Below are 53,249 nucleotides of genomic sequence, written 5' to 3' on the forward strand. Positions count from 1 at the left end.
GCGCGATCTTCCACGCGAGCCAGAGGATGTAGGCGACCGAGAAGACCGTCAGCAGCGTGTAGGCGGTCGGCCAGAGGTCGAAAAGCTGCATGACGCCCAGGCCCACGGGAACGATCATCAGCGGGAAGCCGAACGCCACCCCCGCCAGGTGCGGAAGCGTGCGCCGCAGGCCGAAATTCGCGCCGGATGCCATGAGCATCAGGTTGTTCGGCCCCGGGGTGAAAAGCGTCGCGCCGGCGAAAAGGGCGAGGGCGAGAAGGATATCGGGCGTCATGGCACAATACTTCGCCACATTTCGCGGCGATAAATTGCAATCATGCCGCGCAAGACGGTATAGACGCAATTCATGACCGAGTTGGACGACATTGACCGCCGGATATTGCGTGAACTGACCTGCGACGGCCGGATCAGCAATCTCGCCCTGGCGGAGCGGGTCGGCCTGTCGCCCTCCGCCAGCTTGCGCCGGGTGGCTGCGCTCGAGAAGGCGGGCGTGATCGCGGGCTACCGCGCCGTGCTGTCGCCGGAAAAGACCGGGATCGGTTTCGTCGCCTACGTGACGGTCGGGCTCAACCACCACGCGAAGTCGAGCCAGGACGCCTTCGAACGCGCCATGGCCCGCGCGCCGGGGGTCCGCGAATGCCACAACATCACGGGCGCGGTGGAATATCTGCTGCGGGTCGAGGTGCCGGACCTGCCCGCCTACAAGCGGTTCCACACCGACATCCTGGGCGCCCTGCCGCAGGTGCAGACCCTGCAGACCTACGTGGTGATGGCATCGCCCAAGGACGAAAGGGGCTGACGGAAGGACGCGCCACCCGGCGCGTCTGCCCGGGCGCAGGGGCGCCCGGGCGGGCCTTCGAGGTGCGCCTTCTAGTGCGGTCTACTGCGCCTCGATCAGTTCGGACTGGCGCACGATCACCTCGGCCTGCTTGATCGACGCGATGTCGATGAGCTTGCCGTTGTAGGTTACAGCACCCTTGCCCGCGGCTTTCGCCTCCTCCATGGCGGCGATGATGGCGCGGGCGTTGTCCACCGCGGCCTGCGAGGGGGTGAAGATCTCGTTGGACAGCTCCACCTGGCTGGGATGGATCGCCCATTTGCCGACGCAGCCCAGCGTCGCCGAGCGCAGCGCCTGCGCCCTGAACCCGTCGGGATCCGAGAAATCCCCGAAGGGTCCGTCCACCGGCAGGAGGCCGTGCGTCCGGCAGGCCGCGACGATCGCCACCAGCGGATAGTGCCACGGATCGGCGTAATGCGTCTGGCGGGCGCCGTCCCCCTCTTTGGGCGACAGCATGTAGTAGTTGTCCTGCGTCCCGCCGATGTGGGTGGTCGCCATGCCCATGTAGGCGGCGTAGTCCGCGGGTCCCAGGTGCAGCGACTCCATCCGCGGGCTCGCCGCCGCGATCTCCTCGACATGGGCGAGGCCCGCCGCCGTCTCGATGATCGCTTCGAACCCGATGCGCTTGTCCTTGCCGCTGGCGGCCTCGACGGCCGTCACCAGCGCATCCACGGCATAGATGTCGCCCTCGCACCCCGCCTTCGGGATCATGACGGCATCGAGCCGCCCGTTCGTTTGCTCGAGCAGGTCCACCACGTCGCGATACCAGTAGGGCGTGTCGAGCCCGTTGATCCGGACGCTCAGCGTCTTCTTGCCCCAGTCGAGGCCGTTGATCGCCTCGACGACGTTCGCGCGCGCCTTGTCCTTGTCGTCGGGTGCCACGGAATCCTCGAGATCGAGGTTGATGACGTCGGCCGCGCTCGCCGCCATCTTCTCGAAGAGTTCCGGGCGCGAGCCCGGGCCGAAGAGCTGGCAGCGATTGGGGCGCGCGGGCGGCTGAGGGGGGATGCGGAAGCTCATGGGCGGGTCCTCGTCTGATGTCACTGTCCGTCCGCCCCGGGGCTAGACAATCGGCCCCTCGCGCGCAAGACGCTTTCGCGGGAGAGGCCGCGCGCGACGCGATCTTGCGCGAACGCGGGCGACCCGCCGCCGGACCGTGGGCGAGGCCCGACGCGCATCCGGACTGGCGCACGCGCTTAGCGACGCCATTTCCCCAAGGGGCGGCTATCGTCGGCCGACCGCCGCCGCAATCGAAGGAAGTGATCCCTGGCGCTGCAAAGGGCGGAGCATCCTGCGCGGAATCGGGGCAAGTTTTCGAAGAACCTTGCGTCCGGCCCCTCTCAGTCTTCAGCTTTGCAATGCAATTGCTTCAGCCCGCGGTAAGGTGGCAGAACGAAGGACGGGAGGCCCGCGATGATCGAAACACCCTATCTGCTCTTCCTTGGCGACGCGCCGGATCCGCTGGCCGCGAAGGTGGCGCAGGGCATCAAGGACTGGCGTCCCGAGAACGCCGTCGGCCAGTACCGGATGGAGGGCTGCAAGGCCGATCTCGGCCTCGAGGACATGGATCTCGCGGCTGCGAGGGCCGCCGGCGCGAAAACGCTGGTGATCGGGGTGGCCAACCGCGGCGGCGTGATCTCGAAAGCGTGGAAGAAGGTGCTGGTGACCGCGCTCGAGGAAGGGTTGGACCTCGCCTCGGGGTTGCACAACCTGCTGCGCGACGAACCCGATCTCGTGGCGGTGGCCAAGGCCACGGGCCGCGCGCTCCACGACGTGCGCGTGCCCGAGGTGAAGTATCCCATCGCCGACGGCAAGCCGCGCACGGGCAAGCGCGTGCTCGGCGTCGGCACCGCCTGCTCGGTGGGCAAGATGTATACCGGGCTCGCGATCGACGCGGAGATGCGCGAGCGCGGCATGAAGTCGAGTTTCCGCGCCACCGGCCAGACCGGCATCCTCATCACCGGCGACGGTGTGCCGCTCGCCGCGGTGGTGGCCGATTTCATGGCCGGCGCGGTGGAATGGCTCACCCCCGACAACGACACCGACCACTGGGACGTGATCGAAGGGCAGGGCAGCCTGTTCCATGTCAGCTATTCCGGCGTCACGCTCGCGCTCGTCCATGGCGGTCAGCCGGATGCGCTGATCCTGTGCCACGAACCCACGCGCCAGCACCTGCGCGGCCTGCCCGATTACGCGGTGCCGAGCCTCGAAGCGCTGCGCGACACGGCGCTGCCGCTCGCCCGCGTTGCCAATCCGGCCTGCGAGGTGGCGGGCGTGTCGGTGAACACCCAGCACATGGGCGAGGACGAGGCGCGCGATTACTGCGCGAAGGTCGAGGCGCGCATGGGCCTGCCCACGGTCGATCCGTTCCGCCACGGCGCGGGCCGTCTCGTGGACGCGCTCGCCGCCATCTGACGGCGGCGCGCCCGCGGAAAGGAGTCGGACCCTTGGCCATCGAAACCAGCCGCGACGTGTTCCCGCTCGCACAGGCGTTCACCATCTCGCGCGGCTCGCGCACCGAGGCGCGGGTGCTGACCGCGCGGGTGACGCGGGCGGACGCGACCGGGTGGGGGGAATGCGTGCCCTACGCGCGCTACGACGAGACGCTGGAGAGCGTGGAGGCCGAGATCGCCGGCCTGCCCGACGGCATCGACCGTGCGGCCCTGCAAGAGGCGCTGCCCCCCGGCGCGGCGCGGAACGCGGTGGACTGCGCGCTTTGGGACTGGGAGGCGAAGCGCGCCGGAAGGCGCGTCTGGGAACTCGCGGGATTGCCCGCGCCCGGCCCGGAGATCACCGCCTACACGCTCTCGCTCGACACGCCGGAGGCGATGGAGGCGCAGGCCGCGCGACACGCGCATCGCCCGCTTCTGAAGATCAAGCTCGGCACGCCCGAGGACATGCCGCGCGTGGAAGCGGTGCGGCGGGGCGCGCCGCGGTCGCGGATCATCGTGGACGCCAACGAGGGCTGGAGCGCCGAGGTCTACGCTGATCTCGCGCCGCATCTCGTGCGGCTCGGCGTGGAGATGGTGGAGCAGCCCCTGCCCGCCGGGGAGGACGACGCGCTCGCCGGCATGGCGCGCCCGCTGCCCGTCTGCGCCGACGAAAGCTGCCACGACAGGGCGAGCCTGCCCGCGCTCGCGGGCAAGTACGACATGATCAACATCAAGCTGGACAAGACAGGCGGCCTGCCCGAGGCGCTCGCTCTGCGCGACTCGGCGCGGCAGGCGGGCTACGGCATCATGGTGGGCTGCATGGTGGGCTCCTCGCTCGCCATGGCGCCCGCGGTTCTGGTGGCGCAGGGTGCGGCGGTGACGGATCTTGACGGGCCGCTTCTTCTGGCAGAGGACCGCGCCGCGCCGCTCGCCTACGACGAGACCGGCGTGCACCCGCCCGCGCCCGCCCTCTGGGGCTGACAAAGGAGACTGCCCATGCGCACCGTTTACGTGAACGGCGACTACCTGCCGGAGACCGAGGCGAAAGTGTCGGTCTTCGACCGCGGCTTCCTTTTCGCGGACGGGGTCTACGAGGTGACGAGCGTGCTCGACGGCAAGCTGATCGACTTCGACGGCCACGCCGCGCGGCTGGACCGGTCGCTCACCGAGCTTTCCCTGTCCTCGCCGGTGGACCGCGACGAGCTGCTGGAGATCCACCGCGAACTGGTGCGCCGGAACGGCATCGAGGAGGGGCTGGTGTATCTCCAGATCACGCGGGGCAATCCGGGCGACCGTGATTTCGCCTTTCCCGACGCGGAAGAGACGGCGCCGACCGTGGTGCTCTTCACGCAGTCGAAGCCCGGCCTCGCGGAAAGCCCGCAGGCCGAAACCGGCCTCAAGGTGATCTCGATCGCCGACATCCGCTGGGGGCGGCGCGACATCAAGACGGTGCAGCTGCTCTACCCGTCGATGGGCAAGATGATGGCGAAGGCCGCGGGCGCCGACGACGCCTGGATGGTCGAGGACGGCAAGGTGACCGAGGGCACCTCCAACAACGCCTACATCGTCAAGAACGGCAAGATCGTCACGCGGCATCTCGGCAACGAGATCCTCCACGGCATCACCCGCGCCGCCGTGCTGCGTTTCGCCCGCGAGGCGCAGATGGAAGTGGACGAGCGCGGCTTCACCCTCGAGGAGGCGAAAACGGCCGACGAGGCATTCGTGACCTCGGCCTCGGCCTTTGTCATGCCGGTGGTGCAGATCGACGACGAGACGCTGGGCGACGGCACGCCGGGTCCCGTCGCGCGGCGCCTGCGGGAGATCTACCTCGAGGAAAGCCGGAAGGCCGCGATCTGATCGGCCACGCGGGCCGGGGTGCAGGCGCCCGCCGCCGGCGGGCCGGGCGGTCTCAGCCCCTGTCGCCCACGTTGGCGGCGAAACTCTTTTCAAAGGCGGCCTGCGTCTCCGCGTCCGCCTCCGTCTGGTTCCGGGCCTTCCAGTCGGCATAGGGCATGCCGTAGAAACCCTCGCGGGCCTCTTCCTTGCCCATCTCGATGCCGCGCTCGGCGGCGGCCTCCTGATACCAGCGCGACAGGCAGTTGCGGCAGAACCCGGCGAGGTTCATCAGGTCGATGTTCTGCACGTCGGGCCGGTCCTCCATGAGGTGCCGGCGGAGCCGGCGGAAGGCGGCGGCCTCGAGTTCGATGCGGGTCTGGTCGTCCATGGCGTCCTCCTCGGTCACGCCGGAAGCTGGGCTTCGGCAAGCGCCGCGTCAAGCATGGGCGCGAGGCGGGCCGCCCAGCCCCGCTGCTCCGCCTCGGTGCGGATGATGTCGTTGCGAAGCTCGATCAGCACGTTGAGCCTGCCCTCGGCCAGCGCGTGCCGCGCGATGGAATCCCCCGGAAGATGCCCGCCATAGGGCTGGTTCCGCCCGACGCAGAGGTCCGGCTCCGCCATCAGCCGCGCGATCACGGGATCGGCGAGCCGCCGGTCGTGCCCGTGCAGCACGCCCACGTGCCAGGGCCGGGGCGGGCGCCCGCGCAGCTGGCGCGTGTAGGAATGGATGGCCACGATCACCGTGTCCGGGCGCCGCGCGGCCAGCCCGGCCAGCGCGGCGTGGTAGGGCCGGTGGAAAAGGTCGAGCCGGCGCTCCACCTCCGCCGCGTCGGCGCGGCGGTTCGCCGGGATGATCGTGCCGTCGTAGAGCTTCATCAGCAGCGTCGGATCGTCCTCGCCGCGGTTGGGATCTATCACGAGGCGCGAGAAGTTCGACAGGATCGCGGGCGCGCCCAGCGCGTCGGCCAGCGCGCGCGAGAGCCCCGCGGCGCCGGGGTCGTAGGCGATGTGGCGCGCCATCTCCTCGGCGGGCAGGCCCAGGCAGCCGCCATTCACGCTTTCGGGCACCGTGTTCGCCGCGTGATCGCAGGTCACGAGCCAGCGGCTCTCCCTCGCCGCGCCATGAACATGGAAGGGGTGATATGTCATTTCCGCGTCACCTTGCCGGGCCATTGCATAGGACAGTTGCGGGCGGAAGTGAAATGCCCATGATGCGCCGCGACGCGACGGGCATGCCCGGCCCGGTCCGGTTGAAGGAAACCCCATGAGACGCCTGCGCAACGTCAAGATCGTCGCCACGCTTGGCCCGGCCTCGAACGATCACGCCCGCATCCGCGCGCTGCACGAGGCCGGTGCCGACGTGTTCCGCCTCAACATGAGCCACGGCACCCACGAGGAGATCGCGGAGCGTCACCGCATCATCCGGCAGGTGGAAAAGGAGCTCGACAGCCCCATCGGGATCCTCGCCGACCTGCAGGGGCCGAAGCTGCGGGTCGGGACCTTCGCGGACGGCGAGGTCGAGCTTGCCGAGGGCGCGCGGTTTCGCCTCGACCTCGACGCGGCGGAGGGCGACGCCACGCGGGTGCGGCTGCCGCATCCCGAGATCTTCGCCGCGCTCGAACCGGGCGCGCAGCTTCTCGTGGATGACGGCAAGGTGCGCCTCCGGGTCGAGGATTGCGGCGCGGATTTCGCCGACTGCACGGTGATCACCGGCGGCACGGTCTCGAACCGCAAGGGCGTCAATGTGCCAGACGTGGTGCTGCCCCTGGCCGCGCTGTCCGACAAGGATCGGGCCGACCTGGAATTCGTCTGCGCGCTCGGCGTCGACTGGCTCGCGCTGTCCTTCGTGCAGCGCCCCGAGGACGTGATCGAGGCGCGGCAGCTCGTCCAGGGCCGCGCGGCGGTGCTGTCGAAGATCGAGAAACCCGCCGCGGTGCGCTGCATCGACGACATCATCGCCGCCTCGGACGGGATCATGGTGGCGCGGGGCGACCTGGGCGTGGAACTGCCGGTGCAGAACGTGCCGCCGATCCAGAAGCGGATCGTCCGCAAGTGCCGCGCCGCCGCGAAACCCGTGATCGTGGCCACGCAGATGCTGGAAAGCATGATCGAAAGCCCGATGCCCACACGCGCCGAGGTCTCGGACGTTGCCACCGCGATCTACGAGGGGGCGGACGCCATCATGCTCTCGGCGGAGAGCGCGGCGGGGCAGTACCCGGTGGAGGCGGTGACGACAATGGACGCGGTCGCCCGCGAGGTGGAAAGCGATCCGACCTACACCGAGATCATAGAAGCCTCCCGGGTGGCCCGGCGCGAAAGCATCGCCGACGGCATCGTCGCGGCGGCGCGCGAGATCGCGGAGACCACCGAGATCAAGGCCATCGCCTGTTTCACCCAGTCGGGCACCACCGCGCTTCTGATCGCGCGCGAGCGTCCGCGCGTGCCGATCATCGCCATGACGAACCTGCGCGGCGTGGCGCGGCGCCTCGCGCTGACCTGGGGGACGCATTGCGTGATGACGGCCGAGCTCCACCGTTTCAAGCAGGCCGTCGTGAATGCCGCGCGCGCGGCGCGGGCCGCGGGCTATGCCGATGGCGACGACCAGATCGTCGTCACCGCGGGCGTGCCGTTCAACGTCCCCGGCACCACGAACATCCTGCGCGTGGCGCCCTGCGACGAGCGTTTGATCTACAAGTCCGATCCGGAGTAGCCTTCCCCTGCGGAAAGCCAGCGGAGGCGCGCGCCATGGACGCCGACACGGCGTTGGTCATCGGGCTTGGAATCGGGGTGTTCGCCATTCCGGCCATGGTCTCGGCCTATTCGGAAAGGCGCGTGTCACGCGTGGCCATGCTCGCCCTGCTGGGGGCGGGCGGGCTCGTGGTCTGGGCGCTCGCGCAGAAGCCGGGCGGCTACAGGCTGGCCGACGTGCCCGAGGCGGTGATCGCCGTCATCGGCCGGGTGCTTCAGTAGCCCTTGCCAGCGGCGCGCGCGGCCTGTAAGAGGCGCGCTCGCACCGCGCGGCCGGCCGGAACGGCATGCCGAGTCGCGCGCCCACCGACCCTGAAGGAGACGGAAATGCCGAAGCGCAAGACGAAGTCGAGCTGCAAGGAGCGGTTCAAGGTGACGGCCTCGGGCCGGATCAAGTTCCAGCCGGCGGGCAAGCGCCACGGGATGATCAAGCGGACGAACAAGTTCACCCGCAACGCCCGCGGCACGGACGTGATGTCGAAGGCTGACGAGCAGATCGTCAAGCCGATGATGCCCTACCAGCGCTGAGGAGGATTCGGGATGTCGAGAGTCAAGGGCGGAACCGTCACCCACGCGCGCCACAAGAAGGTCATCAAGGCCGCAAAGGGCTATTACGGCCGGCGCAAGAACACCTTCAAGGTGGCCAAGCAGGCCGTCGACAAGGCCAACCAGTACGCCACCCGCGACCGCAGGAACCGCAAGCGCAGCTTCCGCGCGCTGTGGATCCAGCGGATCAACGCCGCGGTGCGCGCCCATGACGAGGCGCTGACCTACTCGCGCTTCATCGACGGGCTGAACCGTGCCGGGGTCGAGGTGGACCGCAAGGTGCTCGCCGATCTCGCCGTGCGCGAGCCGCAGGCCTTCGGCGCCATCGTCGAGAAGGCCAAGGGCGCGCTGGCGGCCTGATCGCCGCGGGCGGAAAGGCGACGCACCGCCCGTAACGCACGGGCAACAAACTGGTGCCATGATCGGGGCGCAGGCTTTCCCAGGCCCGCGCCCCTTTGCTATGGAACGCGCAGGGCAGGGAAGCCGGGCAACGAAACCGGTGCGTCCGGCCGCACGCGGTCATCGCCGCGACGGCTGGCAGGAGCAGGCATCAGATGCCGAATTATTCGGTCTGGGCGCTTGGCGCGTCCAACATCACGGTCAGCGGCGGCAAGTCGCTCAGCGGCGTCACCCAGGGCGACGGCACGCATCTGGTGGGCGAGACGATCCGCCTCGATTCGCGCGCGTGGCAGGAAACGCGCATCGGCGACAACGACACCACCTTCGACGACAACGACGGCAACCAGGTCCTGCGCGGGAACCAGAGTTTCGACGGCACGTCCTATTCCGACAACACGGTGGTGGAGGGCGAGTAGCGCCTCACCCTGCGCAACGAGGCGACCGGCGAGGAATGGGACGTCGTCGGCTACAACATCAACGAGCCGGGGCAGTCGCCCGCCTATGGCACGGTCGAGGGGCTGGCCTTCGTCGGCGATCCCGGGGCCTTCCCGCCCGCCGGGGTCGATCTGCGCGTGGTCGGCGCCTTCGAGGGGCCGGGCTTCGCCGGGGAGCCCACGATCGAGGCCGGCGATCTGGTCTCGCCGATCTGCTTCGCCGCCGGCACCCGGCTCGCCACCCCCGACGGGGAGGTTCCCGTCGAGACGCTGCGGCCCGGCGATCCGGTGCGCACCGCGGCGGGGCAGGTGCGCCCGCTGCGGCTTTGCCTGTCGCGATGCGTTCGGCCCGAGGCCTTCGCGCAGGAGCCGCGCCTGCGCCCCGTGCGGATCGAGGCCGGTGCGCTCGGCGGCGGCCTGCCGCACCGGACGCTGCGCGTCTCGCGACAGCACCGGATGCTCGTCACCTCGCCGATCGTCCGGCGCATGTTCGGAACATCCGAGGTCCTGATCCCGGCCGTGCGCCTGCTCGGCCTGCCCGGCATCCGCAGCGAGCCGCCCGCCGGGGCGCTGACCTATGTCCACCTCGTGCTCGACCGTCACGAGGTGATCCTGGCCGAGGGGGCGCCGAGCGAAACGCTGTTGCTGGGGCCCGAGGCCGCGCGCCTGCTGGAACCGGCGGCGCTGCGGGAGCTCGAGCTCGTGTTCCCGGGCGTCACGGTCACGCGTCTGTGCGATCCGGCGCGCCCGATCCCCGCCGGTCACCGCCAGCGCGGCCTCGTGCGGCGGCATCGCCGGAACGGCATGGCGCTGACGGGCCTGCCCGCCTGAGCCGCTTGCGCCGCCGCGGACCGCCCGCTAGGTAGACCGCGCAATTCCCGGGGGGCGGCATGGACGATCTGCGCGAGACATACCTCAACGCCATCGCGGAAGCGGGTGACGAAGCCGCGCTCGAGGCGCTGCGCGTCCAGGCCCTGGGCAAGAAGGGCGAGATCAGCCTGAAGATGCGCGAGCTGGGCAAGATGAGCCCCGAGGAGCGCCAGGTCGCGGGCCCGGCGCTCAACGCGCTGAAGGACGAGATCAACGCGGCGCTGGCCGCCAAGAAGGCCGCGCTCGCCGACGCCGCGCTCGACGAGCGGCTGCGCGCGGAATGGCTCGACGTGACGCTGCCCGCCCGCACCCGGCGGCAGGGCACGATCCACCCGATCAGCCAGGTGACCGAGGAGGTCACCGCCATCTTCGCCGACATGGGCTTCTCGGTGGCCGAGGGCCCGCAGGTGGAAAGCGACTGGCACAATTTCGACGCGCTCAACATCCCAGGCCACCATCCCGCGCGCGCCGAGATGGACACCTTCTACATGCACCGCGCCGAGGGCGACGACCGGCCCCCCCACGTGCTGCGCACTCACACCTCGCCCGTCCAGATCCGGGCGATGGAGATGGCGGGCGCGCCGCTCCGGGTGATCTGCCCGGGGCGCGTCTACCGTGCCGACTACGACCAGACCCACACGCCCATGTTCCACCAGGTGGAGGGGCTCGCGATCGACCGCAACATCTCCATGGCGAACCTCAAATGGGTGCTGGAGGAGTTCGTGCGCGCCTTCTTCGAGGTGGAGGAGGTGGAGCTGCGCTTCCGCGCCTCGCACTTCCTGTTCACCGAGCCCTCGGCGGAGGTGGACATCCGCTGCTCCTGGGAAGGCGGCCAGCTCAAGGTCGGAGAGGGCGACGACTGGCTGGAGATCCTCGGGAGCGGCATGGTCCACCCCAAGGTGCTGATGGCCGGCAACATCGACCCGGCCTACTGGCAGGGCTTCGCCTTCGGTATGGGGATCGACCGCATCGCCATGCTCAAATACGGCATCCCCGACCTGCGGGCCTTCTTCGACAGCGACCTGCGTTGGCTCCGCCACTACGGCTTTGCCGCGCTCGACGTGCCGACGCTGCATGGCGGATTGAGCCGGTAAGGCGCGCGCGTTTCACCGCGGAACGTCGCGCGCTTCGGTTTCCTGAATTAACCCTCTGTTAGCACATTCCCGCGACGGTGATGGCGACGGTTGCCGCATCCGCCTGACGATCGCGCCGTCATGTCTTGTTGCGCCATGAGCCGAGGGAAAGATGAACTGGACCAGAATACTTGTCGCCGTGCCGTTCCTTGTCGCTGCCTGCACGGAGGTTACCAAGGTTCCGGTTCCCACGGCCGGCAGTCGTGCCGACGCGAACGTCGTGTTGTCTTACCAGCAATCCTCCTACGAGATGGTCACGCCCGACTGGGAGGCCGCACAAGGGTCCGCGGATGCGCGCTGCCGCGCATGGGGCTACAGGAAGGCCGAGCCGTTCGAAGGCACCAACACGCAGTGCCAGGCTTTCGACGGTTGGGGCAATTGCATGATGTCGACGGTATCCAGAACCTACCAGTGCCTCGGGCGCGGATAACGCGCCGCATCGCGGTCACGGCTGGGCCGCGGCGTTGCCGCTGGGCACTCCGCGACCGCGGCGAGACGCCCGGACGCGGAACGGCAAGGCCCGGCTTTCCGGCCGGTGTCCCACTCCGACCGGCTCACCCCCGCATGACGTGCGCCGGCGTCGGCGTCGCGTCCTTCGAGGAACGTGCAACAGGGCCGCGATGGGGCGGGACATGAACCCGACCGCGTTGAGAGGGGCTGAAACCGGGCGATGACGCACGGGGCGGGGTCCGGTATCCTGCCGACCCATGCATACTGCCCTTCGCGCCTTCGCGGTCCTAGCCGTCCTCGCGGCACCGTTCCCTGCCAATGCGGAGATCGTGCCGGAGCGCGAGGACTGCATGCGCCCCTCGCCCGGCCTCGTCGCCGGGCTGTTCGACTGGATCGGGGCGGCGTCGGGCTACGAGGTGGCCGGGGTGAAGACGGACCCGCCGGCCATCTTCTTCTGTGACGAGGGCGACGTGCTGGACTATCCCGGCGGCAACGCGCTCGTGGAGCCCGGGGAGCGCGGTGTCTACGACTACGAGGCCCGGGTGATCTATCTCGTGGGGCCATGGGATCCCGCAAACTTGCGACAGCGCTCCGTCCTGCTGCACGAGCTCGTCCACGACGTGCAGTTCGCCAACCGCGCCTGGCAGTGCCCCAACGCCACGGAGTGGGAAGCCTACAAGCTGCAGGAAGCATGGATGGCCGAGCAGGGCCTCGTGGCGGAATTCGACTGGCTTCAGATCTGGTTCTGGTCGAAATGCGGGCAAACCCCGCACCCCTGACGCGGCGCGCCGGCGCGCTACCCTCCCTATATGCGCATTCTTCTCGCAATCGGCGTCGTCGTGCTCGTGATCCTGGGAAATGTCGGGCTCTGGACGTCGCCCCACGTGCCGCCGGAACTGAAGGCGGAGCTGACGCGGATCAACGTCCTGGCCTGGGCCGTCGTGCTTCTGCCGGCCGGCGCGGTGGCGCTCTGGCTGCGTGCGCACCGGCGCGACCGACAGGACCGGGCCGCCAGGGACGACGGACAGGCGCCGAAAAGACAGTGACGCCGCCCGCCCCCCGCGCCGCGGCGCGTGCCCCTTGACGCGGCGCACCGGCCGGCCCCCGCGCCCGCCGCACGCGGACCATGCTTGACCCGGGTCCCGGCCCGCGCCAAGGGGGGCCGGTCCGCACGACACCGGAGGCGCCATGACCCGCACGCTCACCATCGCCGCCGCGCAATGCGCGAGCCATATCGGCGATCTCGAGGCCAATTTCGCCGAGCATCGCCGCTGGGTCGAAGAGGCCCGCGCGGCGGGGGCGGAGCTTCTGGTCTTCCCCGAGCTCAGCCTCGTCGGGCATTACGGGGCCGAGCGGCTTCTCGACATCACCATGAAACGAGACGACCCCCGCCTGCTGGAGCTGAGCCGCGCCGCGGGCGACATGATCGTGGTCGCCGGTTTCATCGAGGAGGGGCCGGCGGCGCAGTTCTACAACGCGGCGGGCGTCTACAGGGGCGGGCGCTGCATCTACCTGCACCGCAAGATCAACCTGCCCTCCTACGGCAAGCTGATCGAGACGAAGTACTACGCGCAGGGCCGCTTCGTGGACACCCATGCCATCGACGAGGACTGGCGGCTGGGGCTGCTCATCTGCGCCGATCTGTGGAACCCGGCACTGACGCATCTTGCGTTCCTGCATGGCGCGACGCTCCTCGTCTCGCCGATCTCGTCCGGCGTGGAAGCCGTGGGCGAGGGCTTCGACAACCCGGCGGGCTGGGCGGCCACAATGCATTTCTACTCGATGATGTACGGCGCACCCTCGGTCATGGTGAACCGCGTGGGCCCCGAGCTCGACCTGACCTTCTGGGGCGGCTCGCGCATCCTCGGGCCTTTCGGCGAGGCGCTCGCCGTGGCGGGATCCGAGCCCGAACTCATCACCGCCGAGGTCGACTACGGCGAGGTGCGCCGCGCCCGGGCGCTTCTGCCCACGGTGCGCGACAGCAACATCGGCCTCGTCGCGCGCGAGACCGACCGCCTGCTCGACCGGCTCGGCGTGCCGGACATCATCCGCGAAGAGGATTGAGGGCGCGGTCTCGGACCTCGCTGGATGCGGGAGACCGCCCTCCCCTCGAACACGAAAGGCCGGCGGCATGAACGAACGCAGGGGCGTCAAGACCGGTGGGACCGCGCCGCGCAACATGCCGGCCGCCTTCGGGGGTGGCGCGGTGATCGGCATCCTCGGCGGGCTGATCGGCCTCGGCGGGGCGGAGTTCCGGCTTCCCCTGCTGATCGGCCTGTTCCGGTTCGCCGCCCTCGAAGCGGTCATTCTCAACAAGGCCGTCAGCCTTGTCGTCGTGGCGAGCGCCCTTCCGTTCCGGGCCGGGTCGGTGCCCTTCGCGGAGATCGCGGCCAACTGGCCGATCGTCGTCAACCTCCTGGCCGGCAGTCTGGCGGGCGCCTCGCTCGGCGCGGGGTGGGCGACGCGGCTGCGCTCCGAAACGCTTTACCGGGTGCTCGCCGTGCTGCTCGTGCTGATCGCGGGAGTGCTGCTTCTAGTCACCCGGAACCATAGTTCGTATCATTGTCTTACATATATGAGGAGACGATGCGATTGTGGGGCGTGTGGCGGACGAGGTGGTTCTGAGCGACGAGGAGCGAACCTTTCTGGAAGCACAGGTTCGGCGACACAAGGCGGCGCGATCGCTTTCGGACCGATGCCGTATGATCCTACTCTGTGCGGACGGGCTGCAAAGCAAAGAAGTCGGTGCTCGGCTCGGAGTCCATGAACACACTGTCGGAAAATGGCGCCGGCGTTTCGTGAAGGATCGGATCGAAGGTCTCACCGATGAATACCGCTCCGGTCGGCCGCGCACTGTGTCTGACGCGCAGGTGGCTGAGGTGATCGAGCGCACGCTGAACACGACGCCCAAGGACGCCACCCATTGGTCGATCCGGACCATGGCCGCCGAGACGAGCCTGTCGCACACCACGATCCGCAGGATCTGGACCGCCTTCGGGCTGCAACCCCACCGGAGCGAGACGTTCAAGCTGTCCACTGATCCGCTGTTTGTCGATAAGGTGCAGGACATCGTCGGTCTCTACATGTCGCCGCCGAACCGAGCCATCGTGTTGTGCGTGGACGAGAAATCCCAGATCCAGGCATTGGACCGCGAGCAGCCGGTGCTGCCGATGGCGCCCGGTGTCGCCGAGCGGAGAACCCATACCTATGTCCGTCACGGAACAACCTCGCTGTTCGCTGCGCTCGACATCGCAACAGGCGCGGTGATTGGGAAATGCTACAAGCGCCACCGGGCGACTGAGTTCCTCGATTTTCTGAAAAAGATCGACGCCGCGGTGCCGGAAGGGCCGGACGTGCATCTGGTGATGGACAACTACGCCACGCACAAGACGCCGAAAATCAAGGCCTGGCTGGCCCGCCGCCCGCACTGGCACATCCACTTCACCCCGACATCAGCCAGCTGGATCAACCAAGTGGAACGTTGGTTCGCGGAACTGACCCGGAAGCAGTTGCAACGCGGTGTGCATCGCTCCACCGCCGAACTTGAGGCCGACATCGTCGCCTTTATCGAGGCCCATAATGAAAATCCCAAGCCCTACAGATGGGTCAAGTCCGCCGATGAAATCCTCGCATCCGTCAAACGGTTCTGCCAGCGAACGCAGCAGACCCTATGCGCCGAACTTTAGATTCGGGTGACTAGGCCATGATCCTTCGGCGCGGGGCGCCCTCCTTTCCGGTCCGGCCCTGAAGGCCGCCGGCCTCGCGGCGGGTTTCGGCATCGGGGCCGTGGCGTCGCTGATGGGGGTCGCCGGTGGCGAGCTTCTGATCCCGACGCTTGTGCTGCTCTTCGGGGCCGACGTGAGGCTGGCCGGATCGCTCTCGCTCGTCGTCAGCCTGCCGACGATGCTGATGGGGTTCGCCCGCTACAGCCGGGACCGCAGCTTCGCCGTCCTCGGGCGGAACAAGGGCTTCCTTCTGTGGATGGCCGCCGGGTCGATCCTCGGCACGTTTCTCGGCGGCCTTCTCCTCGGGATCGTCCCCGGCAGCGTGCTTCTTCCGGTGCTGGCGGCCATCCTGCTCCTCTCCGCGGTCAAGGTGTGGCGCCACGGGTAGAGCGAACGCGAGGGGCCCAGGCCGGGCGCGCCGGCCGCGGGCGGGTAGCGCCCCTCCCCCCCCGCCGGCGGATGGGCTATGCCCGCCCGCGACCGCGCGGGATCCGAGGGACGCTTCACGATGAAATTCACGCTCTCCTGGCTCAAGGACCATCTCGAGACCACGGCCACGGTGGCCGAGATCGCCGAGGCGCTCACCGATCTCGGGCTCGAGGTCGAGGAGGTTTCGGACCCGGCGACGCGGCTGGCCGGGTTCACGCTCGGCCATGTTCTCTCGGCCGAGCAGCACCCAGACGCCGACCGCCTTCGGGTCTGCCGGGTGCAGACCGACCTGGGCGAGAAGCAGATCATCTGCGGTGCGCCCAACGCGCGCGCCGGCATCGCCGTGGTGGTGGCCCATCCCGGCACCTACGTCCCCGGCATCGACACCACGATCCAGGTGGGCAAGATCCGCGGCGTCGAGAGCGAGGGCATGATGTGCTCCGAGCGCGAGATGGAACTCTCCGACGAGCATGACGGCATCATCGAGCTTTCCTCGGGCGAGGTGGGCGAGAGCTTCGCCGACTGGCTTGCCGCGCATGATCCGGCGAAGGTGGACCCGGTGATCGAGATCGCCATCACGCCCAACCGCTCCGACGCGCTGGGCGTGCGCGGCATCGCGCGCGACCTGGCCGCCCGGGGGCTGGGGCGTCTTCGCGAGCGCGTCATCGACCCGGTTCCGGGCGAGTTCCCGTCGCCCATCGGCGTGCGGATCGAAAAGGATACGCTGGATGGCTGCCCGCTTTTCGCGGGTCGCGTGATCCGGGGCGTGAAGAACGGGCCGTCGCCCGCCTGGCTTCAGGCGCGCCTGCGCGCCATCGGGCTGCGCCCGATCTCGGCCCTGGTGGATATCACCAACTTCTTCACCTTCGACGCGAACCGCCCGCTGCACGTCTTCGACGCCGACAAGGTGACGGGCGACCTGCGGGTCCACCGCGCCCGGGGCGGCGAGACGCTGACCGCGCTCGACGAGAAGACCTACACCCTGCCCGCCGGCGCGATGGTGATCTCCGACGACGCCGGCCCGGAAAGCATCGCCGGCATCATGGGCGGCACGGCGACCGGCTGCACCGAGGAAACGGTGAACGTGTTCGTCGAAAGCGCCTTCTGGGATCACGTGCAGATCGCCTCGGCCGGGCGCGCGCTCAGGATCAACTCCGACGCGCGCTACCGCTTCGAGCGCGGCGTGGATCCCGAGTTCACGCTGCCGGGGCTCGAGGCCGCGACGCGGATGATCGTGGATCTTTGCGGCGGTGCGCCGTCCGGGGTGGTCGTGGCGGGCGAGGTTCCCGATCACGCCCGCGCCTACCGTCTCGACCCGGATCGCGTACGCTCCCTCGTGGGGATGAGATTTCCGAAGCGCAGCAGCGCCAGACCCTGACCGCGCTCGGCTTCCGGCTGGACGGCGACATGGCGCATGTGCCGCCCTGGCGTCCCGACGTCGGCGGCGAGGCCGACCTCGTGGAGGAGGTGGCGCGCGTGGCCAGCCTCACGAAACTCGAGGGCAAGCCGCTGCCACGCCCCGCCGCGCGGGTGACGAAGCCTGTGCTCACGCCGCTTCAGCGCCGGGAACAGGCCGCGCGCCGGGCCATGGCCGCGCTCGGCTACAACGAATGCGTGACCTACAGCTTCATCGACCGGGAGGCCGCGCGCCTCTTCGGCGGGGGCGGCGACGGCACGCGGCTGGAAAACCCGATCTCGTCCCAGATGAGCCACATGCGTCCCGATCTGCTGCCGGGCCTCTTGCGGGCGGCCGCCCGCAACCAGGCGCGCGGCTTCTCCGATCTGGCGCTCTTCGAGGTCGGCCCGGCCTTCGGGGGCGGCGAGCCGGGGGAACAGCACCTGCAGGCGGCCGGGCTCCTCGTGGGGCGCACGGGCCCCAGGGACGTGCACGGCGAAAACCGCCCGGTGGACCTCTTCGACGCCAAGGCCGACGCCGAGGCCGTGCTGGCCGCGATCGGCGCCCCGGCCCGGATGCAGGTCTTCCGGGACGGCGCGGGCTGGTGGCATCCGGGCCGGCACGGGCGGCTCTGCCTCGGGCCGAAGAAGACGCTCGGCGCCTTCGGGGAACTGCACCCCAAGGTCCTTGAGACGCTCGACATCAAGGGGCCCGCGGTCGCCTTCACGGTCTGGCCCTCCGAGGTGCCCCAGCCGCGCAGGGCGGGCGCCGCACGGCCGGCGCTGCACCTTCACGACCTGCAGGCGGTGGAGCGCGATTTCGCCTTCGTGGTCGACGAGAGCGTCGCCGCGGGGGATCTCGTGACCGCGGCGCAGGGGGCCGACAAGACGCTGATTTCCGAGGTGCGCGTCTTCGACGAGTTCTCGGGCCCGAAGGCCGAGGCGCAGATGGGCGCGGGCAAGAAGTCCGTTGCGCTGACCGTGCGGCTGCAACCCTTCGAGAAGACGCTCAAGGACGCCGAGATCGAGTCGGTGGCCCGGCGCATCGTCGAGAAGGTAGCCAAGGCCACGGGCGGCGTGCTGCGCGGCTGAGCCGCCCGCGCGGGTGGCCCGAGGCGCGCTTTCATGCTTTGATACCCGGGCGATCCACGCAGCGCGAGACCGCCCGGGAGGGGATGTTCATGTTCAGCGACCGGACCGACGCCGGTGAAAGGCTGGCCGAAGCCGTGGCGAAGGCAGAACCGGCCGATCCGGTCGTGCTCGCCCTGCCGCGGGGCGGGGTGCCGGTGGCCCTGCCCGTGGCCCGCGCGCTCGACGCGCCGCTCGACCTGCTGCTCGTGCGCAAGATCGGCATGCCCGGCCAGCTCGAACTCGCCGCCGGCGCGCTGGTCGAGGGCGACCCGCCGGAGGCGGTCTACAACGCGGGGATCCTGCGCCTCTCCGGGCTGTCGGAGGACGATTTCGCGGGGCAGGTCGCGGAAAAGACCGAGGAGATCGCCGAACGCCGGCGGCTCTGGCTGGAAGACCGCGCGCCGGTCCCGCTGGAGGGCCGCACCGCGGTGGTCGTGGACGACGGCATCGCGACGGGCGCGACCGTGCGCGCGGCGTTGAGCGGACTGCGCGCCCGGGGGCCGGCATCGGTCTGGCTTGCCGTGCCGGTGGCGCCCGCGGACACGCTGCGGGCGCTCCGGCCGCTCGCCGACCGGGTGATCTGCCTTTCGACGCCCGCGGATTTCCAGGCCGTCGGGCTGCACTACCGGCGGTTCGGGCAGGTTTCCGACGCCGAGGTTGCGGAGCTGATTCGGCAGGACGACAGCGAAGAGTGAACGAGAACGGAGGCGAACGGATGCTCAATGTCCATCTTTCCGGCGAGATCCATACCGACTGGCGCGACCGGATCGTCGACGCCGCGCGGGGGCTCGACGTGGCTTTCACCGCACCCGTGACCGACCACGCAGCGAGCGACGATTGCGGCGTGGCGATCCTTGGCGCGGAGCCCGACAAGTTCTGGCACGACCGCAAGGGCGCGATGCTGAACGCCATCCGCACCCGCACCGAGATCGAGCGGGCGGATGTCGTGGTGGTGCGCTTCGGCGACAAGTACAAGCAATGGAACGCCGCCTTCGACGCGGGCTATGCCGCGGCGCTCGGCAAGCCGCTCGTGATCCTGCAGCCGCCCGAGCACGATCACGCGCTCAAGGAGGTGGACGCTGCCGCCCTCGCCGTGGCGCGCGAACCCGAGCAGGTCGCGGACATCCTGCGCTACGTACTGACGGGACGCCTGCCGGGCTGACGGGCGTGCGGGAGCGGCCGCGCCTTCGGCGCGACGCTGTCTAGGCGGCTGCCTTCGTCAGCCGCGGCCTCCGGCGGGAGTATTTCGGCCAAGAAGAAGGTCAAGGACCGTCCGTCCTCACTCCGCCGCCCCGCGCCCGGTGCAGGGCGCGAGCGCCGCGATGGCGTCGTGCTGCGAAAGGAATACCCGGCCGGTCAGGTCGTGCAGGAAATGGCTGCGCCTGAGGCGGTCCATCACCGGGCCCTTCACCTCGCTCAGATGGAGCTTGATCCCGAGGCTCGCCAGGCGGTCGTTGATGGCCTCGAGGCTTTCGAGCGCGCTCATGTCCACCGCGTTCACCGCCGAGAACATCAGCACGACGTGGCGGATCGCGTCGTCGCCCACGACCCGGTCGTAGACATGGTCCTGGAGAAACGCGGCGTTGGCGAAATAGAGGCTTTCGTCCACGCGAAGCGTGACGATCGAGGGATGCGTTTCGACCTCGTGGCGCAGGATGTTGCGGAAATGCTGGGTGCCGGGCACGCGGCCCACCTCGGCCACGTGCGGGCGCGAGGTCTTGTAGAGGTGGAGCGCCACCGAGATCACCACGCCCGCGGAGACGCCGATCTCGACCCCGAGGCCGAGGGTGAGCAGGATGGTGGCGGCGACGGCGGCGAAATCCACCTTCGAATAGCCCCAGGCCTTTCGCAGGATCGACAGGTCCACGAGGCTGAGCACCGCCACGATGATCGTCGCGGCGAGCGTGGCCTTGGGCAGGAAGTAGAGCAGCGGCGTGAGCAGCAGCGCGGCGAGAAGGATGCCCACGGCCGTGAACGCCCCCGCCGCGGGCGTCTCGGCGCCCGCGTCGAAGTTCACCACGGAGCGCGCGAAGCCGCCGGTGACCGGGTAGCCGCCGGAGAAGGCCGCGGCGAGGTTCGCGGTGCCGAGTCCGACCAGTTCCTGGTCGGGCAGGATCCTCTGCCGGCGCTTGGCGGCCAGGGTCTGCGCGACCGAGACGGATTCCACGAAGCCGATGATCGAGATCAGCAGTGCGGGGACGAGCAGTTGGCCCAGCAACTCCGCGTCGAGCATGGGCACGGTCAGGGGCGGCACCCCGGTCGGCACCTCGCCCACGATCGCGACCCCGCGCGTGTCGAGGCCGAACCCCCAGACAAGGAGCGTGGTGACCGCGACGGCGGCGACGGGACCGGCCTTGGCCAGCACGCCCGCGAGGCGGGGGCCGAGGCCGGCGCGGGCCAGAAACGGCTGCAGCCCCGTGCGGACCCAGAAGAGGAACCCGGTGGCCGCCGCGCCGATGGCGAGGGTGTAGGGCTTGGTGTCGCCCAGGTGGGAGAGAAGCGAGCCCGCCGTTTCGACCAGCGTGTGGCCTTGCGCCTCGATCCCGAGAATGTGCTTGAGCTGGGAGGCCGCGATCAGGATCCCGCTCGCCGTGATGAAGCCCGCGATCACCGGATGCGACAGGAAATTGGCCAGGAAGCCGAGGCGCAGCACGCCCATCACGGTGAGGATCGCGCCCGAGAGGAACGCGAGCGTGATCGCTGCGGCGGCGTATTCCGCGGGATCCTGAAGCCCCAGGTTGCCGATCGCCGCCGCGGTCATCAGCGACACGACCGCGACGGGCCCGACCGCGAGGGCCCGCGAGGTGCCGAAGATCGCGTAGGCCACGAGCGGCAGGATCGAGGCGTAAAGGCCCATCTCGGGCGGCAGCCCGGCGAGCAGCGCATAGGCGAGCGACTGGGGAATGAGCATGATGGTCACGATGACCGCCGCCACCAGGTCGGAGGTGAGCGTCTCGCGGTCGTAATGTCGCGACCAGTCGAGGATCGGCAGATGGCGTGCTAACGCGGCGCGGGCGGGTCGTGCCATGGGGTCCTCCGGAGGCCGGCTTGGCGCCGTATATATTCAGAAAGCGGAATAGGTAAAGCCCCCTCACCGCGTCGTGAGCAGAACCGCCTCCACGCGCCGGTTCGCCTCGCGTCCCTCCGCCGTCAGGTTGCTCGCCCGCGGCGCGAGGTAGCCCGTGCCTTCCGCGCCCAGTCTCGCCGGATCGACGCCATGCGTCTCGACGAGCCGGGTCCTGACCGCCTCGGCCCGCCGGCGCGAGAGCCCGATATTGGCGTCGAGGTCGCCGACCGCGTCGGTGTGACCCACCAGCACGACGCGTGCGTCCGGATTTTGTCGCAGATATGCCGCGAGCGCCGCGAGCGAGGCGAAAGGACCCGGGCCGAGCGCGATCGCGCCGCTTTCGAAGGCGAGATCGTCGAGCACGGCGTGGCCCGCCCGCTCCAGCGCCTCGCCCAGCGGGGTGCCGGGCCCGACAGGCGCGGCGGCGGGACCGCCCGATGCCTGCAGGCGGCCATCGGTTCCCGACGCGACACGCACGATCTGGAGAAAGCCGCCCGACGGCGAGCGGCTCGCGAGGAGCGAGACGAAATCCGCCGCGTCGCCCTCCGTCGCCCGGATCGCCGAAAGAACGCGATAGCGCGAGAGGTCGACATGCATGGCCGGCGCCGGCAGTACCTCGATCGCGTGACGGAAGTCGAACCCGCCGCAGGCGGTGTCCCGGCACTCGAAGACGATCTCGAAGCCCGCCGCGCGAAGCTGCTCGCGCAGCGGCGCGATGATCTGCAGCGTGGTGCGTCCGGGGCCGGGCAGGCGCCAGGCCTGCCGCGTCACCCGGCCCTCGGCCGTGATCGAAGGCCCCCCCGCGCCGTCCCAGGCCGCAACCGGCAGCGCGTGGCTGCCCGCGACGCTCGTCTCCTCGGCCTGCAGGCGGGCCGTGTCGGGCAGGACGAACTCCACCGCCGCGGCGACCGGCGCGGCAAGCAGGAGGCCCGCCAGCGCCAGCGCCAAGGCGCTAGCGCGCGTGCGCGTGATACTCAACGTTGGGGCGCATGTCGCTGGCACTGGCCAGCCGGCTGGTCATGTTGAAGAAGGCGGCGACCGGCGCGGCAAGCAGGAGGCCCGCCCGCGCCAGCGCCAAGGCGCTAGCGCGCGTGCGCGTGATACTCATCGTTGGGGCGCATGTCGGTGGCACTGGCCAGCCGGTTGGTCATGTTGAAGAAGGCGGCGACCGACGCGATGTCCCAGATGTCGCGGTCCGAGAACCCTTGCGCCCGCAGCCCGTCGCGGTCGATCTCCTCAATCTCGGCGCTGGCGCGGGTCATCTTCTCGGCGAAGGCGAGCATCGCGCGCTGGCGCGGCGGCAGATCGGCCACGCGCCAGTTCATCACCAGCGTCTCGCCGAGTTTCGGGTCGCCCGAAAGCTGCCGGACCGCGGCGCCGTGGGCCGTCAGGCAGTAGAAGCAGCGGTTCACCGCCGAGACCACGACGGCGATCATCTCGCGCTCGAGCTTCGTCAGGGCCGAGGCGCCCAGCATCAGGTCGTTGTACATCGCGCTGAACGCGTCGAGCTTGGCCGTGTCGAAGGCGAAGGCACGCAGCACGTTCGGCACGAAGCCGAGCTTCTCTTCGCAGACGGCGAAGTATTTCGCCGTGGGCCCGGGCAGCGGGTCGGCCTCGGGCAGGTCGAGCGCGGTGGGGCGTCGGGTGTCCGTCATGCGGCGTCCTCCCCGGTCAGGATGCGGTAGTGATAGCCGCCCGCGGGCGTCATGCCCAGTGCCGCGTAGAGCGCGTTGCCGGGGGCGTTGTCGCGGGTGACGAGGGCGGCGACATGCGCCGCGCCCTGCGCCGCGGCCCACAGCGCGGCGGCGCGCATCATCCAGCCGGCCACGCCCTGCCGGCGCTGGTGGGCCAGCACCTCGAGGGCGTGCACCATGGCCACCCCGTCGTGGACGCCGACATAGGCCGCCCCCGCGGGACTGTCGTTCCACCGGCCGAGGATGCCCGTCCGGGCGCAGTCGGCGCGTTCCATCACCGCCTGCCGGGCCGGGCCGATGCCGGCCTCCGTCCAGATCTCGCGCATGATCTGCAAGGGTTCCCAGATCGTGAGGGCGGTCACGCGCGGCAGGGGGCGGTCGGTAAGCCTCGCGATCTCGCACAGATAGATCGTCGTCGGGTCGATGAGGGCGTAGCCACGCCGCGCGAGCCGCGCGTCGAGCGCCGCATCGCCGGGCCGGATCATGAAGAGCGGCGTCTGTTCCAGCGCGCGCATCTCCGTCTCGGCGGCGTCGAGACAATCGTCGCCCGCCTCTCCGTCGACGGTGGCCGCGCTGACGCGCTTGCCCCCGCCCTGCCCGTCGCGGAGGGTCACCGGACCGATCCGCGTCACCGCCGCGGGGGGCCAGGTGGCCTCGGACACGGCGAGCAGATCGGCGGCGTCGGGCGTCGTCATGTCTCTTCCAGCAGGGCCGAAAGGCGCACCACGGCGCCGTCGATCCGGCCCGCGTCGGTACCCCGAACGACGACGTTCACGCCATGCGCCCCGGCGCGGATGAACGGGTAGGAGCCGACCGAGAGATCGGGAAACTCGGCCGCGATCGTGCCCACCGCCGCGGCGATGTCGCCTTCTCCGCGCGCCACCGTCAGCGTCTGCGACAGGACGGGCGCCCCGCCGGTGATCGTGGGCAGGACGCTCGCCACCATCGCCTCGAAGATCTGGGGCACGCCCGCCATCACATGCACGTTGCCGATGGTGAAGCCGGGCGCGGCCGAGATCGGGTTCTCGATCAGCGTCGCGCCCTCCGGGATCCGCGCCATCCTGAGCCGCGCGTCGTTCACCTCCAGCCCCTGTGCGTCGTAATGGGCCTGCAGAAGCGCGCGGGCGTCCTCGCGCACGCCGATCGGAACGCCCATCGCCTCGGCCACCGCCTCCGCGGTGATGTCGTCGTGGGTGGGCCCGATGCCGCCCGAGGTGAAAAGGTGATCCACCGCCCCCGCAAGCGTCCGCACGGCCCCGACGATCATCGCGTGATCGTCCGCGACCACCCGGGCCTCGCGCAGCGCCACCCCGGCGCGCGACAGCGCCTTCGCGAGATGGTGCATGTTCGAGTCGCGCGTTCTGCCCGACAGGATCTCGTCGCCGATCACGAGCATGGCGGCCGTGGGATTGGGCATGGGGCGCGTTCCTTGCGAGGCTTGCCGACCCGGTATAAGCGCCCGCCCATGCGCTTTCAAACCCCCCTCGTCCCCGCGACGCTGCTGCGCCGCTACAAGCGTTTCCTCGCCGATGCGCGGCTCGCCTGCGGGCGCGAGGTCACGGCGCATGTGTCGAATCCGGGCTCGATGATGGGCCTCGCGGAGCCGGGCAGGCGCATCTGGCTCGAGCCCGTGGACCACCCGCGCCGCAAGCTGAGCTGGGCCTGGCGCCTCGTGGAGGATGACGCGGGCGCCCTGATCGGCGTGGACACCGGCGCGGGCAACCGGCTGGCCCGCGCGGCGCTGGAGGCGGGCCTTGTCCCCGACCTTGCGGGCCACGACGAGATCCGCGCCGAGGTGCGCGCGGGACGATCGAGCCGCATCGACTTCCGCCTCTCCGCGCCGGGCCGGCCCGACACCTATGTGGAGGTGAAGAGCGTCACGCTTTCGCGCCGGGCCGGCGTCGCGGAGTTTCCCGACAGCGTGACCCGGCGCGGCGCGAAGCATCTGGCCGAGCTCTCGGCGCTGGCGGCGGCCGGCCACCGGGCGGTGATGCTCTACGTCGTGCAGCGCAGCGATGCGCGGCGCGTGACGCTGGCCGCCGATCTGGATCCGGACTACGCCCGTGCCTTCGCCGCGGCGCGGGCGGCGGGCGTCGAGGCGGTGGCGCTGGGCTGCCGGCTCTCTCCCGACGGGATCGCGCCCGCGGGTCCGCTGCCCTTCGACGTGCCTGCCGGCTGACCGGCCCCGCGGCCGTCACATTTTCGTCAGCACCCGGCGCCGCGCCGGCCCCGTGCGCGCCGGCACTGGCCCTTTCGGCACAAAGCCATTAATTACAGGCGCAAGGAGCGGCGCATGGAGCGAGACGTGAACCAGACCCATCATGGCCGGCTGACCCGTGACGGCATCCGCATCCACGAGGCGGCGGACTTCGCCGGGATGCGCGCGGCGGGCGCGCTCGCCGCGAAACTGCTCGACGAGGTGATCCCGATGATCGAACCCGGGGTCATGACCGGCGACATCGATGCCTTCATCGAGCGCCGGGTCGGGGAAGAGGGGGCGACCTCCGCCACCATCGGCTACAAGGGCTACCGCCACGCCTCCTGCATCAGCGTGAACCATGTCGTCTGCCACGGCATCCCCGGCGACAAGCGGCTGAAGGACGGCGACATCCTCAACATCGACGTCACCGTCATCCTCGACGGCTGGTTCGGCGACACGAGCCGCATGTTCGTGGCCGGGCGTCCCAGCCGCAAGGCAGAGCGCCTCATCGACGTGACCCACGACGCTCTGTTCGAGGGCATCGCCGCGGTGAAGCCCGGCAATACCTTCGGCGATATCGGCCATGCCATCCAGAGCTTCGTGGAGGGCAACCGCATGTCGGTGGTGCGCGATTTCTGCGGCCACGGCCTCGGGCGCGTCTTTCACGCCCCGCCCAACGTCCTGCACTACGGCCGCCCCGGCACGGGGCCCGTTCTGGAAGAGGGCATGTTCTTCACGATCGAGCCGATGGTGAACCTCGGCCGCCCCGAGACCAAGGTGCTGGCCGATGATTGGACCGCGGTGACCCGCGACAAGTCGCTCTCGGCGCAGTTCGAGCATTCCATCGGTGTGACGGCGGACGGGGCAGAGATCTTCACCCTCTCTCCCGCGGGCCGGTTCCACCCGACCTATTCGCCCGACTGATCCCGCGCGCCGGGGCGCCCCGCGTGCGCCTCCTCGGCCGCTCGCCATTCGCGCAGGAAGACCGGCGTGCCGGCCTGGCTTGCAAGGATGTCGCCCATCAGCAGCGGCCCGGTGACGCGCCTGGGCGGCGCCGGGGCGGCACGTTCGGCCGCTTCGGACGTGAAGGGCACGGGGGCCCACCGCGCGAGTGTCGCCATCTTGCACCTCCATTGCGTGGCTTCGCACTTGCCTCGCCGGCCAGAGTGCCCCAGCTACGTCGCAGGACAAACAGGAGAATTGAATGTCGGACCTCACGCTTCTCGGGCTTTCGGGATCGCTTCGCAAGGGTGCGCTCAACCGCCGGCTCCTCGCAGAGGCGGTAACGCGTTTCCGACCGGCCACCTATCTCGAGGGCGATCTGCGCCTGCCCCTTTACGACGGGGATCTGGAAGAGGCCCGGGGCGTGCCCGAAGAGGTCACGCGCCTGGCCGAGCAGATCCGGACGGCCGACGCGGTCGTGATTTCCTCGCCCGAATACAACAAGGGCATCACCGGCGTGCTGAAGAACGCGCTCGACTGGATCAGCCGGGTCGAGGGACGGGTCCTGGCCGGCAAGCCCACCGCCGTCATCTCGGCCAACGCCGGGCGCACCGGCGGCGAGACCGGGCAATACATGCTTCGGGCCTGCCTCGTGCCGCATGGCGCGCGCGTGCTGACCGGCCCCCCCGTCCTTGTCGCCAATGGCCAGAAGGAATTCGACGATGACGGCCGTCTTGTGACGGAAAGCTACCAGAAGGCGCTTGACGGGCTGATGGCGGCGCTCCGCGAGGAGGCCGAGGCGCGGCGCGGCTAGCCCGCGCCGCCGCGCGGCAGGCTTCGTTCGGGGCGCAGGGCGTCGGGGATCGCGTCCTCCCTGCCCTCGAGCAGGAGGTCCGCCATCGCCTCTGCCGCCTTCGGCGCCATGCCGAAGCCGATCTTGAAACCGCCATTGGCGATGAACTGGCCAGGGCGCGCCGGATGCGGCCCCAGCACGGGCGCCCGGCTGCGTGCGCGCGGGCGCAGACCCGCCCAACGCTCCATCACGCGCGCGCCGTGCAGGACCGGCACGGCGGCCGCGGCGCGTGCGATCACCTCGTCGAGCTGTTCGTCGGTCGAGGCGGGATCCTCGTAGTCCCGCTCGGTGGTGGAGCCGACAGCCACGGTGCCGTCCACATGGGGCACGACGTGAAGCCCCTCCGCGTAGAGCTGTGGACGATCCCGCGCGTCGAAGTTGAGCAGTGCCGCCTGTCCCTTCACACCGGTGCCGAAGCCGCCGCCGATCTCGGCGAGGCCGGCCGCGCCGGTCGCCCGGACCACCCGGCCGGCATCCGCGCCCTCGGCCGTGACCTCGCCGCCGCGCGCGACGATGGCGGCCGCCAGCGCCGCACAGGCGCGGCGCGGATGCAGCCGGGCCGAGAGCGTGTCGCGCACCAGCCAGCCCGTGGGCGACGCGGGCGCCCAGCCGCGGGCCTCCGCCGCCGGGATCACCTCCCAGCCCGCGCGGCCCTGCCAGTGCGCCGCGGCCCCGGCGGCCCGCTCGCGCGCCCGCGCCAGCGCCGCCGCGTCGGCCAAGGGCTGAAGGCGACCCAGCCGGGCATAGCCCGGATCGATGCCGCCGGTGTCGCGGACCTCGGCCCAGAACACCTCGGCCATGAGCAGGCTGTCGAGCTGGAAGGCCTTTAGCTCGTTCCAGCCCTCGGGCGCATGCGGGGCGAGCGCGCCAACCACGCCGCCGCTCGCCCCCGCGCCCGGCCCGCCCGGGTCGATCACGCGCACCCGCGCGCCGCGACGGCAGCACGCCCAGGCCACCGAAAGCCCGAAGATCCCCGCCCCGCGCACCGTCACCTCTGGCGTTGTCATCCGGTCACCCCTTCGCCACTCTCGCCGCGTTCCGGGAAGGCTTAGGGCAAAGGGCGATGAGCGACCAGTACGCGGGGCTGACATGGAAGGAAGGCGTGCCTGTCTCGGGCCGCTTCGACGATCCCTACTACTCCTTCGCCGACGGGCTGGCCGAGGCGCGCCACGTCTTTCTCGCCGGCAACGGGCTGCCCGGTCGCTTCGGCGCGGGGTTCCGCATCGCCGAGCTGGGCTTCGGAACCGGCCTGAACCTGCTGGCCGCGCTCGGTGCGTGGCGGCAAGGCGGCGGGCCCGGCCCGCTCAGCTACACGAGCTTCGAGGCCTTCCCGATGGCGGCGGCCGACATGGTGCGAGCGCAGGCAGCCTTCGGGGAGCTTGCGCCGCTCGCCGCGGAACTCGCGCCTTTCTGGCGGGACGGCGTGCGCCGGATCGCGCTGCCCGACCTGCACTTCACGCTGGTCGTCGGCGACGCGCGCCGCACGCTTCCCGGCTGGACCGGCATGGCGGATGCGTGGTTCCTCGACGGCTTCGCGCCCGCGAGGAACCCCGAGCTGTGGGAGCCGGCGCTTCTGGCCGAGGTCGCCCGCCACACCGCGCCCGGCGGCACGGCGGCCACCTACACCGCCGCGGGGCATGTCCGCCGCACCCTCGCCGCGGCGGGCTTCGAGGTGACCCGCGTGCCCGGGTTCGGCGCCAAGCGGCACATGACGCGAGCGCGGCGGCCGTGATCGAGCAGAACACCCGGCTCGGCATCGCGCTGATGGTGGCGACCACCTTCGTCTTCGCGGTGCAGGACGGAATCTCGCGTCACCTGGCCAGCGAGTACAACGTGCTGATGGTGGTGATGATCCGCTACTGGTTCTTCGCCGCCTTCGTGATCGCGCTGGCCTCGCGCAAGGCCGGGGGCGTGCGCACCGTGGCGCGGACCCGGCAGCCGCGTCTCCAGGCGTTCCGGGGCGCGCTCCTCGCCGTCGAGATCTGCGTGATGGTGCTGGCCTTCACCCTGCTCGGCCTCGTGGAAAGCCATGCCGTCTTCACCTCCTACCCGCTTCTCATCGCGGCGCTCTCCGGGCCCGTCCTGGGCGAGCGGGTGGGCTGGCGGCGCTGGACGGCGATCGGGGTCGGCTTCGTGGGCGTGCTGATCATCCTGAAGCCGGGCTGGGGCGTCTTCGCCCCCGAGGCGGCTGTGCCGCTCCTCGCGGCCTTCCTCTTCGCGCTCTACGGGCTGCTCACGCGCTTTGCGGCGCGCGAGGACAGCGCCGCCACCAGTTTCTTCTGGACGGGCACCGTGGGCGCCGTGGTGATGACGGCCGCAGGCCTCTGGACGTGGGAGCCGATGAGCCGCCCTGACTGGGCGTGGATGGGCACGCTCTGCCTCACCGGCGCGCTCGGCCACTGGCTGCTCATCAAGTGCTACGAGGTGGCCGAGGCGAGCGCGGTGCAGCCCTTCGCCTATCTCCAGCTCGTCTTCGCCAGCGTCATCGGCATCGGCGTCTTCGGCGAGACGGTGGCGCCCAACGTGGCCGTCGGCGCGGCGCTGGTGGTCGCGGCGGGGCTCTTCACGCTCTGGCGTGCGCGGCGGGCCGGCTGATCTCAGCCCCCGAGCAGGGTGCGCCCCTTGAGCTCTTCGGAGAACGGGACAGGGTGCGGGTCGCGGCCGAGGCGCGCGCGGTAGACAGGCAGGCTCTCGGTCACGCGCATGACGTAGTTGCGCGTTTCGGCGAAGGGGATCGCCTCGATCCAGTCCACCACGTCCACGGTGCCGAGGCGCGGATCGCCGTTCTCCCCGATCCAGCGGATCGGGCGCGAGGGCCCCGCGGTGTAGGCCGCCGCCACCAGCACCGGGTTGCCGTCGAAGCGCTCTACCAGTTCGGCCAGGTAGGCGGAGCCGAGCGTGGCGTTGTAGCGCCAGTCCGACAGCACGCGGGCGAGCGAGAACTCGAGCCCGAGTGCGTCCGCCATCTCCCGCGCGGTGCCCGGCATGAGCTGCATGAGCCCGCGCGCCCCCGCGCCCGAGATCACCTCGGGGTCGAATTCGCTTTCGCGCCGCGCGATGGCGAGGGCGAGCTCGGTGGGCACCGGCCAGTCGCCGTCCGCCATCGGGTGCAGCGGGTAGTAGGGCGCCGGGATCGTGAACCCGGCCCGCGCCGCCCGCTTGCCGAGCATCACCGCGACATGGGGCTGGTCGATCTCTGCGAGCATCGCGCCCATGCGGTTGAGATCCGCCTCGTCGAGGCTTTCGGCGAGATGGGTCAGGAAGCGCTCGCCGAGCGAGAGCTCGTCTGCGGCGAGCAGCAGGCGTCCCGCCTCGTAGACCGAGCTTTCGGTGAAGCCGGCGCTCGGCCAGTCGGGGTAGGGCTGTCGCCCGCCGAGCCGCCCGTCGAAGGGGAATCCGCCGCGCTCCGCCGCGAGCAGTCCGTAGAAGCTCGTCTGGTGGTCTGCGGCCGCCGCGTAGGCCGCGCGCGCGCCGGTGGCGTCGCCGGACGCTTCCCGCGCCCGCCCGAGCCAGTAGCCGGCGCGACCAAGGGAAATGGGCGTGCTGACATTGGCGCCGAGGCGCTCGAAATGTTCGGCCGCCCTTTCGCCGTTGCCGAGCTTGAGCGCGGCATAGCCCGAAATCCATTCGAGATCGGCGTAGGCATAGTCGTCGGTGGGGGCGATGTGATGCGCCGAGGCGATACGGTAGGCGAGGATCGCATCGCCCTCCTGCACGGCGTCCCGTGCGAGACGGCGGCGCAGGTCGGCCCAGGCCATGGGCTCGCCCAGCGCCTCCGCCGAGGTCGAAACGCGCAGCAGGAGATCGAGGGCGTCGAGCGTGCGCCCCTTGCGAACGCGCCACGCGAAACGCTCGTAGGCGAGCCCGGGGTGGCTTGCCAGCGATTCGGGAACCCGCGCGATCAGGGCGTCGACCCCGGGCGCCTCGGCCATCAGGGCAAGGCGCGCCTCGGCGAGCGCCCGCCAGGCGTCCGGGACGAGAGGAAGCATGGCCTCCGCATTGCGCTCCCACCCCTTCCAGAGCGTCATGTCGAGGCGCGCCTCGTGGTGCGGGGCGAGAAGATCGCCGTAGCGCTCCAAGAACTCCGCCTGCTCTCCCGCCCCGAGCGGGAGCGTGCGCCACGCAAGCACGATGCCCGCTTGCGCGGCGCCCACGTCGCCCGCCCGCTCGAGCGCGGCGGCCTGGGCGAGCGCGCCCGCTCCGGTCTGCGGAAGGTCTTCGGCGAAGAAGGAGAGGACGGTGGCGTCATCTGCGTCCGCGATGGCCGGCTCGCTCTTGCGCCGCAGCCAGTCGAGGCCCGGCCAGTCCGGTTTGCGCTCGAGGAACGCCATCACCTCCTCGGGCGCGCCCAGCCCGGCGCGCAGGCGGTGCCACGTCACGATATCCTGCGCCACGGGTCCGGCCGCGCGCGCGTCCCGGGCGGCCTCTTCCCAATCGCCGGCGCGCAGCGCGTCCATGGCGCCGGCCACCGCTTCGGGCCCGGCGACAGCCGCGCGCGCCGCCGTGAGGACGATCACGATCACTGCCGCGAGACGCGTGGCCGCTTGCATTTTCCGCTCCGGCAAAGGATAGACACGCGGAAAATAGACCGCGCGCGCCCCTCTCGCCACTCACAAAGCCGGGAATTGGCGGCGCACCGCCAGAAGGACCCGGGTGCCATGTTCCACGGATCGATCCCCGCCCTCGTGACGCCGTTCCGGAACGGAGCGGGCGATCTCGAGACGTTGCGCAATCTCGTGGACTGGCATGTGGCGCCGGGCAGTCACGGGCTCGTGCCCGTCGGCACCACGGGCGAGAGCCCCACGCTGAGCCACGCGGAACACGAAACGGTGGTCGAGGAGGTCGTGCGCGCCGCGCGTGGCCGCATCCCGGTGATCGCGGGGGCGGGCTCCAACAACACCGCAGAGGCGGTGCGCTTCATCCAGCAGGCCGAGAAGGTGGGCGCCGACGCGGCGCGCGTCGTGACGCCCTACTACAACAAGCCCACGCAGGCGGGGCTCGTCGCGCATTTCACGCTTCTGCACGATTGCTGCGAACTTCCGATCATCATCTACAACATCCCCGGCCGCTCGGCCGTGGACATGATGCCCGACACCATGGCGGAACTCGCGAGGCTTCCGCGCATCGTCGGCGTAAAGGATGCCACGGGCGATCTGGACCGGGTCTGCCGCCAGCGCATGCTCTGCGGGGCGGACTTTCTCCAGCTTTCCGGCGAGGACGCGACCGCCCACGGCTTCAACGCACAAGGGGGGCGGGGCTGCATCTCCGTCACCGCCAATGTGGCGCCGCGCCTTTGCGCGGACATGCAGGAGGCGTGCCTCGCCGGCGATTACGGCAAGGCGCTGGAACTCCAGGACCGGCTGATGCCGTTGCACAAGGCGATCTTTGCAGAGCCGGGCCTGGTCGGCGCGAAATACGGGCTTTCCGTGCTGGGCCTCTGCTCGGACGAGGTGCGCACGCCGCTCGTGCCGCTGACCGAGGGCACGAAGGCGCGCGTCGAGGAGGGCATGCGCCACGCGGGGCTCATCAACTGAGCGCCCGCGCGGCCGGCGGCGTGCACTCTCTGCCGGCCTACTGGCCCGGCGTCGTCTCCAGCCCCTCGGGCTGACCGGCCACCACGAAGTGCAGCCGTTCGGGCTTCAGCAGCTCCGCGGCCACGCGGTTCACGTCCTCGAGCGTGATCGCCGCCAGCTGGTCGTTGCGCGTCTGCGGGTAGGTGATCGGCAGACCGTCCATCTGCATGCCCACCAGGATACGGGCGATCGGCCCGTTCCCGTCGAAGCGCAGCGGGTAGGCGCCGGTCAGGTAGGTCCGGGCGGCCTCGAGCTCGGCTTCGGTCACGCCGTCCCGGGCGATGCGCGCCCACTCGCCGCGGATCACCTCGATCGCCTCGGCGATGCGGTCGTTGGCCGACGCCACGCGGCCCATGTAGAGCGCGGCGTGATCCTTCGGCGCGAGATAGCTGTAAACGCCGTAGGTCAGCCCGCGCTTCTCGCGCACCTCCTGCATCAGGCGGCTCTCGAAGCCGCCGCCGCCCAGGATCTGGTTGAGCACGAAGGCGGCGAAGAAATCCTCGTCGTCGCGCGGCAGGCCCTCGTGGCCGAACACGGCGACGGACTGGGGCGTGGCGAATTCGACCACCGAAATGCCGCCGGGCAGCGCCACCGCCACGTCCCCGGGGCGCGCGCCGCCTGTCTCCGGCAGGCCTCCCAGAAGCTCGTCGAGCAGCCCCCCCAACTCCTCCGCGGTGATGTCTCCGGCGGCCGCGACGAAGACGCGGTCGCGGGCAAGCGCGTCGGCATGCGCGGCCACGAGGTCGTCGCGGGTCAGGGCGCCGACGCTCTCGATCGTGCCGTCGGACGCGCGGCCATAGGGATGATCCCCGAAGGCGAGGCGGGCGAACTCGCGGCTCGCGATGGCGCCGGGATCGTTCAGGTCCGACCGGATCGCGGAAAGCGCCTGAGCGCGCACGCGCGCGATCGCGTCCTCGTCGAATCGCGGCTCCATGAGTGAAGCGCGCAGAAGCTCCACCGCCTCGTCGCGCGTCTCGGTCAGGAAGCGCGCCGAGACGGACACCGCGTCGTCGCGGGCGTCGTAGTCGAGATCGGCCGCGATCGTCTCGGTCGCCGCCGCGAAGGCTTGGGCGTCACGCTCCCCCGCGCCCTCTTCGAGAAGCGCGGCCATCAGGCGCACGGCGCCTTCCTTGCCCGGCGCGTCGAGCGAGGTTCCGCCCTGGAACCTCAGCTCCAGCGCGGTGAAGGGGATGTTGTGGTCCTCGACAAGCCAGGCGGTGATGCCGCCGGGGCTCGTGACTTCCTCGATCTCGATCTCGGCGCGCGCGGGCAGCGCGGCGAAAACCGCAAGCGCGAGGGGGGCCAGCCACTTCATTGCATCACCTCCGTGTTCGCAGTCTTGTCGGCCTCGGGAGCCCGGAGCCAGCCGGTGACCGAGCGTTCGGGCACCAGAACGTCGCGCGCCACGGCCATGATCTCTTCCCCGGTGATCGAATCGAGGATCCCGGGCCAGGCCGCGATGTCCTCGAGCGCGAGCCCGCTGGTCAGCGCGCGGCCGTAGCGCTGGGCCACCGACTGCACGTTGTCCTGCTGGTAGATGCGGCTGGCCTTCAGGCCGAACTTGATCCGCTCGAGCGCCTCGGCATCCACGCCCGTCTCTAGGAAGCGGGCGATCTCGGCATCGAGCGCGGCCTCCGCCTCGGCAAGGCCGATGCCTTGGGCCGGCACCACGACCACGCCGAACCGCGTCCGGTCCAGCGAGGTCGCGCCGTAGAAGGCGCTGGTGAACACGGCGACGGGATTGTCGTACTGAAGCGCCGTGGTCAGGACCGAGGTCTGCCCGCCGCCCAGAAGCTCGGACAGCAGCACGAGGGCCGCGGCCTGCCGCTGGTCGCCCGGGTCACGCTCGGGCGCGAGCCAGCTTCGGGTGACGTAGGGTTGCGCCACGCGGGCATCCTCCATCGTCACGCGGCGGGGCGCGCGCTGCGGCGGCTCCTGCGGGCGGGCACGCTCCGTGACCGCGGGGGTTGCCGGGATCGGGCCGTAATGGGCTTCGGCAAGACGCCGCACCTCGTCCGGCGTGACGTCGCCCGCAACGATCAGGATCGCGTTGTTGGGCGCGTAATGCCGGGTGTAGTACGCGTTCAGGTCCTCGCGGCTCAGCGCCTCGATCTCGTGGCGCCATCCGATGATCGGCGCGCCGTAGGGATGGTTGAGGAATTGCGCGGCCGAGGTCTGCTCGCGGAAGAGCGAGCCGGGCTCGTTCTCCACGCGCTGGTTGCGCTCTTCGAGGATGACGCCTCGCTCGGTCTCGACCAGCTCGGGCCGCAGCAGGAGGGTGGCCATGCGGTCGGCCTCCATCTCCATCATCAGTCCCAGACGGTCGGCGGCGACGCGCTGGAAATAGGCGGTGTAGTCGTAGCTCGTGAAGGCGTTGTCGTTGCCGCCGTTCGCCGCCACGCGTTCCGAGAACTCGCCGGGGGCGCGCGTCTCGGTGCCGCGGAACATCATGTGTTCGAGGAAATGCGCAGCCCCCGAGGCGCCCGGCCGCTCGTCGGCGGAGCCGGCGCGATACCAGACCATGTGCACCGCGAGCGGCGCCCGGTGATCCTCGATCACGACGACCTGCATCCCGTTGTCGAGGACGAAGTCGGTGACGTTCTCGGTCGCGAGCGCGGGCCGGGCGATGAATGTGAGGGCAAGGGCGAGGAAAAGCGCGGCACGGCGCATCGGGGCACCTCCTGTCATGGGCACGCTGCTAAGCTACGCGGCGCCCGCGACCGTTCAAGCGTCGTTGACGGGTTTGTGAGGCGGACGCCTCACTGTGGCGGGGCGGATGGCGTGCGCAGGCCGGCGCGGCGGTAGGCCTCGAGCGCGGCGTTCGGGTCGAGCGCCTGCCGGCGATACGCCTGGCGGTACCGGTCGTTGCGGATGAGCTGAAAGGTGAAAAGCCCGAAGCGCTGGCGGTATTCCGCGTCCTCCGCCGCAAGGCGCGCGCGCAGGCCCGCCGGAACGCCGTAGCGCGACGCGTGGGAGACCAGCGCGCCGTCGGGTGCGGGCACCCCGCGCTCCGACAGGGCTGCGGGATCGCCCCCCAGCGCGGCCACCGCGTCGGCATTGGGGGTCAGGTCCACCCGGTTGCGCGCCCCCGGCGTCGGCGTCGGCAGCTCGGCGAAGCTCTGCGGTGTCTCCAGCGGCTTGAACGGCACCACGGCGAACTCTTCGGGGCCTTGCTGAAGGCTGTAGGGAAACTGCCTGAGATCGCGTTCGCCGCGCGCGCCACAGCCCGCGAGCGTCACCGCAACCAGAGCCACGAGCACAAGCCGCGCCCACCGCATCGCACCCTCCTCGATCATCGCCACAGCCTTAGCCCATCCCGCAGCCCGCGTCACGGGGCCTTTTTCGTGTCCCGGCGTCCGTCGCCGCCCGTGAAGAAGACGAGGCCGAGCGCCCCCGCGAAGATCGCGATGTCGGCCACGTTGAAGGCGTAGGGGTTTTCGATGCCGCAACAGGACATGTTGAGGAAATCCGCCACCGCGCCGTAAAGGACCCGATCCACCACGTTGCCGAGCGCACCGCCGACGAGAAGGCCCGCCGAGACGCGCCCGGCGACGCCGGGCGGCTCGCGCCACATCCAGACCGTGACGGCGGCCGTGATCGCCAGCGCGACGACGATCAGGACCCAGCGCGCGGTTTCGGACCCGCCTGCGAAGAGGCCGAAATTGATCCCGGTGTTCCACGCCATGCGCAGGTTCAGGAAGGGCGGCAGCACGTCGATGGCACCCAGCCGCGCCAGCCCGAGCCAGTGGACGACGTAATATTTCAGCGCCTGGTCCAGCACGAAGACCGCCGCCGCCACCTGTATCACCAGCCGCATCGGGGCTCCTTTCGGGACCATGCCGGCCATTCAGTGACGGAAGTGGCGCTGGCCGGTGAAGACCATGGCAAGCCCGGCCTCGTCGGCGGCCGCGATCACCTCGTCGTCGCGCATCGAACCGCCCGGCTGGATGAGCGCGGTCGCCCCGGCCTCCGCCGCGGCCAGCACGCCGTCGGCGAAGGGAAAGAACGCGTCCGAGGCCACGGCCGATCCCTGCGTCGGCAGAGCGGACAGGCCCAGCGTCTCGGCCATGTCGGCGGCCTTTCGCGCGGCGATGCGGGTGCTGTCCACGCGGCTCATCTGCCCCGCGCCGATGCCCACCGTCGCGCCGCCTTTCGCGTAGACGATCGCGTTGGACTTCACGTGCTTGGCCACCGTCCACGCGAAGAGCATGTCGCGCATCTCGCCCTCGCCGGGCGCGCGTTTCGTCACGACCCGCAGATCCTCCTGCCGCACGACCGCGGCGTCGCGGTCCTGCACGCGCCAGCCGCCCGACACCTGCCGCACGGCGAGGCCCGCCTCTGAGGGGTCGGCCAGCCCATGCGCGAGCAGCAGGCGCAGATTGGGCTTCGTCGCGAAAAGATCCCGCGCCGCCTGATCGATGGCGGGCGCGATGACGACCTCGGTGAAAAGCTCGAGAATCGCCTCGGCGGTCCCGGCGTCCAGCCGCGTGTTGAGCGCCACGATGCCGCCGAAGGCGCTGGTGCGGTCGCAGTCGCGCGCGCGCATAAACGCCTCGCGGAGCGTCTCCCCGCGCGCCACGCCGCAGGGGTTCGAGTGCTTCACGATCACGCAGGCGGCCCCGTCGCGCGGCATGAATTCCGCGCAGAGCTCGGCCGCCGCGTCGGTGTCGTTGATGTTGTTGTAGCTGAGTTCCTTGCCCTGAAGCTGCTCGGCGGCGGCCACGCCCGGGCGGTGGGAGCCGTCGCCGTAGAAGGCCGCGCGCTGGTGCGGGTTCTCGCCGTAGCGCAGCGTCTGGGCGAGCCTGCCGGCGAAGACCCGGCGCCGCGGGGCGTCTTCCTCCAGCGCCCCGGCCAGCCAGCCCGACACCGCCGCGTCGTAAGCGCCGGTGCGGCCATAGGCGGTCAGCGCGAGGCGCTGGCGGAACGGATAGCGCGTGGCGCCGTCATTCGCGTCGAGCTCCGCCAGAAGAGCCGGGTAGTCCTCGACGTCCACGACGGTCGCCACATGGGCGTGGTTCTTCGCCGCGGCGCGGATCATCGCCGGGCCGCCGATGTCGATATTCTCGATCGTCTCGTTGTAGCCTGCGCCGCGGGCCACCGTCTCCTCGAACGGGTAGAGGTTGACCACCAGCAGGTCGATGGGCGCGATGTCGTGCTCCTCCATCGCGGCGCGGTGCTCCGGCACGTCGCGCAGCGCGAGAAGCCCGCCATGCACCGCCGGGTGCAGCGTCTTGACGCGCCCGTCCATCATCTCGGCGAAACCGGTGAGGTCGGACACGTCCCGCACGGCAAGCCCCGCCTGCCGCAGCGTCGCCGCGCTGCCGCCGGTGGACACGAGCTCGACGCCCCGTGCCGCGAGCGCCTTTCCGAGCTCCGCGAGGCCCGTCTTGTCGGAGACGGACAGCAGCGCGCGGCGGACGGGAACGAGATCGGGCATGGGCTGGGGGCCTTTCCTGTCGGGAAAACGGGTCTCAGGGTTCGTATTCGGGCATGGCGTGGACCAGGTCGCGGACGGCCGTCGCGGTCTCCTGGGTCTTGGCCACGGACCATCGCACGCGCGTCGCATACTCGAAAGCGCGGCCGGACAAAACGATCTGTTGCGCGGCGCGCGGCCGCAACCGGCCACGCTCGAGGTAGACGCCCCGTTCGAGCGACAGCCGCGCCGCGCCGTCGTGGCGAAACACCCAGATCTCTCCCGAGGGCGCTGCGAGCGAGACCGCGGCCCCCCCCATGTCGAGCTCGGCGTCCACCTCCGGGTGCAGGTGGAACCGGATCTGGTAGGACAGGCCGCGCAGCCTGGCGGCGTCGAGCGCGGCATCGAAGCGTCGCTTGTCGTGGGCTTCGAGCGCGAGCAGCAGATCCTCGCCCGAAAGCCCGCGCCCGTCGAGCGACAGGGCCAGCATCCGCGCATGGGTCACTCCCCAGCCCGGGCGGTACCCGTCATGCGCGCCCTCGAAACGATGCGCCTCGGCGTCCCGGTCGAGGTCCGCCGGGACGTCGGTGGGCGCCGCTTCAAGCATCTCGCGCCGCATGCCCGCCACGAGCACGGGCTTTCCGAGCCGTGCGCTCGACCGGCCTTCGAGGCAAAGCGTGGAATGGGAGGGCGTGGCGCGGCCCGCCCGCCGCCACTCCGCGCCGAAGCTGCCCCCCGCGCCGCAGTTGACGATGACGGGCCGGCGTCCGGAGGTCAGTTCGAAGGCGAGGGTCGAGGCATGGGCGTCGAAAGAGCCGCGGCCCCCGGGCGGGCGGGCCGCGTCCACGATCAGGGTCGTGCGGCCGGCGCGCAGCCGCGCATATCCCATGGCCAGCCCCGCGGGCGGCCTGCGCCGCGCGTCCGTCGCCGCGCGCGCCTGGTCCAGCCGGCCCTCCACCCCCCGCCCGCCACCGTGAAAGCGCGGCAGGCCGCCGTCGGCATGGCGCAGACCGCGCAGCGTCGGGGCCACCCGCGCGATCGCCGAGGCCAGCTCCGGCCCCGGATCGCGGCCCGCGTCGCGCAGCACGGCGACGATCCAGGTGAGAAGCGTCAGCACCTCCATCAGCTCTTCGGGGTTGCGCGTGGGAATCGCGCCGCCCGCGTCGATCTCGTCGCGGCAACCCCTCTCGAGCGCGGCGAGGCCGGCGTCGAGCCGGTGCTCCAGCCCCTCCAGCATGAGCCCGGCCAGAACGACGCCCGACACGGCCTCGAAACGCTCCAGCCCGGGCGGGGCGGCGCGCCAGCGCCGGGCGGCGAAGGCGGCCTGCACGGCGAGGGCGCGAAAGAACGCCGCCTGCGTCGCCGCGTCCCGCCCCATCGTCAGGAAGAGCGCGTGCTCTATCCAGCGCGTGAGGCGCCGCCCCGCGAGGTCCGCCGTCCATCCCGGGCCGCGCCCGGCCCCGTAGCGCCCGATCCAGTCCCAGAGCCAGTCCTGCGCCAGCGAGCGCGCCGGGGCGGTGCCGACCGCGGCCAGGTCATCGAGCCAGCCGAACCCGTGCAACTCGGCCGTGAAGGCGGGGTCGGGGGGCGCGATGCCCCAGGGCCGGGTGCCGGGCGGCGTTTCGACGAGATGGCCCGCGAACATCAGGTTCCCCGCGAGAAGCTGCCGCCCGCGCGCGACAAGCCCGAAGGTGCGCGGCTCGGGCGGGGTGCGGAACCCCGTGGCCGGCCGTGCCCGGGCCGCGCGCCACGCCGCCCAGCCGTCCAGAAGGCGCGCGCTGCGCGCCGGCCAGCCCTGCCCGTCTGCCATTCCGATCTGCCCCGGTTCCGCGCCTCTCGGGCGTGCGCGATCGCGCGCAGTATAGGCGCGTGGAAAGGCCAAGTCACCTTCGGCGACGCGCAAGGCGCGTGCCTGTCAGGCGCGGCGCAGCACTGCCATGTAGAACCCGTCCATGCCGCCCGACGCCGCCCAGTAGTCGGGGCGCAGACGCAGCCCGCCCTCGGCGCTTCGCCAGGCCGGGTCGAGGACCGGGCGATCCAGCGCCGCCCGGTCCGCGACCAGCCCGGGATGACGGGCGAGGGCCGCGGTGACCTGCCCCTCGCCCTCTTCGGGCAGAAGCGAACAGGTGCAGAAGACGAGGCGCCCCCCGGGGGCGAGCCGGGTCAGGGCGTGATCCAGCATCTCGGCCTGAAGCGCGACGAGCGCGTCGATGCCCGAGCCGTCCCGCACATGGGGCAGGTCGGGATGGCGGCGGATCGTGCCCGTGGCCGAACAGGGCGCGTCCAGAAGCACCGCGTCGTAGGGTCCGCCGGCGTGGGCGCGCGCGTCTTCGGCGCAGAGCGTGGCCGACAGACCGGTACGCGCGAGGTTGCTGGCCACCCGCGCGAGGCGCTCTGGCGACATGTCGACCGCGGTCACCTCGGCCCCGGCCGCGGCAAGCTGAAGCGCCTTGCCCCCCGGCGCGGCGCAGAGGTCCAGCACCCGCTCGCCGGGCCGGGGCGCGAGAAGGCGGACCGGCAGCGCGGCCGCCGCGTCCTGAACCCACCAGTCGCCTTCCGCGTAGCCGGGCAGGGCCGAGACCCGGGCGTTGCCCGACACCCGCACCGAGCCGGTGGGCAGCAGCTCCGCGGCGAGCCGCGCGGCCAGATCGCGCGGATCGCCCCGCGCCGTCAGGTCGAGCGGCGCGCCGGCGAGATGCGCGGCCTCCATCGCCGCCACCGCGTCGGCGCCCCATGCGTCCAGAAGCGGATCGCGAAGCCATGCCGGCAGCTCGGGCACGGGCAGCGCGTCCCAGCGGCCCGGCGCCTCGGTCGCCATCTTGCGCAGCACGGCGTTCACCATCCCGCGTGCGGGCGCGGCCTTGCGGCCCAGCGTGCCCACGATCGTCACCCAGTCGTTCACCGCGCCATGCGCGGCCGCCCCCCTGGCAAGTTCCGTCGTGCCGAGCCGAAGCGCGTTGCGCACGATCCGGGGCGGCGCGCGGCGCAGATGCGGCGCAAGCAGCGCGTCGGCCCGGGCAAGCCCGCGCAGCGTGTCGCGGGCGAGACGAAGCGCACGCGCGCGATCGGGCGGCGCAAGCTGCGCGATGCGGCCATCGGCCTCGGACAGCGTCTGCGCCTCGCCGGTCACGGCGTCGAGCAGCGCGAGCGCGCCGCGCCGGGCGGCGCGTCCGTGCCCCGGATCGGGCGCGACGGGATCGGGCGCGGTGGCTGTCATGGGGGCCTCGGCTTGGCGGTGGCGAAGGCGCGGTCTATATCAGCGGCGAGACCGCGAGGGAAGAAGATGGCCGACGACACGCCCGAAACAACCGCAGACCACGCGCGGCGCGACCTTCCGCCCGCCGCGCAGCGCGCCCTGGCCGAGGCCGAGGAGCGCCGCCGAAAGGCGAAATCCCTGGAGCTTCCGCCCGAGCTCGGGGGCCGCGACGGCCCCGAGCCCGTGCGCTACGGCGACTGGGAGCGCAAGGGGCTGGCGATCGACTTCTGAAACGTCCAGCCCGGCGCGTGCAGGGCTGGGCGCGCGCGCGCCGCTCTGATAGCGAGCGTTTCGACGACGCGGCGAGGATGACGGAAATGACAGGCAGACCCGTTCGGGTAGCGATCAACGGCTTCGGGCGCATCGGGCGCACGCTCATGCGCCTGATCTTGTCGGAGGCGCGCGACATCGAGCTTGTCCTGGTGAACGACATCGCCGAGCCCGATCTCATGGCCTATCTTTTCGGGTATGACAGCGTCTTCGGGCCGTGGCCCGAGCCGGTGACGGCCCGCAACGGCGCCTTGCAGGCCGGCCGCCACAGCATTCCGCTGCACCAGGCGGAGGATCTGCGCGCGCTCGACCTGTCCGGCGTCGACGTGGTGCTGGAATGCACCGGGCTTGCCACATCCCGGCCCGTGGCCGAGGCGGGCCTCGATGCCGGGGCGCGGCGGGTGCTGATCTCGGGTCCGTCGCCCGCGGCGGACGTCACGCTCGTGCTGGGTGCCAACGACGAGCGGCTGGCCGGGCAGCCCGTCGTCTCCAACGCGTCCTGCACGACGAACGCGCTCGCCCCGCTGCTGCGACTCCTAGACGCCAGCTGGGGCGTGGAGAGCGGGCAGATGACCACGGTGCATTGCTACACGGGCAGCCAGCCCACCGTGGACAAGCCCCGCGGCACGCCGGAACGCTCGCGCGCCGCCGCGCTGTCGATGGTCCCCACCACGACAAGCGCGGGCGCGCTCATCGGCGAGGTGCTGCCATCCCTCCGGGGCCGGGTGGAGGCGCGGGCGCTGCGTGTGCCCACGGCGAGCGTCTCGTCCATCGACCTGACGGTAAGACTGAGACGTCCGGCCCCGCCCGAGGACGTCAACGCGGCGCTGCGGGATGCGGCCGAAGGCTCAGATGTCTTCGGCTGGATCGAGGTGCCACTCGTCTCCACCGACCTGCGCGGACGGTGCGAGTCCATCATCATGAGCGGGCCGGGCACGTCCGTCGCCGGCGATCTGACCCGGCTTTTCGGGTGGTACGACAACGAGTGGGGCTTCTCTTGCCGGATGCTGGACATGGCACGCCGGATGGCGGCCGAGGGGTGACGACCCTCAGCGAACGCGGAAATCCGCGTGGTCGCCCTGCCCCTGATCGGCGGTGAAGCGTACGGTGTTTCCGCTCATCTCGACGGTCTGGCAATTGTAGCCCAGGTCCCGTTCGCCCCAGTAGAGGTCGCGGCAGAACAACCCGCTCTGCCATTTCCAGGCGCCCCTGACCTCGCGCAGCGCGCCGGTGCCGCGGATGGCGCCGTCGGGCTCGACCTGGAGGCGGACGAGCGGGCGGGTGAGTTCCTTGCCCACGACGAGGTCCATGAACTGGGACCGGTCGGTGATCTGCGCGAAATCCGCCCGGACCGGAAGCGTCCCGAGGACGAGCGCGAGCGTGGCTGCAACAAGTATACGCATGGTCGGCATCCTCTTCGTTTGAAGGGGATTACGGTGTTACAGCCGGGCCGGATCAGTCTTTGCGTTCCTCCGCGAGGCCCAGCACGTCGATCATGTCGTATTCGCCCGGCCCCTTGTCCAGACCCCAGAGCGCCGCGCGAAGCGCGCCCCGCGCGAACACGGACCGGTCGCTGGCCACGTGGCGCAGCGAGACGCGCTCGCCTTCGCCGGCGAAGATCACCTCGTGCTCGCCCACGATGTCCCCGCCGCGCACGGCGTGAAACCCGATGGCCCCGCGCCTGCGCGCACCGGTCATCCCGTCGCGGGCACGGTCCGCCACCTCCGACACGGCGACCCCGCGGCCCTCTGCCGCCGCCGCGCCCAGCATCAGCGCGGTGCCCGAGGGCGCGTCGGCCTTGTGGCGGTGGTGCGCCTCGACGATCTCGATGTCGTAATCGTCGTCGAGCGCCTCCGCGACCTTGCGGGCCAGCAGCGTCAGAAGATTGACGCCAAGGCTCATGTTGCCGGCACGCACCATCGTCGCGTGGCGCGCCGCGGCGCGCAGTTTCGCGAGATGCGCGTCGTCGAATCCGGTGGTCCCGACCACGTGAACGAGGCGCGCCTGCGCGGCGATCTCGGCGAAGGCGACAGTGGCGTCGGGGCTGGTGAAATCGAGAACCGCGCGCGCGGACGCGAAGGCCTCCAGCGGATCCTCGCTCACCGTGACGCCGAGGGGCGCACCGCCCATCGCCTCGCCCAGGTCGCACCCGATCCAGGGGTGTCCCGGCCGTTCCACCGCGCCGGACAGGCGCGCGCGCTCCGAGTCGCGCACCGTTTGAACCAGCATCCGTCCCATGCGCCCCGAGGCGCCTGTCACCACGATCCCCGGCAGATCGGCCATCCCGTATTCCTCCCGACAAGGCGCGGCCTCCTTAGCGCCTCCGGCACCGCTTGGCAAAGCCCGCGGGAGGGCATATCTGTCGGCCATGTCGCGATCCCGCAATCATGCCGAACAGGGCCCCAGCCAGCGCCAGCTTCGCGTCGGGGAACTGATCCGGCGCACCCTTTCCGACGTTCTGAACCGTGGCGATATCCACGACCCGGAGCTCAACCGGCTGTCGCTGACCGTCGCGGAGGTGCGGGCTTCGCCCGACCTGAAGGTGGCGACCGTCTACGTCATGCCGCTTGGCGGGCGCGGACAGGAAGACGCCATCGCGCTTCTGGACCGCAACCGTGGCGAATTGCGGCGCGCCGTGTCGCGCGAGCTCACGCTGAAATACGCGCCGGAGCTGCGCTTCGTGATCGACGAGACATTCGACAGGATGGACGAGACGCGGCGCCTTTTCGAGCAGCCCTCGGTGCGGCGGGATCTGGAAGAGTGATCCGCGGCCTTGCCGCGCTCGCCTTTACGCTGGCTCTCGCCGGCGGGGCACACGGCGTGGAATGCCGGGATCTGACGCATGACGGCATCCCCTACACGGTCTGCGAGGTGGATCCGGCGCGGGAAGAGCTGAGGCTCTTTCACGCCGGCGCGGATGGCGTGCCCTACGGGCATTTCTCGACGCTGGAGCGTGCGCTGGGCGCGCGCGGACGGCATCTCGCCTTCGCCATGAACGCGGGCATGTATCACCAGGACCGCGCGCCCGTCGGCCTTTACGTCGAGGACGGCGAGCAGACGATGTCTCTCGTCACATCGGCCGGACCGGGCAATTTCGGGCTTCTGCCGAACGGCGTTCTGTGCATAGAGGCCGCACGCGCGCGGGTGATCGAGACCCGGCGCTTCGCCGAGACCGGGCCGGAGTGTCGCCACGCCACGCAATCGGGCCCCATGCTGGTGATTGACGGCGCGCTGCACCCCAGGTTTCTCGCCGACAGCACGTCGCGCTTCATGCGCAACGGCGTCGGCGCGACCGAGGCGGGAGACCGCGTCGTCTTCGCCATCTCGGGGCGCCCCGTCACCTTTCACGAGTTCGGGCGGCTCTTCCGAGACCGCCTGGGCCTGCCCCAGGCGCTTTACCTCGACGGCAACGTCTCGCGCCTGTACGCCCCCGGGCTTGGTCGCTCCGACCTTGGAAGATGGATGGGTCCGATCGTGGCCGTCGTGGAGCCGGCCGCCGATTGAGCGGGCGCGGCCCGCCGCCCTCGTATCGAATCTGCGGCCGCTGCCCCGGAGCGCCTCGCACGCGAGCCGATGCGGCAGCCCCGCCGCGCGCCCGGCTGCGGGCGCGGCGGCGCGCTTACCACGTCGTCGGACCCTTTTCCGCGAACTGGTGGACGAGGAAATCGATGAAGGCGCGCACCTTGGGCTGGGTGAAGCGGCCCGGCGGGTAGACGGCGTAGATGCCGTGGGATTCCACCGGCAGATCGGGGATCGCGTCCTCGACCAGCCCCTGCGCCATCGCGTCGGCATAAAGATAGGACGGCAGGTAGGCGATCCCGAGCCCGGCGATGCAGGCGTTCAGAAGCGACTGCCCGTCATTCACCGAAAGCCAGCCCGCGGTGCGCACCTGGCGCTTTTCGCCCGAGGGTGCGGTCACGCGCCAGACACTGCCCGAGGACTGGCTCGAATAGTGCAGGAGCTTGTGCTCGTTCAGGTCGTCGATCCGCTGCGGGCGTCCGAATTTCTGGAAGTAGGACGGCGAGCCGATCATGCGCTTGGTCGTTTCCGTGAGCTTGCGCGCCCGCAGGCTCGAGTCTTCCAGTTCGCCGATCCGCACCGCCATGTCGAAGCCTTCGGAAATCAGCTCCACGTAGCGGTTGCTCAGAACCATGTTGACCGTGATGTCGGGAAATTCCTGAAGGAAGTCCCCGAGCACGGGAGAGAGATGGTTCACACCGAAATCGGTGGCCACCGAGACCCGCAGCAGCCCCGACGGGGCCGACTGCATCGAGGTCACCAGCGCGTCGGCCTCGCCGGCGTCGTTGAGCACGCGCCGCGCGCGGTCATAGTAGACAAGCCCGATCTCCGTCGGGCTGACCCGGCGCGTCGTGCGGTTGAGAAGACGCGCCCCCAGACGCGCTTCCAGCGACGAAACATGCTTGGAGACGGCGGATTTAGAAATCCCCAGCTTCTTCGCCGCGTCCGTGAACCCCCCCTGGTCCACGACGGTGGCGAACGCCTCCATTTCCGTGAGCCGATCCATACGATTTACCCTTTCAACACTATATTTGGCAGCAGGGTCGGGTATCGGTGGAAAATCCGGCGGTTTTTGGACTCTGGGCCGACAATACGGCGGTTTGAGTGTGCCAGTTCAACGGTAGGAAACGATCAAACCTGCGACATTCAACTCAGAGGTGTAATCGCCGCCTCGAGGATCGCATCGGCATGAAGCGCGGTCGTGTCGAAAAGGGGAAGGTCCGTGTCGCCCGGGCCGATCAGCAGGCCGATCTCGGTGCAGCCCAGGATGACCCCGTCCGCGCCCGCCCGGGCGGCGTCTTCGATGGCGGCCACGTAGCGCGCCCGGGACCCGGGGCGCACTTGGCCGCGGCAAAGCTCCTCGTAGATCACGCTGTGCACCTCCGAGCGCGCGGGCTCGGGCGGGATCGCGGTTTCGACCCCAAGCTCGGTGAGGCGGCCGCGGTAGAAATCCTGCTCCATCGTGTAGCGCGTGGCCAGAAGGAGCGGCCGTTTGCAGCCCGCATGGCGCACCGCCGCGGCCGTGGCGTCGGCGATATGGACGAGCGGCACGCGCACCGCGCCGGCTACCTCGCCCGCGACCTTGTGCATGGTGTTGGTGCAGCCCGCCCCGGCCGCCTCCAGGCGCCGCGCGATCGCGGCGAGCTCCTCTCCCGCCCGCGCCCAGTCGCCGTCGGCCTGCATCCGCTCGATCCGGGCGAAATCCACGGACCAGAGGAGGATCTCCGCCGAGTGCAGGCCGCCGAACCGCTCGCGCGCGCGCTCGTTCGGGAGGCGGTAATAGACCGCCGTGCTTTCCCAGCTCATCCCGCCGATGAGACCTATGGGCCGCATCAGAGCGCCGCCGCGAGCCGCGTGCCCTGGTCGATGGCGCGCTTGGCGTCGAGTTCCGCGGCCACGTCCGCGCCGCCGATCACATGCGCGCGAACGCCCGATGCCTCGAGCGCCTCGGCAAGGGCGCGCTCGCTCTCCTGCCCGGCGCAAAGAACGATGGTGTCGGCCTCGATGCGGGTGGGCCGCTCGCGCGCCTCCCCGAAGGAGACATGCAGGCCGCCCGCGTCGATGCCCTCGTAGTTGACGCCCGAGAGCATCTCGACGCCCTTCATCCTGAGGCTCGCGCGGTGAATCCAGCCCGTCGTCTTGCCGAGGCGGCGGCCCGGCTTTTCCGCCTTGCGCTGCAGCAGCGTGACCTTCCGCGCCGCGGGGTGCGGATGCGGCTCGGCCAGGCCGCCGCGGCGGTCCTCCGGGTCGCCGACGCCCCATTCCTCGCGCCAGAGGGCAAGGTTCTCGGTGGGGCTTTCACCCGCGTGGACGAGGAACTCGGCGACGTCGAAGCCGATGCCGCCCGCGCCCACGACAGCCACGCGCGGCCCGACCTCGGCGCCGCGCAACACCTCGGCGTAGCCCAGCACGTTGGGCCCGTCCTGTCCCGGGATGCCCGGATCGCGGGGATTGACCCCGGTGGCCACGATCACCTCGTCGAAGGCGGCGAGATCGGCCGCCGTCGCCGCCTTGCCCAGCCGAAGCGCGACGCCGTGCACGTCGAGCATCCGCGCATACCAGTCCACGAGGCCGTGGAACTCTTCCTTGCCGGGGATCACCCGCGCCAGGTTGAGCTGCCCGCCGATCACCGCGTCCCGCTCGAACAGCGTGACATCGTGGCCCCGCTCCGCCGCGGTGATCGCCGCGGAGAGCCCCGCGGGCCCGGCGCCCACGACCGCGACGCGCTTCGGGGCTGCGGCGGGCGCGATCACCAGCTCGGTCTCGTGGCAAGCGCGCGGGTTCACGAGGCAGGAGGAGACCTTGAGGCTGAAGGTGTGGTCGAGGCAGGCTTGGTTGCAGGCGATGCAGGGCGCGATCTCGTCGGCGCGCCCCTCGGCGGACTTCTTCACGAAATGCGCGTCCGCGAGGAAGGGCCGGGCCATGCTCACCAAATCGGCGCAGCCTTCGGCCAGCACCTTCTCGGCCACCTCCGGCGTGTTGATCCGGTTCGACGTCACCAGCGGCACGCCGACCTTGCCCATGAGCTTCTTCGTCACCCAGGCGAAACCGGCGCGCGGCACCGAGGTGGCGATGGTGGGCACCCGAGCCTCGTGCCAGCCGATGCCGGTGTTGATGATGTCGGCGCCGGCCTCCTCCACCGCGCGGGCGAGTTCGACCACCTCCTCGTGGGTGGAGCCCTCGGGCACGAGGTCGATCATCGAGAGCCGGTAGATCACGATGAAGTCGCGCCCCACGGCCGCGCGCACGCGGCGCAGGATCTCCACCGGCAGGCGCATCCGGTTCTCGTAGGGCCCGCCCCAGCGATCGGTGCGCTTGTTGGTGTGGGTGACGAGGAACTGGTTGATGAAATAGCCCTCGCTTCCCATGATCTCGACGCCGTCGTAGCCCGCCTCCCGCGCCCGCGCGGCGGTGGCGGCGAAGTCGGCGATCTGCTTCTCGATGCCCGCCTCGTCGAGCTCGCGCGGGACGAAGGGAGAGATGGGCGACTTGATCGCGCTCGGCGCCACGCAGTCCTTGCCGTAGGCGTAGCGGCCGGCATGCAGGATCTGCATCGCGATCCGGCCGCCCGCCTCGTGGACGCCCTCGGTCACGATCCGGTGGTGGGCCACGTCCTCGTCGCTGGCCAGCGCCGAGGCGCCGGGAAAGACCGCGCCCTCCGGGTTGGGGGCGATGCCGCCCGTCACCATGAGGCCCACGCCCCCGCGGGCCCGCTCGGCGTAGAACTCCGCGATACGGTTCCAGTCGCCGAGCTCCTCGAGGTTGGTGTGCATGGAGCCCATGAGCACCCGGTTGGGAAGCTGCGTGAAGCCCAGGTCCAGCGGTTCCAGAAGTCTCGGATAGGCGGTCATCGGCGGGTCCTCCTCACACGGGGTCAACCTGCCTCCGGGCGCGGGGGATGTCACCCGAGAACGCGGCGTCACGCCGCCCCCTCAGTCCCCGAGATAGGCCCGCAGCGCGGGCGGCGGCGCGGCGAGGATCTCCGCCGTGGGCACCGGCGCGGCGGCCCGGCCCTCCGCGACCAGCAGGATGTCGTCCGCGATGCGACGGGCGTCCGCGGGGGCGTGGCTGACCAGAAGGACGGTCGCGCCGGTTTCCTCCGCGATCTCGCGGACGAGGTCGAGCATTCCGCCGCGCAGGGCGGGGCCGAGCGCGGAAAAGGGCTCGTCCAGCAGCAGAAGCGGCTTCGATTGCAAGAGCGCCCGGGCCAGCGCCACGCGCCCCTGCTGGCCGCCCGAAAGCTGCGCCGGGCGCCGTTCGCCGAGCCCGGAAAGGCCCACCCGGTCGAGCGCCCGTTCCACCTCCGCGGCCTCGGCTCGCGAGAGCCGCGCCCGCGGCGTGAGGGCAAGCGCCACGTTCTGGGCGGCCGTGAGATGGGGAAAGAGATTCGCCTCCTGGAAGAGCATGGCGACGGGCCGCCGGGCCGGGGGCAGGCCGGTGATGTCGCGCCCGTCCCAGAGCACGCGCCCGGCGCTCGGCGGGAAGAACCCCGCGATCACGTTGAGCAGGGTGGACTTGCCCGCGCCGGAAGGGCCGATCACGCCCACGATGCGGCCCACCGGGACGGTAAGATCCGCCTCCAGCCGGAACGTGTCCTGCGTGACGACAAGCCGCTCAAGCGCGAGCATCGATACGCCCCCCGCGGTCGAAGGCCCAGAAGAGCGCGAGGCTGAGCAGCAGCAAAAGAAGCGCGGCGCCGGCCGCGTCCGACGTGCGGTAGGCCCCCATGAGCCGATACATCTGCAAGGGCAGCGTCGCGCGCTCCGGGTCGGCGAAGAGCGCGATCACGCCGAGATCCCCCATGGAGAGCGCCGCGGCGAGCCCCGCCGCGAAACCGAGCGGGCGGCGCAGCCGAGGCAGCGCGACCCGCGTCCAGAACCGCCGCCCGGTCAGGCCGAGCGACAGGCAGAGGCGGCCGTAATCGGCCCGCACCGCCTCGAGCTCGGGGCGGATCGCGCGCAGCGCGAAGGGCAGCGCCATCAGCGCGTTGACGAGGGCGGTCACCGGAAGCGCCGCGTCGCCCGGCGCGGCCACGGGTCGGAGGATCAGGAAAAGGCCGGTCCCGAGCACGAGCGGCGAGACGGCGATGGCGAGCACCGCCAGCAACTCGCCCCGCCGGCTCGCCAGCGCGAGGGCGAGCGCGATGGCGAGCGCGGTGGAGACGAGCGCGACGGCGACAGAGCGCCCCGCCGCCGTCCACACGCTGCCCGGCAGCCGCGCCAGCCCCGGCACCCCGTCGATCACGATCATGGCGAGCGGCACCAGCAGGAAACCGGCGGCCGCCCCGATCCACAGCGCGTCCTGCACCCGCAGACCCGGGCGGTCGGCGTCCCAGCGCGGCACCACCCGGTCCAGCCCGGCGCCCATGGCCGGCGGCAGGGCGAGGCGCGCGGCGAGCATCGCCGCGCCGCCCGCGAGCGCCAGCTGGACGAGCGCGAGGGCCGCCGCCTTGCCGAGATCGAACTCGAAGCGGAACGCCTGGTAGATGGCGAGTTCCACGGTGGTGGCCGCCGGCCCGCCCCCGAGGATCAGCGCCACGGCGAAGCTGGACAGGCAGATGACGAAGATCACCACCGCCACGCCGGGCAGCACGCGCACCAGCATGGGAAGCTCGAGCAGGCGGAACACAGTCCCCGGCGGCAGGGCGAGCGCGGCGGCGAGGCGGAACCGCTCGCCCGGGATGGCGAGCCAGCCCTGAAGCAGAAGCCGCGTGGCCAGCGGCAGGTTGAAGAAGACATGGGCGAGCACCACGCCGTGCAGGCCGTAGATCGACAGCGGCTCCTGCCCCGCGAGGTCCAGCAGGTTGCTGGCGATGCCGTTGCGCCCGAACACGGCGAGAAGCCCGAAGACGGCCACCACCACCGGCAGGATGAAGGGCGCGCCCAGCAGCGTGACGAGCGCGCCGCGCCCCGGGAACCGGCGGCGCGCCAGCGCCCGCGCCACGGGCACGGCGAGCGCGGCCGACAGAAGCGCCGAGAGCGCGGCCTGGGTGAGCGAGAAACGCACCGCGGCCCAGTCGCCCGGGCCGAGCCGCCCCGCCGCGCCAGCGGTCCAGATCACCGCGATCACGGGGGCGAGGACGAGCGCGGCGACGAAAAGCGCCGCGCCCGCCGCCGCCCAGGGCGGCGCGCCTAGCGCGCCAGCGCCGCGCGCCATTCCTCGAGCGCCGGGCCGCGAAGCGCCGCGGCCTCCGCCGGCGGCAGCAGAAGGGCCGTCTCGGGCGCGATCAGCGTCTCGAAGCCCTCGGGCAGACCCTCGGGCGGGATGACCGCCGGGTACATCCAGTTCGTGGTCGGGATCACGGACTGGAAGCCGGGACCGGTCATGAACTCGAGGAACTGCCGGGCGAGGTCGGGCTGCTCGGTGCCGGCGAGCATGCCCGCCACCTCGACCTGCATGTAGTGCCCCTCCTCGAAGGGCGCGGCGGCCTTGGAGGGATCGTCCTCGGCGATCAGGTGATAGGCCGGGGAGGTGGTGTAGGAGAGGACCATGTCCGCCTCGCCGTCGAGGAAGAGCCCGTAGGCCTCCGACCAGCCGGGCGTGACGGTGACCACGTTGTCGGAGAGCCCTTCCCAGATCGTGCCCGCCTCGTCGCCATAGGCCGCCTTCACCCACATCAGAAGCCCGAGGCCGGGCGTGGAGGAGCGCGGATCCTGGATCAGGATGTCGAGATCGCTTTCCGCCAGCGCGCGGAAAGAGGTCGGCGCGTCGAGGCCCGCCTCGTGGACGAAGGCGAAATAGCCCCAGTCGAAGGGCAGGAAATGCGGATCGTCCCACGCCACCGGCAGGTCGAATTCCGCCGCGATCCCGTGCTCGGCGAAAAGTCCCGTCTCGCGGGCGGCATGGGTCAGGTTCGTGTCGAGTCCCAGCACCACGTCGGCCTGCGTCCTCTCGCCCTCGAGCCGCAGCCGGGACAGGAGCGCGGCGCCGTCGCCCGCGCCCACGAAGCGCAGGTCGCAGCCGCAAACCTCCTCGAAGGCCGTCTCGATCTGCGGGCCGGGGCCCCAGTCGGAGACGAAGCTGTCATAGGTGTAGACGGTGAGTTCGGGGGTCTGGCCCGCCGCGCCCGTGGCGGCGGCGACGAGACCCGTGGCAATCATCGAAGCGCGCATCGTCTTGCTCCTTTCTTGCGACGGGCGGAGCAAGTCAGGGGAGGCGGGCGATCTGCCCCGTTGGTCCTGTCCCTTCCCTCCGCCGGTCCTAACCGGTTCAGGTTCAACGGGTTCGCCGTCCGGCATCTCAGGCCCGCGCGCGTGCGGGCCACCCCGAGGTGAGCGTGACGTTAGACCGCCGCCCTTGGCCCTTCAAGGCGAAACCGCTTGAGAGGAGGGGGTGCGCGGGCTAGACCGCCCAGTCAGGAGGACCATCTCGCATGAGCCTGAACAGCTTCGGCCACGTCTTTCGCGTGACCACCTGGGGCGAAAGCCACGGCCCCGCCCTCGGTGCCGTGGTGGACGGCTGCCCGCCCGGCGTCGCGCTCGACGAGGCCGCGCTCCAGCTCTGGCTCGACCGGCGCAAGCCGGGACAAAGCCGGTACGTGACCCAGCGGCGGGAGCCCGACGCGGTGGAGATCCTGTCGGGCGTCTTCGAGGGGCAGAGCACCGGCACCCCGATCCAGCTTCTGATCCGCAACGCCGACCAGCGCTCCAAGGACTATTCCGAGATCGCCAAGACCTTCCGCCCCGGCCATGCCGACATCGCCTACTGGCAGAAATACGGCATCCGCGACTATCGTGGCGGCGGGCGCTCCTCCGCGCGGGAGACGGCGGCGCGGGTCGCCGCCGGCGGCGTGGCGCGCGCCGCGCTGGCCGCGCTGGCGCCGGGCCTGGAAATCCGGGGCTACATGACCCGCATCGGCCCGCACGCCATCGACCGCGCGCGCTTCGACGCGGCGGTGATCGACGGGAACCCCTTCTGGTGCCCCGACCCGCAGGCCGCCGAGGACTGGGCTGCCTATCTCGACGCTCTGCGCAAGTCCGGCGACAGCGCGGGCGCCGTGATCGAGGTGGTCGCGTCGGGCGTGCCGCCCGGCCTCGGTGCACCGGTCTACGGCAAGCTCGACACCGATCTCGCCGCCGCGATGATGAGCATCAACG

The 53,249-nt window shown here is 70.9% G+C and carries 58 protein-coding genes, 2 pseudogenes and 1 riboswitch (1 of these 61 running past the window's edge); of the genes and pseudogenes, 32 read left to right on the forward strand and 28 right to left on the reverse strand.

Annotated elements, in window-relative coordinates; genetic code table 11:
- Nucleotides 1-274: LysE family translocator (locus tag AB6A65_RS08705; protein ID WP_371037984.1), on the reverse strand; the 274-nt coding region annotated here is incomplete at its 3' end.
- A 72-nt stretch (nt 275-346) separates the two neighbouring features.
- Between AB6A65_RS08705 and AB6A65_RS08710 the strand changes: the two genes are divergently transcribed.
- Entirely contained in the window at nt 347-799 is a 453-nt protein-coding gene (locus tag AB6A65_RS08710) for an Lrp/AsnC family transcriptional regulator (RefSeq protein ID WP_371037985.1), read from the forward strand.
- An 81-nt stretch (nt 800-880) separates the two neighbouring features.
- On the opposite strand, the gene AB6A65_RS08715 is transcribed toward AB6A65_RS08710, so the two are convergent.
- On the reverse strand, nt 881-1,858 hold the full coding sequence (locus tag AB6A65_RS08715) for a CoA ester lyase (protein WP_371037986.1): 978 nt from the start codon (nt 1,856-1,858) through the stop codon (nt 881-883).
- Nucleotides 1,859-2,251: 393 nt separating this feature from the next.
- On the opposite strand from AB6A65_RS08715, the gene dgcN reads away from it, so the two are divergent.
- The 3 genes from dgcN to AB6A65_RS08730 are packed head-to-tail and all read left to right on the forward strand — an operon-like array spanning nt 2,252 to nt 5,127.
- The gene (dgcN, locus tag AB6A65_RS08720; protein ID WP_371037987.1) at nt 2,252-3,253 is read left to right on the forward strand and encodes an N-acetyltransferase DgcN; all 1,002 of its coding nucleotides are present in this window, start codon (nt 2,252-2,254) and stop codon (nt 3,251-3,253) included.
- Between the two features lie 32 nt (nt 3,254-3,285).
- Nucleotides 3,286-4,251, forward strand: a complete 966-nt coding sequence (dgcA, locus tag AB6A65_RS08725) for an N-acetyl-D-Glu racemase DgcA (RefSeq protein ID WP_371037988.1) — start codon at nt 3,286-3,288, stop codon at nt 4,249-4,251.
- 15 nt (nt 4,252-4,266) lie between these two features.
- On the forward strand, nt 4,267-5,127 hold the full coding sequence (locus AB6A65_RS08730) for a D-amino-acid transaminase (RefSeq protein WP_371037989.1): 861 nt from the start codon (nt 4,267-4,269) through the stop codon (nt 5,125-5,127).
- A 52-nt stretch (nt 5,128-5,179) separates the two neighbouring features.
- Here AB6A65_RS08730 and AB6A65_RS08735 read toward each other — a convergent pair whose 3' ends face one another.
- Nucleotides 5,180-5,494 carry a DUF1244 domain-containing protein gene (locus tag AB6A65_RS08735; RefSeq protein ID WP_371037990.1) on the reverse strand — a complete coding sequence of 105 codons (315 nt, stop codon included), beginning with the start codon at nt 5,492-5,494 and terminating at the stop codon, nt 5,180-5,182.
- Nucleotides 5,495-5,508: 14 nt separating this feature from the next.
- Complete coding sequence (locus AB6A65_RS08740) at nt 5,509-6,255, reverse strand: N-formylglutamate amidohydrolase (RefSeq protein ID WP_371037991.1); 747 nt, start codon at nt 6,253-6,255, stop codon at nt 5,509-5,511.
- A 115-nt stretch (nt 6,256-6,370) separates the two neighbouring features.
- Here AB6A65_RS08740 and pyk point away from each other — a divergent pair, with 115 nt between their 5' ends.
- From pyk to AB6A65_RS08825, 17 genes and pseudogenes are all read left to right on the forward strand, one after another.
- On the forward strand, nt 6,371-7,816 hold the full coding sequence (pyk, locus tag AB6A65_RS08745; RefSeq protein ID WP_371037992.1) for a pyruvate kinase: 1,446 nt from the start codon (nt 6,371-6,373) through the stop codon (nt 7,814-7,816).
- Between the two features lie 35 nt (nt 7,817-7,851).
- Nucleotides 7,852-8,076, forward strand: coding sequence for a hypothetical protein (locus AB6A65_RS08750; RefSeq protein WP_371037993.1), 225 nt, complete (start codon nt 7,852-7,854; stop codon nt 8,074-8,076).
- Between the two features lie 105 nt (nt 8,077-8,181).
- A complete protein-coding gene (gene rpmI / locus AB6A65_RS08755) occupies nt 8,182-8,382 on the forward strand; it encodes a 50S ribosomal protein L35 (protein WP_371037994.1) in 201 nt (66 codons plus the stop codon).
- 12 nt (nt 8,383-8,394) lie between these two features.
- Complete coding sequence (gene rplT, locus AB6A65_RS08760) at nt 8,395-8,760, forward strand: 50S ribosomal protein L20 (RefSeq protein WP_371037995.1); 366 nt, start codon at nt 8,395-8,397, stop codon at nt 8,758-8,760.
- Between the two features lie 194 nt (nt 8,761-8,954).
- Nucleotides 8,955-9,215, forward strand: coding sequence for a hypothetical protein (locus AB6A65_RS08765; RefSeq protein WP_371037996.1), 261 nt, complete (start codon nt 8,955-8,957; stop codon nt 9,213-9,215).
- Between the two features lie 156 nt (nt 9,216-9,371).
- Nucleotides 9,372-10,064 (forward strand): Hint domain-containing protein, encoded by a 693-nt coding sequence (locus tag AB6A65_RS08770; protein ID WP_371037997.1) that lies wholly within the window; start codon nt 9,372-9,374, stop codon nt 10,062-10,064.
- 59 nt (nt 10,065-10,123) lie between these two features.
- Nucleotides 10,124-11,197, forward strand: coding sequence for a phenylalanine--tRNA ligase subunit alpha (pheS, locus tag AB6A65_RS08775; protein ID WP_371037998.1), 1,074 nt, complete (start codon nt 10,124-10,126; stop codon nt 11,195-11,197).
- Nucleotides 11,198-11,348: 151 nt separating this feature from the next.
- A complete protein-coding gene (gene yecR / locus AB6A65_RS08780; RefSeq protein ID WP_371037999.1) occupies nt 11,349-11,666 on the forward strand; it encodes a YecR family lipoprotein in 318 nt (105 codons plus the stop codon).
- 277 nt (nt 11,667-11,943) lie between these two features.
- On the forward strand, nt 11,944-12,465 hold the full coding sequence (locus AB6A65_RS08785) for a DUF6647 family protein (RefSeq protein ID WP_371038000.1): 522 nt from the start codon (nt 11,944-11,946) through the stop codon (nt 12,463-12,465).
- Nucleotides 12,466-12,495: 30 nt separating this feature from the next.
- On the forward strand, nt 12,496-12,732 hold the full coding sequence (locus AB6A65_RS08790; RefSeq protein ID WP_371038001.1) for a phenylalanyl-tRNA synthetase subunit beta: 237 nt from the start codon (nt 12,496-12,498) through the stop codon (nt 12,730-12,732).
- A 142-nt stretch (nt 12,733-12,874) separates the two neighbouring features.
- The gene (locus tag AB6A65_RS08795) at nt 12,875-13,750 is read left to right on the forward strand and encodes a nitrilase-related carbon-nitrogen hydrolase (protein ID WP_371038002.1); all 876 of its coding nucleotides are present in this window, start codon (nt 12,875-12,877) and stop codon (nt 13,748-13,750) included.
- Between the two features lie 115 nt (nt 13,751-13,865).
- Nucleotides 13,866-14,150, forward strand: a pseudogene (locus AB6A65_RS08800) (sulfite exporter TauE/SafE family protein); the annotation flags it as partial.
- Between the two features lie 130 nt (nt 14,151-14,280).
- Complete coding sequence (locus AB6A65_RS08805; RefSeq protein ID WP_371038003.1) at nt 14,281-15,372, forward strand: IS630 family transposase; 1,092 nt, start codon at nt 14,281-14,283, stop codon at nt 15,370-15,372.
- A 58-nt stretch (nt 15,373-15,430) separates the two neighbouring features.
- Nucleotides 15,431-15,799: a TSUP family transporter gene (locus AB6A65_RS08810; RefSeq protein WP_371038293.1), complete on the forward strand. Its 369-nt coding sequence runs from the start codon at nt 15,431-15,433 to the stop codon at nt 15,797-15,799.
- A 120-nt stretch (nt 15,800-15,919) separates the two neighbouring features.
- Nucleotides 15,920-18,327 (forward strand): annotated as a pseudogene (gene pheT, locus AB6A65_RS08815) (phenylalanine--tRNA ligase subunit beta).
- Between the two features lie 83 nt (nt 18,328-18,410).
- The gene (locus tag AB6A65_RS08820; protein ID WP_371038004.1) at nt 18,411-19,061 is read left to right on the forward strand and encodes a phosphoribosyltransferase; all 651 of its coding nucleotides are present in this window, start codon (nt 18,411-18,413) and stop codon (nt 19,059-19,061) included.
- Between the two features lie 20 nt (nt 19,062-19,081).
- On the forward strand, nt 19,082-19,528 hold the full coding sequence (locus AB6A65_RS08825; protein ID WP_371038294.1) for a YtoQ family protein: 447 nt from the start codon (nt 19,082-19,084) through the stop codon (nt 19,526-19,528).
- A gap of 117 nt (nt 19,529-19,645) precedes the next feature.
- On the opposite strand, the gene AB6A65_RS08830 is transcribed toward AB6A65_RS08825, so the two are convergent.
- The 6 genes from AB6A65_RS08830 to AB6A65_RS08855 all read right to left on the reverse strand — a co-directional run bounded on the left by AB6A65_RS08830 (nt 19,646) and on the right by AB6A65_RS08855 (nt 24,544).
- Nucleotides 19,646-21,394, reverse strand: coding sequence for a SulP family inorganic anion transporter (locus tag AB6A65_RS08830; RefSeq protein ID WP_371038005.1), 1,749 nt, complete (start codon nt 21,392-21,394; stop codon nt 19,646-19,648).
- Between the two features lie 63 nt (nt 21,395-21,457).
- On the reverse strand, nt 21,458-22,411 hold the full coding sequence (locus tag AB6A65_RS08835) for an OmpA family protein (RefSeq protein WP_371038006.1): 954 nt from the start codon (nt 22,409-22,411) through the stop codon (nt 21,458-21,460).
- Nucleotides 22,386-22,541, reverse strand: a complete 156-nt coding sequence (locus AB6A65_RS08840) for a hypothetical protein (protein ID WP_371038007.1) — start codon at nt 22,539-22,541, stop codon at nt 22,386-22,388. The genes AB6A65_RS08835 and AB6A65_RS08840 overlap by 26 nt, the downstream gene beginning before the upstream one ends.
- Nucleotides 22,516-23,088 carry a peroxidase-related enzyme gene (locus AB6A65_RS08845; protein ID WP_371038008.1) on the reverse strand — a complete coding sequence of 191 codons (573 nt, stop codon included), beginning with the start codon at nt 23,086-23,088 and terminating at the stop codon, nt 22,516-22,518. Before AB6A65_RS08845 ends, AB6A65_RS08840 begins: the two co-directional genes overlap by 26 nt.
- Nucleotides 23,085-23,822 carry a GNAT family N-acetyltransferase gene (locus AB6A65_RS08850; protein WP_371038009.1) on the reverse strand — a complete coding sequence of 246 codons (738 nt, stop codon included), beginning with the start codon at nt 23,820-23,822 and terminating at the stop codon, nt 23,085-23,087. The genes AB6A65_RS08845 and AB6A65_RS08850 overlap by 4 nt, the downstream gene beginning before the upstream one ends.
- The gene (locus AB6A65_RS08855; protein ID WP_371038010.1) at nt 23,819-24,544 is read right to left on the reverse strand and encodes a competence/damage-inducible protein A; all 726 of its coding nucleotides are present in this window, start codon (nt 24,542-24,544) and stop codon (nt 23,819-23,821) included. Before AB6A65_RS08855 ends, AB6A65_RS08850 begins: the two co-directional genes overlap by 4 nt.
- 48 nt (nt 24,545-24,592) lie before the next feature.
- Between AB6A65_RS08855 and sfsA the strand changes: the two genes are divergently transcribed.
- Nucleotides 24,593-25,306: a DNA/RNA nuclease SfsA gene (gene sfsA / locus AB6A65_RS08860; RefSeq protein WP_371038011.1), complete on the forward strand. Its 714-nt coding sequence runs from the start codon at nt 24,593-24,595 to the stop codon at nt 25,304-25,306.
- Nucleotides 25,307-25,420: 114 nt separating this feature from the next.
- Nucleotides 25,421-26,251 (forward strand): type I methionyl aminopeptidase, encoded by an 831-nt coding sequence (gene map, locus AB6A65_RS08865; protein ID WP_371038012.1) that lies wholly within the window; start codon nt 25,421-25,423, stop codon nt 26,249-26,251.
- Here map and AB6A65_RS08870 read toward each other — a convergent pair.
- The gene (locus AB6A65_RS08870) at nt 26,236-26,448 is read right to left on the reverse strand and encodes a hypothetical protein (protein ID WP_371038013.1); all 213 of its coding nucleotides are present in this window, start codon (nt 26,446-26,448) and stop codon (nt 26,236-26,238) included. The two genes, map and AB6A65_RS08870, sit on opposite strands and share 16 nt — an antisense overlap.
- Before the next feature lie 83 nt (nt 26,449-26,531).
- Between AB6A65_RS08870 and AB6A65_RS08875 the strand changes: the two genes are divergently transcribed.
- Entirely contained in the window at nt 26,532-27,083 is a 552-nt protein-coding gene (locus AB6A65_RS08875) for an NADPH-dependent FMN reductase (protein ID WP_371038014.1), read from the forward strand.
- Here AB6A65_RS08875 and AB6A65_RS08880 read toward each other — a convergent pair.
- Entirely contained in the window at nt 27,080-28,129 is a 1,050-nt protein-coding gene (locus tag AB6A65_RS08880) for an NAD(P)/FAD-dependent oxidoreductase (RefSeq protein ID WP_371038015.1), read from the reverse strand. The two genes, AB6A65_RS08875 and AB6A65_RS08880, sit on opposite strands and share 4 nt — an antisense overlap.
- Before the next feature lie 56 nt (nt 28,130-28,185).
- Here AB6A65_RS08880 and mnmD point away from each other — a divergent pair, with 56 nt between their 5' ends.
- Nucleotides 28,186-28,854, forward strand: a complete 669-nt coding sequence (mnmD, locus tag AB6A65_RS08885) for a tRNA (5-methylaminomethyl-2-thiouridine)(34)-methyltransferase MnmD (RefSeq protein WP_371038016.1) — start codon at nt 28,186-28,188, stop codon at nt 28,852-28,854.
- Entirely contained in the window at nt 28,851-29,717 is an 867-nt protein-coding gene (locus tag AB6A65_RS08890) for a DMT family transporter (protein WP_371038017.1), read from the forward strand. Before mnmD ends, AB6A65_RS08890 begins: the two co-directional genes overlap by 4 nt.
- Before the next feature lie 2 nt (nt 29,718-29,719).
- Here the strand turns inward: AB6A65_RS08890 and AB6A65_RS08895 are convergent, their stop codons facing one another.
- Nucleotides 29,720-31,672 carry a transglycosylase SLT domain-containing protein gene (locus AB6A65_RS08895; protein ID WP_371038018.1) on the reverse strand — a complete coding sequence of 651 codons (1,953 nt, stop codon included), beginning with the start codon at nt 31,670-31,672 and terminating at the stop codon, nt 29,720-29,722.
- 108 nt (nt 31,673-31,780) lie between these two features.
- On the opposite strand from AB6A65_RS08895, the gene dapA reads away from it, so the two are divergent.
- Nucleotides 31,781-32,656 carry a 4-hydroxy-tetrahydrodipicolinate synthase gene (gene dapA / locus AB6A65_RS08900; RefSeq protein WP_371038019.1) on the forward strand — a complete coding sequence of 292 codons (876 nt, stop codon included), beginning with the start codon at nt 31,781-31,783 and terminating at the stop codon, nt 32,654-32,656.
- Between the two features lie 37 nt (nt 32,657-32,693).
- Here dapA and AB6A65_RS08905 read toward each other — a convergent pair whose 3' ends face one another.
- From AB6A65_RS08905 to AB6A65_RS08935, 7 genes are all read right to left on the reverse strand, one after another.
- On the reverse strand, nt 32,694-34,010 hold the full coding sequence (locus AB6A65_RS08905) for a M16 family metallopeptidase (protein ID WP_371038020.1): 1,317 nt from the start codon (nt 34,008-34,010) through the stop codon (nt 32,694-32,696).
- Nucleotides 34,007-35,365, reverse strand: a complete 1,359-nt coding sequence (locus AB6A65_RS08910) for a M16 family metallopeptidase (protein WP_371038021.1) — start codon at nt 35,363-35,365, stop codon at nt 34,007-34,009. Before AB6A65_RS08910 ends, AB6A65_RS08905 begins: the two co-directional genes overlap by 4 nt.
- An 89-nt stretch (nt 35,366-35,454) precedes the next feature.
- Nucleotides 35,455-35,991 (reverse strand): DUF3035 domain-containing protein, encoded by a 537-nt coding sequence (locus AB6A65_RS08915; protein WP_371038022.1) that lies wholly within the window; start codon nt 35,989-35,991, stop codon nt 35,455-35,457.
- A 32-nt stretch (nt 35,992-36,023) separates the two neighbouring features.
- Nucleotides 36,024-36,512, reverse strand: a complete 489-nt coding sequence (gene lspA / locus AB6A65_RS08920; RefSeq protein WP_371038023.1) for a signal peptidase II — start codon at nt 36,510-36,512, stop codon at nt 36,024-36,026.
- Between the two features lie 30 nt (nt 36,513-36,542).
- Nucleotides 36,543-38,132 (reverse strand): bifunctional phosphoribosylaminoimidazolecarboxamide formyltransferase/IMP cyclohydrolase, encoded by a 1,590-nt coding sequence (purH, locus tag AB6A65_RS08925; protein WP_371038024.1) that lies wholly within the window; start codon nt 38,130-38,132, stop codon nt 36,543-36,545.
- Nucleotides 38,133-38,166: 34 nt separating this feature from the next.
- Nucleotides 38,167-39,918 (reverse strand): heparinase II/III family protein, encoded by a 1,752-nt coding sequence (locus AB6A65_RS08930; protein ID WP_371038025.1) that lies wholly within the window; start codon nt 39,916-39,918, stop codon nt 38,167-38,169.
- 105 nt (nt 39,919-40,023) lie between these two features.
- Nucleotides 40,024-41,325 (reverse strand): RsmB/NOP family class I SAM-dependent RNA methyltransferase, encoded by a 1,302-nt coding sequence (locus AB6A65_RS08935; protein ID WP_371038026.1) that lies wholly within the window; start codon nt 41,323-41,325, stop codon nt 40,024-40,026.
- Nucleotides 41,326-41,391: 66 nt separating this feature from the next.
- Between AB6A65_RS08935 and AB6A65_RS08940 the strand changes: the two genes are divergently transcribed.
- Both AB6A65_RS08940 and AB6A65_RS08945 read left to right on the forward strand, forming a co-directional pair.
- Entirely contained in the window at nt 41,392-41,595 is a 204-nt protein-coding gene (locus AB6A65_RS08940) for a DUF1674 domain-containing protein (RefSeq protein WP_371038027.1), read from the forward strand.
- Between the two features lie 86 nt (nt 41,596-41,681).
- On the forward strand, nt 41,682-42,677 hold the full coding sequence (locus AB6A65_RS08945; protein ID WP_371038028.1) for a type I glyceraldehyde-3-phosphate dehydrogenase: 996 nt from the start codon (nt 41,682-41,684) through the stop codon (nt 42,675-42,677).
- 6 nt (nt 42,678-42,683) lie between these two features.
- Here the strand turns inward: AB6A65_RS08945 and AB6A65_RS08950 are convergent, their stop codons facing one another.
- Both AB6A65_RS08950 and dapB read right to left on the reverse strand, forming a co-directional pair.
- The gene (locus AB6A65_RS08950) at nt 42,684-43,037 is read right to left on the reverse strand and encodes a dihydrodipicolinate reductase (RefSeq protein WP_371038029.1); all 354 of its coding nucleotides are present in this window, start codon (nt 43,035-43,037) and stop codon (nt 42,684-42,686) included.
- A gap of 52 nt (nt 43,038-43,089) precedes the next feature.
- Nucleotides 43,090-43,917, reverse strand: coding sequence for a 4-hydroxy-tetrahydrodipicolinate reductase (gene dapB / locus AB6A65_RS08955; RefSeq protein ID WP_371038030.1), 828 nt, complete (start codon nt 43,915-43,917; stop codon nt 43,090-43,092).
- 85 nt (nt 43,918-44,002) lie between these two features.
- Between dapB and rbfA the strand changes: the two genes are divergently transcribed.
- The gene (gene rbfA / locus AB6A65_RS08960) at nt 44,003-44,398 is read left to right on the forward strand and encodes a 30S ribosome-binding factor RbfA (protein ID WP_371038031.1); all 396 of its coding nucleotides are present in this window, start codon (nt 44,003-44,005) and stop codon (nt 44,396-44,398) included.
- Nucleotides 44,395-45,138 carry a phosphodiester glycosidase family protein gene (locus AB6A65_RS08965; protein ID WP_371038032.1) on the forward strand — a complete coding sequence of 248 codons (744 nt, stop codon included), beginning with the start codon at nt 44,395-44,397 and terminating at the stop codon, nt 45,136-45,138. The genes rbfA and AB6A65_RS08965 overlap by 4 nt, the downstream gene beginning before the upstream one ends.
- A 115-nt stretch (nt 45,139-45,253) precedes the next feature.
- Here the strand turns inward: AB6A65_RS08965 and AB6A65_RS08970 are convergent, their stop codons facing one another.
- The 6 genes from AB6A65_RS08970 to thiB form a co-directional block, all read right to left on the reverse strand.
- A complete protein-coding gene (locus tag AB6A65_RS08970; protein ID WP_371038033.1) occupies nt 45,254-46,159 on the reverse strand; it encodes a LysR family transcriptional regulator in 906 nt (301 codons plus the stop codon).
- Nucleotides 46,160-46,299: 140 nt separating this feature from the next.
- The gene (locus AB6A65_RS08975; RefSeq protein ID WP_371038034.1) at nt 46,300-46,986 is read right to left on the reverse strand and encodes an aspartate/glutamate racemase family protein; all 687 of its coding nucleotides are present in this window, start codon (nt 46,984-46,986) and stop codon (nt 46,300-46,302) included.
- Complete coding sequence (locus AB6A65_RS08980) at nt 46,986-49,004, reverse strand: FAD-dependent oxidoreductase (protein ID WP_371038035.1); 2,019 nt, start codon at nt 49,002-49,004, stop codon at nt 46,986-46,988. Before AB6A65_RS08980 ends, AB6A65_RS08975 begins: the two co-directional genes overlap by 1 nt.
- A gap of 81 nt (nt 49,005-49,085) precedes the next feature.
- Nucleotides 49,086-49,781, reverse strand: coding sequence for an ATP-binding cassette domain-containing protein (locus tag AB6A65_RS08985; RefSeq protein ID WP_371038036.1), 696 nt, complete (start codon nt 49,779-49,781; stop codon nt 49,086-49,088).
- Complete coding sequence (locus AB6A65_RS08990; protein ID WP_371038037.1) at nt 49,768-51,309, reverse strand: thiamine/thiamine pyrophosphate ABC transporter permease ThiP; 1,542 nt, start codon at nt 51,307-51,309, stop codon at nt 49,768-49,770. The genes AB6A65_RS08985 and AB6A65_RS08990 overlap by 14 nt, the downstream gene beginning before the upstream one ends.
- A complete protein-coding gene (thiB, locus tag AB6A65_RS08995) occupies nt 51,285-52,265 on the reverse strand; it encodes a thiamine ABC transporter substrate binding subunit (RefSeq protein WP_371038038.1) in 981 nt (326 codons plus the stop codon). Before thiB ends, AB6A65_RS08990 begins: the two co-directional genes overlap by 25 nt.
- Nucleotides 52,266-52,322: 57 nt before the next feature.
- A riboswitch (TPP riboswitch) is annotated at nt 52,323-52,431 on the reverse strand.
- A gap of 94 nt (nt 52,432-52,525) precedes the next feature.
- Here thiB and aroC point away from each other — a divergent pair.
- On the forward strand, nt 52,526-53,249 hold the 5' portion of the coding sequence (gene aroC, locus AB6A65_RS09000; RefSeq protein ID WP_371038039.1) for a chorismate synthase. 380 nt of this gene lie beyond the right edge of the window; the window shows 724 of its 1,104 coding nt (coding positions 1-724); its start codon is at nt 52,526-52,528; its stop codon lies off the right edge, out of view.

It is taken from the genome of Rhodosalinus sp. FB01 (genome assembly GCF_041365715.1).
Taxonomy (GTDB): Bacteria; Pseudomonadota; Alphaproteobacteria; order Rhodobacterales; family Rhodobacteraceae; genus Rhodosalinus.

Excerpts from the sequence above, each read along its gene's own strand:
- lspA (WP_371038023.1), bottom strand. The coding sequence starts at position 36,512 with ATGCGGCTGGTGATACAGGTGGCGGCGGCGGTCTTCGTGCTGGACCAG.
- AB6A65_RS08980 (WP_371038035.1), bottom strand. The coding sequence starts at position 49,004 with ATGACCGCCTATCCGAGACTTCTGGAACCGCTGGACCTGGGCTTCACG.
- purH (WP_371038024.1), bottom strand. The coding sequence starts at position 38,132 with ATGCCCGATCTCGTTCCCGTCCGCCGCGCGCTGCTGTCCGTCTCCGAC.
- rpmI (WP_371037994.1), top strand. The coding sequence starts at position 8,182 with ATGCCGAAGCGCAAGACGAAGTCGAGCTGCAAGGAGCGGTTCAAGGTG.
- AB6A65_RS08765 (WP_371037996.1), top strand. The coding sequence starts at position 8,955 with ATGCCGAATTATTCGGTCTGGGCGCTTGGCGCGTCCAACATCACGGTC.
- AB6A65_RS08970 (WP_371038033.1), bottom strand. The coding sequence starts at position 46,159 with ATGGATCGGCTCACGGAAATGGAGGCGTTCGCCACCGTCGTGGACCAG.
- sfsA (WP_371038011.1), top strand. The coding sequence starts at position 24,593 with ATGCGCTTTCAAACCCCCCTCGTCCCCGCGACGCTGCTGCGCCGCTAC.
- AB6A65_RS08975 (WP_371038034.1), bottom strand. The coding sequence starts at position 46,986 with ATGCGGCCCATAGGTCTCATCGGCGGGATGAGCTGGGAAAGCACGGCG.
- yecR (WP_371037999.1), top strand. The coding sequence starts at position 11,349 with ATGAACTGGACCAGAATACTTGTCGCCGTGCCGTTCCTTGTCGCTGCC.
- dapA (WP_371038019.1), top strand. The coding sequence starts at position 31,781 with ATGTTCCACGGATCGATCCCCGCCCTCGTGACGCCGTTCCGGAACGGA.
- map (WP_371038012.1), top strand. The coding sequence starts at position 25,421 with ATGGAGCGAGACGTGAACCAGACCCATCATGGCCGGCTGACCCGTGAC.
- AB6A65_RS08905 (WP_371038020.1), bottom strand. The coding sequence starts at position 34,010 with ATGAAGTGGCTGGCCCCCCTCGCGCTTGCGGTTTTCGCCGCGCTGCCC.
- AB6A65_RS08990 (WP_371038037.1), bottom strand. The coding sequence starts at position 51,309 with ATGGCGCGCGGCGCTGGCGCGCTAGGCGCGCCGCCCTGGGCGGCGGCG.
- AB6A65_RS08985 (WP_371038036.1), bottom strand. The coding sequence starts at position 49,781 with ATGCTCGCGCTTGAGCGGCTTGTCGTCACGCAGGACACGTTCCGGCTG.
- rbfA (WP_371038031.1), top strand. The coding sequence starts at position 44,003 with ATGTCGCGATCCCGCAATCATGCCGAACAGGGCCCCAGCCAGCGCCAG.
- AB6A65_RS08855 (WP_371038010.1), bottom strand. The coding sequence starts at position 24,544 with ATGCCCAATCCCACGGCCGCCATGCTCGTGATCGGCGACGAGATCCTG.
- AB6A65_RS08875 (WP_371038014.1), top strand. The coding sequence starts at position 26,532 with ATGTCGGACCTCACGCTTCTCGGGCTTTCGGGATCGCTTCGCAAGGGT.
- dgcN (WP_371037987.1), top strand. The coding sequence starts at position 2,252 with ATGATCGAAACACCCTATCTGCTCTTCCTTGGCGACGCGCCGGATCCG.
- AB6A65_RS08715 (WP_371037986.1), bottom strand. The coding sequence starts at position 1,858 with ATGAGCTTCCGCATCCCCCCTCAGCCGCCCGCGCGCCCCAATCGCTGC.
- AB6A65_RS08740 (WP_371037991.1), bottom strand. The coding sequence starts at position 6,255 with ATGACATATCACCCCTTCCATGTTCATGGCGCGGCGAGGGAGAGCCGC.
- AB6A65_RS08825 (WP_371038294.1), top strand. The coding sequence starts at position 19,082 with ATGCTCAATGTCCATCTTTCCGGCGAGATCCATACCGACTGGCGCGAC.
- AB6A65_RS08910 (WP_371038021.1), bottom strand. The coding sequence starts at position 35,365 with ATGCGCCGTGCCGCGCTTTTCCTCGCCCTTGCCCTCACATTCATCGCC.
- mnmD (WP_371038016.1), top strand. The coding sequence starts at position 28,186 with ATGAGCGACCAGTACGCGGGGCTGACATGGAAGGAAGGCGTGCCTGTC.
- AB6A65_RS08895 (WP_371038018.1), bottom strand. The coding sequence starts at position 31,672 with ATGCAAGCGGCCACGCGTCTCGCGGCAGTGATCGTGATCGTCCTCACG.
- dapB (WP_371038030.1), bottom strand. The coding sequence starts at position 43,917 with ATGGCCGATCTGCCGGGGATCGTGGTGACAGGCGCCTCGGGGCGCATG.
- thiB (WP_371038038.1), bottom strand. The coding sequence starts at position 52,265 with ATGCGCGCTTCGATGATTGCCACGGGTCTCGTCGCCGCCGCCACGGGC.
- AB6A65_RS08850 (WP_371038009.1), bottom strand. The coding sequence starts at position 23,822 with ATGACGACGCCCGACGCCGCCGATCTGCTCGCCGTGTCCGAGGCCACC.
- AB6A65_RS08945 (WP_371038028.1), top strand. The coding sequence starts at position 41,682 with ATGACAGGCAGACCCGTTCGGGTAGCGATCAACGGCTTCGGGCGCATC.
- AB6A65_RS08820 (WP_371038004.1), top strand. The coding sequence starts at position 18,411 with ATGTTCATGTTCAGCGACCGGACCGACGCCGGTGAAAGGCTGGCCGAA.
- AB6A65_RS08750 (WP_371037993.1), top strand. The coding sequence starts at position 7,852 with ATGGACGCCGACACGGCGTTGGTCATCGGGCTTGGAATCGGGGTGTTC.
- pheS (WP_371037998.1), top strand. The coding sequence starts at position 10,124 with ATGGACGATCTGCGCGAGACATACCTCAACGCCATCGCGGAAGCGGGT.
- AB6A65_RS08735 (WP_371037990.1), bottom strand. The coding sequence starts at position 5,494 with ATGGACGACCAGACCCGCATCGAACTCGAGGCCGCCGCCTTCCGCCGG.
- AB6A65_RS08840 (WP_371038007.1), bottom strand. The coding sequence starts at position 22,541 with ATGAGTATCACGCGCACGCGCGCTAGCGCCTTGGCGCTGGCGCGGGCG.
- AB6A65_RS08880 (WP_371038015.1), bottom strand. The coding sequence starts at position 28,129 with ATGACAACGCCAGAGGTGACGGTGCGCGGGGCGGGGATCTTCGGGCTT.
- AB6A65_RS08710 (WP_371037985.1), top strand. The coding sequence starts at position 347 with ATGACCGAGTTGGACGACATTGACCGCCGGATATTGCGTGAACTGACC.
- AB6A65_RS08785 (WP_371038000.1), top strand. The coding sequence starts at position 11,944 with ATGCATACTGCCCTTCGCGCCTTCGCGGTCCTAGCCGTCCTCGCGGCA.
- AB6A65_RS08730 (WP_371037989.1), top strand. The coding sequence starts at position 4,267 with ATGCGCACCGTTTACGTGAACGGCGACTACCTGCCGGAGACCGAGGCG.
- AB6A65_RS08790 (WP_371038001.1), top strand. The coding sequence starts at position 12,496 with ATGCGCATTCTTCTCGCAATCGGCGTCGTCGTGCTCGTGATCCTGGGA.
- pyk (WP_371037992.1), top strand. The coding sequence starts at position 6,371 with ATGAGACGCCTGCGCAACGTCAAGATCGTCGCCACGCTTGGCCCGGCC.
- AB6A65_RS08940 (WP_371038027.1), top strand. The coding sequence starts at position 41,392 with ATGGCCGACGACACGCCCGAAACAACCGCAGACCACGCGCGGCGCGAC.
- AB6A65_RS08795 (WP_371038002.1), top strand. The coding sequence starts at position 12,875 with ATGACCCGCACGCTCACCATCGCCGCCGCGCAATGCGCGAGCCATATC.
- AB6A65_RS08870 (WP_371038013.1), bottom strand. The coding sequence starts at position 26,448 with ATGGCGACACTCGCGCGGTGGGCCCCCGTGCCCTTCACGTCCGAAGCG.
- AB6A65_RS08915 (WP_371038022.1), bottom strand. The coding sequence starts at position 35,991 with ATGATCGAGGAGGGTGCGATGCGGTGGGCGCGGCTTGTGCTCGTGGCT.
- AB6A65_RS08935 (WP_371038026.1), bottom strand. The coding sequence starts at position 41,325 with ATGACAGCCACCGCGCCCGATCCCGTCGCGCCCGATCCGGGGCACGGA.
- rplT (WP_371037995.1), top strand. The coding sequence starts at position 8,395 with ATGTCGAGAGTCAAGGGCGGAACCGTCACCCACGCGCGCCACAAGAAG.
- AB6A65_RS08930 (WP_371038025.1), bottom strand. The coding sequence starts at position 39,918 with ATGGCAGACGGGCAGGGCTGGCCGGCGCGCAGCGCGCGCCTTCTGGAC.
- AB6A65_RS08845 (WP_371038008.1), bottom strand. The coding sequence starts at position 23,088 with ATGACGGACACCCGACGCCCCACCGCGCTCGACCTGCCCGAGGCCGAC.
- AB6A65_RS08830 (WP_371038005.1), bottom strand. The coding sequence starts at position 21,394 with ATGGCACGACCCGCCCGCGCCGCGTTAGCACGCCATCTGCCGATCCTC.
- AB6A65_RS08950 (WP_371038029.1), bottom strand. The coding sequence starts at position 43,037 with ATGCGTATACTTGTTGCAGCCACGCTCGCGCTCGTCCTCGGGACGCTT.